Here is a 57,671-nt window from a genome sequence, read left to right as displayed (position 1 = left end):
AAAACTGGCGGAAAACAGTGCAGCAATGGGAAAATACTTAATTGACAATCTCAAGGAATTGGAAGAACTCCCGATTGTTGGTGATGTAAGGGGTAAAGGCCTGCTTGTGGGCGTCGAATTGGTGGAGGATAAGAAAACCAAGCGACCTTTGAGCGAGAAGCTTTTGGCACAGATTGTGGCCGATGCCAAAGCCGAAGGCGTTATTATCGGCAGAATGGTGCGCAGTGTTCCCGGACATAACAATGTGCTTTATACCGCGCCACCGCTTATTATAAACCGGGAAGGCATTGAAAAAATTGTCAATGCGTTTCGTGTTGCGCTGGGAAAACAAAAGCTTTAATTAAGAGGCAAATTGGAGACCGAGTTGTGAAGTTAGGGAGAGGAATGATATGGCAAAACGAATCAGAATTGAAAAAATATTGACAGTTAGTACAATAGCTTTTTTACTATTACTCTGGTTTATCGTAACCGAGCTGCATCTATTCTCTGATGTTTTAGTTCCTTCTCCTTACAAGGTAATAAAAAGTTTCATTGAAATTGCCCGGGATGGCTACAAGGAAAATAGCCTGCTTACCCATCTCGGTGATAGCATGTTGCGGCTGCTTGGCTCATTCTTTTTGGTGATAGTAACAGCTGTCCCTTTAGGGCTAATCAGCGGTTACAATTCCCGGGTGGCTGCTGTTATTGAGCCGATAATCGAATTTTACCGGCCCCTGCCGCCGTTAGCGTACTATACATTATTGGTTTTGTGGCTGGGAATTGATAACTCATCTAAAATTGCCTTATTGTATTTAGCAGGCTTTGCCCCGGCCTACATTGCGTGTGCATCCGGGGTAAAGAAAATAAGGACTGATTACATTGATGGCGCCTATACACTGGGAGCGAATAGCAGGCAGATTTTCTTTCATGTAATTTTTCCGGCATGTTTGCCAGATATCTTTATTGGGCTAAGAACGGCAATGGGTGTTGCCTACACGACGTTAGTTGCGGCAGAAATGGTGGCAGCAGTCACCGGTATAGGCTGGATGGTGCTGGATGCCAGCAAGTTTCTGAGAAGTGATATTATCTTTCTGGGTATTTTTATTATGGGTATTACGGGAATTCTTATCGACGGGGTTATCAGGTTTTTTGAACACAAGGTTGTACCCTGGAAAGGGAAAGAATAAAAGGGGAGAGATTTTTGTATGAGTAAAAAATTGATGAGGCTGCTGGCAATAGGTGGTTTAATTATGGCGTTAGCACTGCAATTAACCGGTTGCGGCAAGACTACTAAGGTCAGCAGTGCCCAAAAACCGGAAGCAATAACGATTGGTTTTCAGGATATACCCAATGATGAAATTGTAGCAAAAGTAAAAGGGTTTTATGAAACAGAACTGGGGGTAAAAGTCAACTTTAAAAAATTTGATTCAGGCCGGGATGTCAATAATGCGTTTGCCTCAAACAGCATTGATTTTGGTTTGCTGGGCACTACGCCTGCGGCTGTCGGAATAGCAAACGGACTTAATTATGAAGTCTTCTGGATTCATGATGTGATTGGTGCGGCAGAATCATTAGCGGTAAAGAATACAGCTAATGTAAACTCAGTAAAGGATCTGAAGGGGAAGCGGATAGCCGTTCCCTTTAGCTCAACAGCTCATTATAGTTTGTTAAATGCCCTGAAATTAGAGGGCGTAAGTCTGGCTGAAGTAAAAATTCTTGATATGCAGCCACCTGATATTCTTGCTGCATGGCAAAGAGGAGATATTGATGCTGCGTACGTTTGGAATCCGGTATTAGGAAAGCTGCTGGCAGATGGCAAGGTCATCACTGATAGCGGAAAACTGGCGGAAAAAGGCATAGTTACTGCCGATCTGGGGATTGTTAGCAAAAGTTTTGCCCAAAAATATCCTGACTTGGTAACCAAGTATATAAAAGTACAGCAAAAAGCCTACGAGCTCTATAAAAATAATCCGGATGATGCTGCAGCAGCGCTGGCAAAAGGCTTAAATATTGAAAAGGCGGAAGCTTTGAAACAGGCGAAAGAATTAATTTGGCTGTCTGCGCAGGAAGAAATCTCGGATAAATATTTTGGTTCGAGTGCTAAAAAGGGTAATTTGGCAAATGTTTTAAAAGCCACGGCTGATTTTCTGGTTGAGCAGAAAGCCATCGAAAAAGCCCCGGCACAGGACGTTTTTGAAAAAGCGATTAATCCTAAATATATTGAAAACGCCTTGAAGTAAAGACAGGAGGCTGGCTGTTATGGTTTTGGCTGCATGTGGTTGGGCTGATGCGCAGACAGATGTTGTGATTGCCTTGAACGAGGTTTATCTGACCTACAACTCGGATAATAATGTGAACGCACTTGAAAACATCAATCTGAATTTGCATGAAGGTGAATTTGTCTGTCTGCTTGGATCTTCCGGTTGCGGTAAAAGTACATTATTAAAAATTATTGCCGGCTTTATTACACCAACAGGCGGTACTGCTCTTATGGAAGGACAGCCAATAAAAGGCGCTGACTGGCACCGCGGAGTCGTTTTTCAGCAGCCACCCTTATATCCCTGGTTAACTGTAGAAGACAACATCAAGTTCGGACTAAAGATGCGCGGGGTGGCAGCTAATGAAAGCCAAAAGCGTACTGAAGAGTATTTGAGAAAAGTCGGTTTGCTTGAGTTTCGTAATAATAAACCGTATGAATTATCCGGGGGTATGAAACAACGGGTCGCCATTGCCAGGGCATTGGTTAATAGTCCCCGGGTATTATTAATGGATGAACCGTTTGGAGCATTAGATGCTTTAACACGCGAGCAGATGCAGACACTTATCCGAAATATCTGGTGGGAAACAAAATGCACGATTCTGTTTATTACCCATGACGTTGATGAAGCATTAGCCCTGGGAACCCGGGTAGTAGTCATGTCGAGGAGACCGGGAAAAATCATTAAAGAGATTAAAACCGACTTTACGTATTCTATCACCGGGGAGAATTCGAATCGAACACGTTACTCCACACGCTTTCAAATGACACGGGAAGAAATTCTGGATTTAATAAATAAACAAGATTTATGCTACAACATATGAAATACGCAAATTGATGAACGGTTTCTCTCTTATTGTCACAGCAGGATTTTACACAAAAAGTATTGACCGGATCTGTAAAATGTTGTAATGTAATAAATATACATCAGAGTTAAGCAATACAATTGAATGACCGGGCTGATCAGATAACTGAAGGCTAAATGTGCGATAGCAACGCATATTTGGCTTTTTTTGTTGTCTTTTAACTACACAAAACAGAGGGGTGTTATTCATGGGAGTCAGTAATGCTGTGTTGTCTCCGCAGGAGCAAAGAGTAAAGGAAGAATTGGCAGGTAAAATTAGTGCTTATGACAGGCAGCGGCCTTCTGAGATCTTTAATTCTTTTAAAGGAGCTCAGCCCAAAATCGATATCGAAAGAGCCAGGTTTTTTACCGAGTCATTTAAAACCACTGAGGGACAGCCGTTAATTCTCCGGTGGGCGAAGGCGCTTAAACATATTGCAGAAAACATTACTGTATATATTGATGATAAACAGCTGCTGGCCGGCCGTGCCGGCTGCCCGGGAAGATATGGTGTTATTTATCCGGAGCTGGACGGCTGCTTTTTAGAAAAAATGGCGGAAGAGTTGCCCAAACGAATAGAGTCTCCTTTTTATATTGCCGCTGAAGATATAGCCTATATCAAACAGGAGATTGCTCCTTACTGGCAGGGTAAAACCTTTTACGAAAATCTTGCGAAATCTCTGCCGGAAGATGTGTTAAGGGTAACTTACGACCCGGCAAATGTATCAAAGTCAAGATTTATTGTTAATGAAACAGCCACAATGCGCTCAGCACTGCAATGGGTTCACGACTTTGAAAAAGTGCTGACAAAAGGCTTTAAGGGTATTAAGCAGGAGGCAGAGGAGCAGCTTGCGGCGCTTGATCCATTTGATCCGAATGATGCTCTGGAGAAAAAACCTTTTCTTGAGGCTGTTATCCTGGTAGCAGAGGCTATTGTCATATGGGCCAGGCGGCATGCAAGACTGGCTGCCGAACTTGCCGCAACCGAAAATGATGAAATTCGGAAGCGCGAGCTGCTGGCAATCGCCGGCATATGCGAATGGGTGCCGGAGAATCCTGCCCGTACTTTTTATGAAGCGGTTCAAGCACAATGGTTTACGCAAATGTTTTCCCGCCTGGAGCAAAAGACAGGGGCTACCATATCAAATGGCAGAATGGATCAATACTTATATTCATTTTACCGGACCGATCTGACAGCAGGGCGGATTGATCGGGAAAGGGCCAAAGAACTATTAGAATGCATGTGGGTAGGAATGGCTCAGTACATTGATTTGTATGTCAGTCCGGCAGGTGCCTGCTTTAATGAGGCCTATGCGCACTGGGAAGCCGTCACCATTGGCGGCCAGGATGAAAATGGCCAGGATGCTACTAATGAATTAACCTATTTGTTTTTGGAATCAAAACGGGAGTTTCCCATTAACTATCCGGATTTAGCCGCAAGGGTTCATGCGCGTTCGCCGGAAAGATATCTTTATGAGATTGCTGAAACAATAAAGGATGGCTCAGGCTTTCCCAAACTGATCAATGACGAAGAAGTTATTCCCCTGCTGGTCGCAAAGGGAGCAAGCTTCAAAGAAGCCAATACCTATGCCGTTTCAGGCTGCACTGAGGTGAGAATGCCTAACAGGGATACCTATACCAGTCCCTGCGCGTATGTTAATATTGCTGCTGCCTTAGAGCTGGTTCTATATAACGGCAGAATGAAAATCTACCAGGATGAATTACTGACGCTGGAAACCGGAAATCCCGGGGATTTTGCAACCTGGGAAGAATTTTGGCAAGCCTATCTCACGCAGCAAACCAATTTGCTTAAGCAGGCATTTAAACAACAGGTAATTGCCAATCGGTTAAGGGAAAAACATTTCGCCGCACCCTTAGGCTCTGCGTTGCATGAGCAGTGCTTAAAGACCTGCAAGGACCTGCATTCAGAAAGAATTGACGGCGGCATCGATTTAGGCTACTTTGACATTATTGGCTATGCTACAGTGGTCGATTCGTTAGCGGCCATTAAAAAATATGTCTATGATGAGCAGCAGATAACCATTGATGAATTGATAACAGTACTTGCAGATGATTTTCAGGGACATGAAGACATAAGACAACTGCTGTTGAATGCCCCACGGTTTGGGAATAATGACCCTGCCGCTGATGCTATTGCCCAAAATATCGATTTGGAGGCGCTGCGCTTTACTCACAAGTATTCTAAAGCGATCGGTGTAAGTCTTGATGTGCGCTATGTGCCGGTTACTTCGCATGTGCCTTTCGGCAAAGTTGTCGGCGCTACCGCAAACGGCAGAAAAGCCGGGTCGGCTCTTTCTGACGGATCCTCTGCTTCCCATGGCGCCGACGTAAACGGGCCTACTGCTGTGCTCATGTCAAATGCCAATTCTAAGAATCTGGGGTTCCAGGAGCGGGCCTCCAGGCTGTTGAATATAAAGATAAGTCCGTCCTGCGTGCAAGGCGAAGCTGGAACACAAAAAATCATTTCCCTTATCCGCAGTTGGTGTGACTTAAAGCTGTGGCATTTACAGTTTAATATTATTAACAAAGAAACTTTGCTGGCGGCTCAGCAAGAGCCTGACAAATACCGGAATCTGCTCGTGCGGGTGGCCGGATACAGTGCGTATTTCATTGATCTTTCCCCGGATCTGCAGAATGATGTCATTGCCAGAACCGAGCATAGTTTCTAGGAGGACCACCCATGGAACCCACTAATAAACAGGCAGGATATGTCTTTAATATTCAGCAATTCTCGGTGCATGACGGACCAGGAATAAGAACAATTGTATTTCTAAAAGGTTGTCCGTTGCGGTGCCGCTGGTGCAGTAATCCGGAATCCCAGGAGAGTAAGCCTGAACTGGCCTATAATCCAAACAAATGTATCGGCATTGCTGCCTGCGGCAGATGTCTCAAGGCTTGCCCCCACAATGCCTTGCTCCCGGGTGAGGATGACAAGCCGGTTGTTGCCAGGGCAGCCTGCCAAAAGTGTTTTTCGTGTGTACAGGTATGTCCTGCAACCGCCTTACACATATTTGGGCAAGTAATGACGGTGGATGATATTTTGGCGGTAGTGGAACGCGACAATATTTTTTTCTCCAGGTCAGGCGGCGGGTTGACAGTAAGCGGCGGAGAACCTTTGCTGCAGGCGGATTTTGTGCTTGAACTGCTGGCACAGGCCCGGCGCAGGCGGCTCAATACTACGATAGAAACCAGTGGTTATGCCGCATGGCCGATACTGGAGAAAGCCTGCCGCTGCCTAAATACTTTGATCTATGATATAAAGTGTTTGGATGCAAATAAACATCAGGAACAGACCAAACAAAGCAATGCTGTTATTCTTGAAAATTTTATCAAAGTGACAGCAGCTTTCCCTAATTTGCCCATATTGGTGAGAACCCCGGTAATTCCCGGCTTTAATGACTCGGAAGAAGATATTAAAGCTATAATGAACTTTATCTGCGGCAAACCTAATGTTCGCTATGAACTGCTGCCTTATCACCGTTTGGGACAGCCAAAATATGAGTATGTAGGCAAAGAATATCATCTGGATACTGTAACTTTGCCTAAAGAACAATTTGAGCGGTTGAACACGGTAAAAAATGCTTTTTATAATCCATAATTATTCAAATTTACCTATGTCAACATATTTCATATTGACAGTTGTCTAATGGTACTGTATACTAATTTACATACATTGGCTGATCAGAGAACTGAAGGCTAAGAATTCTTCTTGAATTCTTGGCCTTTATTTTTTTTGCTTAAAACATAAATTTGAGAAGAAAGGGGGGAACAATCAATGAAAAAATTCATTCTATGGATTAGAGAAAACTATCTTGCATTAGTGGCACCTATTTTGATTTTGGCTATTTGGGAGGCCGCCGGTCAATTGGGGTTGATTCGGGCCACCCTTTTACCAAAGCCTTCCGCCATTGCTGTTGTACTGGTCGAAGTATTATCTTCCGGGGAATTGCTTAGTAATTTGGGAGTCAGTATTTTGCGGGTTGCCCAAGGCTTCATTATTGGGGCAGGCCTTGGTATTTTAGTGGGTGTTCAGGTTGCACTGTCCAGGAAACTGCAGACAGCAGTAAGCCTGATTTTTGGAGTTCTCAGACCTATTCCGGTTATTGCCTGGATTCCGGTACTTATATTATGGATGGGGATTGATGAAGGCTCAAAAATTACCGTAATTGCCATTGGCAGCTTCTGGACGGTATTGGTCAGTGTCATAGAAGGAATCAAAAATGTGGATAAAAAGTTCTTAGAAGTAGCTACCATTCTGGAAAAAGATCATATCACGCTGTTAACCAAGGTCATTTTACCTGCAGCTTTACCGGCAATTTTTACCGGCGTCCGGGTCGGTATTGATGTAGCCTGGCGCAGTGTAGTGGCAGCTGAACTTATTGCAGCGGCATCGGGTATTGGTTATATGATCATGTATGCCAGGGAATTATCGCAAATTGATGTGGTACTAGTAGGGGTACTTTCCATTGGCTTTACCGGTATTATCATTGAACAATTATTGCAATTGCTCGAAAAGCGTTTGCTGCGCTGGAATGTAAACATTCACTAAAGGGGGTGAGCAAATGAGCCTGACATCAATAGAACCACAACCGCTTATTATCAATAATTTGAATAAGACATTCCAAATTGCGGGTAAGCCGGTGGACGTTTTGAAGGATATCAATCTAACGGTAGAGCCCGGGGAATTTATCAGCATCATTGGTCCCAGTGGCTGCGGTAAAAGTACGCTTCTCAGGCTTGTTGTCGGGTTGGAACGGGGATTTTCAGGAGAAATTCGGCTGGGTGAGGATTGGATTGAAGGGCCGGGACTAAACCGGGGGATGGTTTTCCAGGAAGCACGGCTGTACCCCTGGCTGACGGTTGAAGAGAATGTGCTGTTTGGTTTAGGTAAAGAGGAAAACAAGCAAGACAAACAGCGGATTGTCCAGGAACACCTGGAATTAGTGGGTTTAGCGGGATTTGCCAAAGCGTATCCGCATCAATTGTCAGGAGGCATGCAGCAGCGGGTCAGTATAGCCAGAGCATTAGTCAACCGGCCACAGGTTTTATTGCTTGATGAGCCCTTCGGTGCACTGGATGCCATGACGCGCATTACGATGCAGCAAGAGATTATCCGTATCTGGGGAGCAGAAAAGACCACAATTCTGCTGGTAACCCATGATATTGACGAGGCTATCTTTTTGGGAGACCGGGTCGTTGTAATGTCTAAGCTGCCTGCTACCGCAAAATCGATTATTCCTGTAGACTTACCTCGGCCGCGTGACCGGAACAGCTATGAATTTGTAAAAATCCGCAAGCAGATTTACACTGAATTTTTTTCGGATGTTGAATTGCCGTTTGCTTATAGTATTTAAACGACAATTTCTAAGTTTGGAACAGAAGGAGCTGACAGCTAAAAACAAGAGTAATTACCAGTATGACTTACATAGTTAACTAATTAAAGGGGATGAGAAGATGCAAAAGAAAAAGCTGACTTTGTTAATCCTGGTCTTATTTGTAATTGGGGTTTTGGCGGCAGGCTGCGGCGGAAATGATACGAAGACGGCGGCGGGAACTGATAAAAAGGCGGAGAAACCGCAAGAAATTCATGTTGCCTACCAGAATTCAAGCATAATCATTTTATTGGCTAAAGCCAAAGGCCTGTACGACGAAGAATTTGCCAAAGACGGAATAGCTGTAAAATATGATATGTATCTGTCCGGACCACCGATGATAGAAGCCTTTGCCGGCGGTCGTGCCGATTTTGCCCACACCGGTGATATGCCGCCTGTATCGGCAAAGTCGGCTGGTGTGGATATCAAAGTAATTAGCCGTGCCGGTTATACTCCCGGGGGTAATGCGTTATTAATTCGTCCTGATTCGCCGTATAAGTCGGTTAACGACCTGAAGGGGAAAAAGATAGCCGTGCAGGTTGGCTCAAGCGCCCATCATTTCTTAATTCTTCTGCTGAAGAAAAATGGCTTGAACATTAATGATGTTAATATTGTTAATCTGCCGGCAAGTGATCATCAGGCAGCATTGGAAACTAAAAACGTGGATGCAGTGGCAACCTGGGAACCGTGGAATTCTGTGTTAGAGAATGCCAACGCCGGGAAAATCCTGGAAGATTCTTCAAGTGGGGTTAAACGTTATATCGGTGTATTCCTGGCGCGGAATGAGTTTGCGCAAAAATATCCGGACATTACAGAACGTGTTCTCAAAGTGAACGAGAAGGCTGCTGCCTTCATCAAAAGTAATCCGGATGAAGCCTTGGAGTTAATTTCGAAAGAAAGCAAGCTTCCTGTATCAGCTATTTCACGAATTGTAAAAAGCTCTGATTGGGATTCCAAAATAGTTCAAGAGGATATTGATGCCCTTCAACAGGTAAAAGACTTCCTCAAAGAAACCAAAGTACTCAAGAAGGATTACGACATTAAGGAATTGTTTGACGATCGTTACTATAAAAAGATTAGACAGTAAGGCATAAATTATTAATAAGAATATTCTATGTCAAACGGGGTGAGCTTGTGTGCACGTTAGGAGCCATATACGGAAAGTTTTTGTTTAAGAACCGGGACATGGAACCAGGTGCAGGCATTACCGAAGATTTGCTTCATGGTCATGGCCGCTACCGCTATATTGGGGTGGCTGGCCATGCCAGTCCGTTAGAACGCGGATTGAATAGCGGCATTAATGAGGCCGGTGTAGCTGTTGCTATGACTTTCGCAGATTATATGCCGCTGCCTGAAGCACTTAAACGCAAGACTCCACGGGGAGTACTTGTTGAAAACATCTTGCAAAATGCCGGTCATTTAGAGGCTGCTTTGCAGATTGCCGGAAACTTCTTGATAAATACCCCCTTAGTAGGCGGCAATTTGGTAATAATGACTCCTGACGGCGGAGCTGTCATTGAACAGCTATATCCTAAATATGCTGTTGAACGCATAATACAGAATATTACTGTGAGAACCAATCATTTTTTAAATCTAAAGACCGATGAAAAACTCGCGGTAAACAAAGCAAATTCCCAAACGCGTTTTGCCCGGTTTACCCGGCTGTCAGTTTCACCAGATTTACGGGAACCAAGTTCGGAAGAGTTTTCGGTAGAAAGAATCAAAGCGATACTGGCTGATCATGAGGAACCACATCCTATCTGCCGGCATGGCGGGGATGCGCAAACAGTATCTGCCGCAATTTATGACATTGATAAACGGACAATCCATTATGCTTACGGTAATCCCTGCAGGCAGACTTTTACGCAGTATACCGTATAGGGGTGAGAATATGAGTTTTGAAACCTTGGCTCAACTGCTTACGTATCGCGCTTTACATGACAGCGAGCGCATTTTTATATCTGTGCCTGAGCAAGGGAAGGACTTAACTTATGGAGCATTTTATCTGGCAGCGCAAAAATTGGCACAACAGTTAACCCGGCAAGGTTTGCAAAAGGGTGGGCGGGCAGCGCTGATCTTAGAAAATGGAGCAAACTGGGTCATAGCATTCTGGGGTGTTCTTTTGGCCGGAGGGGTTGTCGTCCCGCTGAATCCCCGGTTTACACCAGCGGAAATTTCAGGCTTGCTGGATCAGGCAAAAACCCAATTAATTATTGCAAACCATGAGGGGGCAAACGCATTGCCCCCCGACTTATTACCGGGAAGCAATAGCTGGCAGCAAACGAGTATTGATGGAAACGAAGAAATTTATATTACTGTTTTGGAACAGCCCCGCAGAGCTGTAGTACACGAAAGTCAGCCAAGCTCTGCTGATGAGGCTCTGCTGCTTTTTACATCCGGCTCCACCGGAGTGCCCAAAGGTGTTGTCTTGAGCCATGGCAACTTGCTGGCTGAAGCCGGTTATATCGGGCAGGGGCACCAATTGACAGCAGCGGACATTGTATTGTGCATTTTGCCTTTTTTTCATATCAATGGATTGGTTATTACCATGATTACCCCGGTTTTTACCGGTGGGAGAGCTGTCATACCGCACAAATTCAGCGCCGGCAGGTTTTGGGAGTTGGTGAATCAGTATCAGGTGACCTGGTTTAGTGCTGTTCCTACCATTTTGTCGATATTGCTTTCTAAGGCTGAAACTATAACTGCCCGGACAACGAGCCTGCGGTTCGCACGTTCGGCCTCCTCGTCACTGCCGGTGGCAATTTTGCAGGAATTTGAAAAGCGGTATGGTGTGCCGGTGATTGAAGCCTATGGATTATCGGAGGCAGGCAGTCAGGTGGCCACTAATCCGCTGCCGCCCGGAGTCAGGAAAGCCGGTTCAGTCGGATTGCCTGTGGGAAACAAAATTCAAGTGGTTGATGAGCTGGGCAATCCGGTTGCTGCCGGCAGAGCGGGAGAAGTCATTCTCCAGGGGGCCAATGTTACAAAAGGATATCTCGACAATCTGCAGGCCAGCCGGGAAAGTTTTCAAAACGGCTGGTTTTATACCGGGGATTTAGGTTATTTTGATGAAGAAGGCTATCTCTTTTTGACAGGCAGAAAAAAAGAATTGATCAACCGGGCCGGAGAAAAGATTTCACCGCGGGAAGTGGATGAAATCCTATACCAACTGGCGGAGATTGAGCTAGCCGCTGCCGTGGGTGTGCCTGACGATTTATTTGGTGAGGAAATCGTAGCTTTTGTACAGTTAAGGCCAGGATTTCAATTAAATGCAGAAAGAGTTCTGAAACATTGCAAAGCATATTTGGCTGATTTCAAAATACCGAAGCAGATTCTATTTATTGAGGATTTCCCCAAAGGAGCAAATGGGAAAATTCAGCGGCGCAGACTCGCCGGGCTTTATAGCCGGCTTACGGCAGCTTCTGCCGCAGAGGCAGGGAATGAGGACGCCGCTGTGTCTCAGTACCGGCAGAAACCGTCGAGAAAGGAGCTATCAGCTATTATGGACTGCCAACAGCAACAAATCAAAAAATATAAGGTAGAGGTCGATGGACAAGGTTGCAAAGATTGTGGCTATTGCATCGAAGTGTGCCCCTGCGGAGTTTTTACCCAAGCCGATTATTTCAATGATAAGGGATATCGGCCGGTATTGGCTAAAGCTTCCGCTGCATGTATCGGTTGCCGGCGCTGTTTCTTTGCGTGCCCGGATTTTTCCATCAGTATAGATGAACAACCGGCAAAGGAGGATTATAGTGAAAAGAGTATTTGACACAGGCAATGCAGCTATTACGGAAGCAGCCATTTTTGCCGGTTGCAAGGTATTTGCAGGATATCCGATCACGCCGGCCACAGAAATTGCTGAAAATATGTCCCGGCGCCTGCCGCAGATAGGCGGCTATTATGTTCAGGCGGAAGACGAGTTATCTGCACTGCATATGTGCATCGGTGCTTCCTTGGGCGGGCTAAAAGCGATGACATCAACATCCGGCCCCGGCTATGTTTTGTATGCTGATCCATATGGCTGGGCTTTGGGCAGTGAAATTCCGGTGGTGGTGGTAAATGCCCAGCGTGTCGGTCCGGTAAGCGGAATTACGGGGGCGCCGGGTCAAGGTGAGTTCTATCTCAGCCGTTATCCGACCCATGGGGGAAATTTTGAGAGTATTGTATTGGCACCGAACAGTGTACAGGAAGCATTTTCACTGACGGTAGAGGCTTTTTATCTTGCCGAACGGTTTAGGATGCCGGTTACCGTGTTGGCAGATCAAATTGTTACCGATGGCTGGGAAACCCTTCTAATACCCGATACCGAGGCAGAAGCCCGGGAAATGGGACTTAGGGTGGTGCCCCGCCAAATTAATTACGGGCCTGAATTTTATCCGGCAACCGATGAAATTGATGTTCCGCCTGTCGTCCTGGGCCATAATACCGGCGCCGCCTGCTCGGACTGGACGCCTACGGCCGAAGGGTTTGATACCGAAGAAGTGGAATGGCAGCATAAGCATGCCTATCGCTTAATTTATAAAGTACGAAACCATAAAGATATTATTACTCGTTACGAGGAAATTGACACAGATGATAATCCGGACGTAATTCTTGTAGCCTATGGCAGTCCTTCGCGTGTAGTAAAAAGTGCAGTGAAAGCGGCCAGGGAACAAGGGTTGAAAGTGGGTGGCATTCGTTTGGTTTCCATATGGCCTTTTCCTGATGAAGCCTTCAGCCGGAATGCTAAGTATCTGTCTGTGGAGCTTAATTATGACGGTCAGCTGGTGCGGGAAGTTCAGCGATCAGCTCAGAAGGGCAGTGAGGTGCATTTTTTAGGAAGATGCGGCGAGCTGCCCAAGGTGGCGGAATTAGTGGAAGCAGCCCGGAACTTGCTTCAGAACCGGCCGCTGGCGAGCATAAAATGGCAGCGGGAGGCTTGGTAGCATGGACTATTTAGCAACAAAATACCTGAAGTCGAAAAAAATACCGAGTACCGCCTGCAGCGGCTGCGGCCTGGGGCAGGTTCATAAAAAAATACTCCTGGCTATTGATGAACTGGCACTTACAACCGGCGACATTGTATGGGGAACAGGCATTGGCTGTGCCGGGCGGCAGACGTTCAACACCTGGAAAGGGGATAATTTTGCCGGTACTCACGGGCGGGTATATGCCATCGCCACCGGGCTGCGGCTGGCGCTGCCGCCTGAGAAAAAGATAATAATCACAGCCGGTGATGGTGATGCCTTTGGCATTGGCTTGTTACACCTGCTGCATTGTGTGCGAAGAAATGTAGATATGACTGTCATTGTAGCCGATAATTTTGGCTATCAGTCGACTGGCGGCCAGTATGGCTACACCACCCCTAAGGGTTCGGTAACAGACAGCAGTCCTTATGGCATGCAGGATCCCAACTGGGTACAGGACGGACGGGATATTCTGGAGGTTTTGCGGGCAGCCGGTGCCGGCTTTTTAGCCAGACATACCAGTGTTGAAGGCCAGAATGCAGTAGAAAGTATCAAGAGGGCTATTCAATATAAGGGTTTTTCTTTGGTACACATAGCTTATCCGTGTATAACCAACTATGCCGGCAAAGCCTTGGGCTCACGCAAGCCGGTTATAGCTTACCGGTGGCTGAAAGAGCGGACCAATCCTGATCCGGAACAAAATATCGAGGGAATTGCCTTTACAACAGGCATCTATCATCAGGCTGCCATAGAGCGTCCGGAGTTTTCGGAGCAAATGAGAAAATTTACAGCGGCTGTGCGCAGGGAGGGGTAACATGAACCGAACAGAAATATTGGTCAGCGGTTTTGGGGGGCAGGGCGTTGTTCTGCTTGGCCAGATTCTCAGTACCGCTGCAGTCTATGAAGAACTGTTCACTACTATGCTGATAAGCCATGGGACCGAAACCAGAGGCGGTTATGTCCGCAGTCAAATTGTGCTGTCAGGTTCACCCATTGACAGTCCTGTAGTAGAAACCCCGGACTATTTTTGTGCAATGTCAAAATCGGCCTATACCAAATTTGGTTCCTTAGTACAGCATGGTACCATTATTTTTGATCCGGGATACATCGAGCCGATTCAGGGAGCAGGTGTTCAGCATAGCCCGCTTCCGGCCAGGGATATTGCCGTAAAAGAATTAGGACGGGAGATTTTCGCCAATATTATTTTTCTTGGCAGGCTGGGACAACAATTGCAGGGGGCGATCAGTAAGGAGAATTTTCTGAAGGCGCTGGCGGCAAGGATTCCTAAACTCATTGAACAAAATAGCCGGGCGTTTGAACTAGGCTATACTTTTGGAATATAGGGACAGTGCGATTATACAAGGAGGCAGCAGCTATGAAGATCAAAATAAATGGTGAAGATGCAGTGGTTGAAGAAAAAATCAGTATACAGCGATTGCTGGAAACGCAAAAAGTCGAAATGGCGAACTATGTAACCGTACAGCTTAATGATGAAATTGTTGACCGGGATGGGTTCGAAAGTACCTTGCTGCATGAAGGCGATGTTGTTGAATTTCTGTATTTCATGGGAGGCGGTGCGCATGGACTTTACTAATGAGCAGCTGGAACGGTATTCGCGCCATATCATCCTAAAACAGGTGGGAGTAAAGGGACAAAAAAAATTACTGGGTGGCAAGGTGCTTATCATCGGCACCGGCGGCCTGGGCGCGCCGGCAGCGGTTTTTTTAGCCGCCGCGGGAACCGGCACTATTGGCTTGGTGGATTTTGATGCGGTTGAGCTGTCTAATTTGCAGCGGCAAATCATCCATCAGACCAAGGATATTGGCAAACCCAAAGTTATCTCCGGCAAGGAGACCATTGAGGAAATGAATCCTGACGTTAAGGTTGTTACTTATCAGGAATGGGTTAATTCCGGCAACATTATCGATATTATCAGGGATCAGGATTATGATTTCATCATTGACGGCACTGATAATTTTCCGGCTAAATTTTTGATTAACGATGCCTGTGTTTTGGCAAAGAAACCATTTTCTCATGCCGGTATTATCCGTTTTGAGGGGCAAACCTTAACCTATGTTCCCGGTCAGGGCCCCTGTTATCGCTGTATTTTCAATAATCCGCCGCCGCCCGATGCTGTGCCTACCTGCAAACAGGCCGGGGTGCTGGGGGTAATGGGCGGCATCATCGGAACGATTCAGGCAACAGAAGCAATTAAATATATTCTCGGGGTAGGCGAACTTCTTACAGGGCAGCTGCTGACATATGATGCATTACATATGAACTTTAGAAAAATTAAACTGCCATATAACGAAAAATGTCAGGTGTGCGGTAAAACCCCCTGTATTACCGGGTTAATTGACTACGAGCAAGCAGTGTGTGAAGTAAAAAAGTAAGAAAAACGCGGAATTTGATGCTAGGGTGGTTGTGTTGATTATTTTACAAAAGCAAGATTACAAAAAAATTGTCCGGCAGGCGCTGGAGCAGCTTCCGGTGGAAGCTTGCGGACTGTTGGGCGGAACGATAGACGAAAACGGCAATAGCGTTGTAAAGGGAATTTATCCGCTGACCAATATGGATAATAGTCCGGAACATTTTTCCATGGATCCGAAAGAACAGTTTGCCGCCGTTAAAGATATGCGCAAACAAGGGTGGAGCATGCTGGGCAATTACCACAGCCATCCGGTGTCGCCTGCCCGCCCTTCGGCAGAAGATAAACGCTTAGCTTTTGATCCTAAGGTCAGTTATTTTATTATTTCTCTGCTGGAACGTGAGCAGCCGGTATTAAAGAGCTTCCGGATACAACAAGGTCTGGTTGCTGAAGAAGAAATAAAAATAATCGGGGAGGAATAACTATGGCACAGGTAGATTATAAAGCATTAAAAAAAGGCGGTTTCATGCGCCAGATTCAAAAAGATAGATTTTCCTTGCGGCTAAGAATCGTCGGCGGGCAGATTAAAGCCGGGCAGTTGAAAAAGGTGTATGAGATTGCTGAACAGTACGGGCAGGGCTATGTTCATATGACCTCGCGCCAAAGCATAGAAATTCCATTTGTCAAACTGGAAGATATTGAAGTGATAAAAAAAGAGTTACATGAAGCCGGGCTGCAGCCGGGAGCCTGCGGACCCAGAGTACGGACCATTACGGCCTGTCAGGGATCAGCTGTTTGTCCAAGCGGCAATATTGACACGGCTGCCCTGGCGCAGGAATTTGACAAGCGGTATTACGCCCGGGAACTGCCCCACAAATTTAAACTGGGCATTACCGGCTGTTCTAATAACTGCCTAAAGGCGGAAGAAAATGATCTGGGAGTAAAAGGCGGTATCTTGCCTATTTGGCAAGACAGCAAATGTACTTTTTGCGGATTGTGCGAAGCAGTCTGTCCGGCTAAAGCCATTGCGGTCGCCAAAGAAGAACGAAAACTTGAGTTTAAGCAAGCTGCCTGTACTTATTGCGGCAAATGCAATAAATCCTGCCCGGTAGACGCCTGGGACGGAAAGAGCGGCTTTATCGTTTCTTTCGGCGGTTTGTTTGGCAACCGGATCGCTATCGGCAAACAGACTATACCCATTGTGTTTGAAGAAGATAAGCTCCACGTGATTGTGGAAACCGCTTTGCAGTTTTTTGCAGATAACGGCAAACCCAGCGAACGTTTTCGCAATACTCTTGACCGGGTTGGCTGGGATGCATTCCAGATAAAACTGAAGGAGGTATTATAGTGGGCAAAGCAGATGCTTTTGTTGATATTACTGATGTCGTCTGTCCGATGACCTTTGTCAAGGTGAAAGTGGCACTGGAAGAACTTGAGGACGGCCAGCTGCTGGCGATAAAAATGAATGAAGGCGAGCCTATTGGCAATGTTCCGCGCAGCCTTAAGGAAGAAGGGCATAAGGTACATCAGGTGGACAAGAACGGGGACGCAACCTATACGGTGATAGTGGAGAAGGGCGGGTTAGAATGAAATTCAATACCTCGCTGCTGCATAGTGCTCATGCGCCTGAAGAAAAAAACGGGGCTACCTTAACTCCCATATATCAGTCATCTGCTTTTGCTCATCAGACGGCAGAGGATTTAGAGGCTGTATTTAATGGGAAAAAACCAGGTTTTGTATATACTCGCCTTAATAATCCCAGTATTGATTCCTTTGAACAACGGGTTGCCGCCTTAGAGAGCGGAATTGGCGCTATAGCCTGTGCTTCGGGGATGGCGGCTGTCACCCTGGCTATTTTGAATCTTGTTAAAAGCGGGGACGAGGTTGTGGCCAGCAGTGGTATTTTCGGCGGCACTACTTCCTTATTCCATTGCCTTGAGGAATTTAATATTACCACACAGTATGCAGCTGATAACAGGATAGAAAGCTTTGCCGCCTGCATCTCGCCCAGGACAAAAGTTATTTTCATCGAGACCATTGGCAATCCCAAGCTGGATGTGCCCGATATTGCCGCGCTGGCAGAGCTTGCTCATCAGCATGAGATTCTTCTGGTTGTTGATAATACTGTTACGACACCATTTTTGGTTAAGCCGATTAAGTTAGGTGCAGATGTTGTTATTCATTCCACTTCGAAATATATAAACGGCAGCGGCAATTCAATTGGCGGCATTATTATCGACAGCGGTAAACGCAAATGGAATTATGATAAGTTTCCGGCATTTAAAGAGTACGAAAAATTTGGCCGGTTTGCCTATTTAGCCAAATTGCGCAAAGGAATATTTAAAGATTTCGGGGCCTGTATGTCACCTTTTAATGCGTATTTGACCAGTATTGGCATGGAGACTCTTGGGCTTAGAATGGAACGTGCTTGTGAAACTGCTTATAAACTGGCTGTCAGTTTGCGCTCTTGTGCCAAGGTGAAAACGGTAAATTATCCCGGGCTGGAAGACAGTCCGTATTACCAGGTGGCGAAAGCACAGTTCAACGGTAAATTCGGGGCGATGTTAACGATCCGGGTCGGAACCAAGGACAATGCTTTTGCAGTGATCAACAGCCTGACATATGCGGCAAATCTTGCGAATATCGGAGATACGCGCACACTGGTTATCCATCCGGCGTCTACCATTTATGCTACAAGTCAGGAAGCGGAAAAGATTAACGCCGGCGCCTATGATGATTTGATCCGGATTAGTGTGGGCTTAGAGGACTTTGAAGACTTAGAAGCGGATTTTCAGCAGGCATTGGGCAAGTTGGAATAGCTTTGGCGCTAAACAGTAAAAACCCTAGCAGCGGCTAGGGTTTTTACTGTTTACAAAGAGGTATGTTCGGTTCTGGCGATAAGGTCGTCCTGCAAATCAGGAGATAAGTCGGTAAAATAGGCACTGTAGCCTGCAATGCGAACAATGAGATTACGGTATTTGTCCGGTTCTTTTTTTGCAGCAAGCAAGGTTTCGCGGTTAATTACATTGAACTGCAAATGCCAAAGTTTAAGATCACACCAGGTTCGAATAAAGGCTGCCAATTTATCGGTGCCTTCCTCGCCGGCAATGCAAGCAGGACTTAGCTTAACATTTAACAATCTTGCTGCACGTTCACGGTAGCCAAAGTTTTTTGAAGCATAGTTAGAGAGAAGAACGGCAGTTGGACCACTGGTATCAGCACCCTGGGAGGAGGAAGAACCGTCAGAAAGCGGAGTGTAGGCTTTTCTGCCGTTCGGGGTTGCACTAACTACTTTACCGAAGGGAACATGCGAGGTAAACGGTACTAACCGGAGATCCAGGTGAACTCCTAATTCTTTGGAATACTTTCGCGTGAATTCAAGGCACTGGCGGTCAAGTTCTTTAGCTATGGTATCTGCATAGGCATCATTATTACCGTACTTGGGGGCGTGGAGTAATAATTGGCGGGTAGCCTCATAACCCTCAAAATTATGCTCTACTGCTTCAAGCAGCTCAAGGATGGTCAGTTTCTTTTCTTCATAAACCAGTTTTTTAATGGCTGCCAGCGAATCTACCACTGTGCCATAGCCCATGAATTCAAAATAGCCTAAATCAATTCCGCCTTCAATTACCGGCGAATGGATGTCTTTATAGGTTTTCATGCACAAATCATGCAGTGCCGAACCTAACGGCCAGGCAAAGTGTTTTGCCCGTAAATTAATGATAACATGCTGTTGAATAAAGGCATGTTTCAAGAAGTTGATATGCTGTGCCATATACGCTTGCCAAAATTCCTCCCAGTGCGCGAAAGTCCTGGGATCGCCTGTTTCCAGTCCTATTTGCTCATTGCCATACAGTTTCATTTTGCCGTTATACAGGGTCATTTCCACAGCTGCCGGGAAGTTAATATAAGCGCAAGGACTGGTGTACGTATCCCGGTTGGGCATACGGCACTCAGAGCAGCCGGATACAGCATAATCGTAAGCTTCTGCAAAAGAGGCTCCTTTAGCCAGTAACAGGGGGACAACTTCTTCGTCATTGATTAACTTCGGAAAGCCGGAACCTTCTTTAATGGTTTCCGCTACTTCATAAAGGTAACGGGCAGGTACCCTTCCATGAATGCGGGCCGCGAGGTCTGGATAATGGAGCGGAAACTCGCGCTTTGAACGTAAAGTAAGATAGGTCAATTCATTGGTGGCGTCCAGTCCGTCAGGCGTTTGTCCGCCAATGGTGACGGCTTCCCAATGAGCATAACCCTCGTTAAAGGCTCCGCCTGTCGGCGAAAGGTACAAGTCGGTAAACTGAGCCATTGCCAGCCACATGCATTCAAAAAGCTGTAAAGCGTCAGCTTCTGTTATTATGCCGGCTGCAAGGTCCTGTTGATAATAAAGAAACAAATATTGATCCATGCGGCCATTGGATATGATGGTGCCGGTTTTTTGTTCCATACGGGAAAACATCTGGGTAAACCACTGCGCTTGCATAGCCTCGTGAAAATTACGGGCGGGATGCTCAGGCACCCGGCGGCAGATTTCGGCAATCTTTAGCAGTTCCTCTCTGCGTGAAAGATTCTCTGCTTTTTCTGCGAGAGCTTCAGCAAGCCGGGCGTGCCTGTTAGCCCAAAGAACAATAGCGTCGCAGATGATAATTATTGCCTGGAGAAAGGGGGCCCTTTCCATTGTATCAACTGAACTTAGCGGATCTAATTGCGCCAGTTTTTGTTCAGCCTCGTTTTTTATAGCTTTGAAACCTCGTTTTAAAACCTTTTCATAATCGTGTACCCACTGAATGGAGGAGCGAAAGGATGCGGTTTCATTGACAATGAAACGCGACTTTAGCGGATCCTTGGGGTCATAAGTATATTTCAGGGTTTCTGCCGGCAGTGTTTTGGCCAAATTTTCATGAAAGGTCTTTCCCTGCCAATAAGGAGCGATTTCTTCAATAATAGTACGGGAATCATCCTCAGAAATATTGAAAGGTGATTCAACCCGGTTAGGTATTTGCTCAATAGCTAAGCCGAGAAAATCGCCGTCAAGTTCGGGATATAAGATGCCGTATCGCCCTTGCGACCCCGAGCGGCCAACAAGCAGTTGATGATCGTCAATATAAACCGTGATATTTTCTGCAATGTGTTTCAATGCTTTTGCCCAGCGGAGCAGCAGTGGTTCTCCTTCAGTTCGACGAAAAGATTGAGTAAAGTATTTGGCTCGTTCTATGTCAATGCGTGGCCGGGTATTTTTAAATGTATGCAATATAGCGTTAGTTTTTTGACGGGTATGCAATACCTGTTCGCCTGCTATCTCGGCCTGAATACGTTGTTCTTGCGGGGATAATATGGGGTCAGTCATAGTTTTCACTCCTTTTCAAATTAGCTTTCAAGGACATCGAAGCTTGCTGGTTTGGCAGTGCAGTCTGGTAAAATCAAAAAAAGCTGAAACCTAAGAAACCATCGAAATGGCTTTTAGGTCTTCAGCTTTCTGATCAACCAAAATTATGAAATTTATTGACAGTATAGCAGTGAATAGTATTGATGTCAATAGAAGCAACAAGGAGTTTGTCGGATTTAGCTAGAATAGTTAAAATATGGTATAAAGATATTTTGAAAGAAAGATAATAGAAGGAGAAGCTATGATTGGATCACATGTCAGAGCCTTCAGGTGCCGCGCCTGTGGCTACTGTTGTTATCGAAATAAAGTCTGGGATTCATACCTTGCCGTGGATGAAGGAACTTTGGCCAAAATAACCGGCGAGGGAATCGAAGATATTACAAAAAATATATGTACAACGCAAAATCAGGTAAAACAGTTAAAATGCAGCGGCAATCAATGTTCATTTTTAAATAAAAACAACTTATGCCATATCAATTTGCAGTATGGTTATGAATATCTGCCTGATGCCTGCAAAAGCTATCCGCGAATCATCGGTGTAAGCACACGGGGCCTTGAAATTTCGCTGGTCTTTCTTTGCCGTGAAGCCATTAAAACCATTATCAGCCAAAATAAAATTACGTTCAGTGATGAAAAACTTACTGATTTAATCCTCCCCAATAATTATCACTATGAACTTTCCTCTGACGATGAATACGACCTGCAGCTTATAAAAAAATATTTTGAGTTTTTACCAAAGGCCATCGAGGGTTTGCAAAACCGCTGCCTGCCATTAAAACAACGGCTGCTGATATTGGGGGAGGAATCCCTGCGGCTGAGTGAATGTACCGAAACCATAAACTTCTCAGCAACCAGTATCCGGGATTCCTTAGGCATCCTAAAGGAAATTATTATCAGTAGAATTGGTGAAGCTGATACTGATTATACAGAACCGTATATTGATAACTTAAAGAAAATCCGCGGCATTATTGATGATAACACGCTTTCCCTGGCAGAATACCTGAGGATTAAAGAAACCTTCATTGACCGGGAATATGACAAATATGAATATGTACTGGAGAACTATTTAGTCAACTTTATGACAACCAACATCTATTTTTTCAATGGAGCGGCCTTCGGCTACACGATGATGATGCTGCTGCTGGCTTCGATTCAGTTATTTATGGCCGGGTATGCTGCTTTCTACCGGCGTTCCCTTGATGAAGAAATAATAATATTGGCCATTCAAAATGTAGACACAGCCTTCTTTGGCCATATGAATTGGTTTTCGCCTAAGATAACGGCTATTATTAAAAAGCATGGAATTTGTCATTCGGCAAAAATGGCCGCAGCACTGGGGCAAGTGTTGTAGAACAACACAAATAACACATAAAAAGAAAAAATAGCTTGACATAGGCAAAAAATGGACATATAATAATTATCAAATAGTAATTGTTATCAATGTGCAAATGCATAAATGCTGGCAGCCGCTGAAAAGAACCGTTTTATAATCAGGGTGTAATCATAGCCGGTTGCTATGTAAATAATACAAATACAGGGAGGACGAAAGTATGTCGTTAATCGGAAAAGAAGTCAGTGAGTTTAAGGTTCAGGCATATGTGAATAATGATTTCCAAGAGGTTACAAAACAGGATATTCTGGGTAAATGGACGGTATTTTTCTTTTATCCGGCAGATTTTACTTTTGTATGCCCCACCGAGCTGGAAGACCTGGCCAATAAATATGAAGAATTTGCAAAGATTAACTGCCAGATTTTTTCCGTATCCTGCGATACCCACTTTGTACATAAGGCATGGCATGATGCTTCCAAAACCATTCAAAAGATTAAATTTCCTATGTTAGCCGACCCGACAGGTGCGTTGGCCAGAGATTTTGATGTCATGATAGAAGCTGACGGACTGGCTGAAAGAGGTACCTTTATTGTAAATCCGGAAGGTAAAATTGTTGTCTATGAAGTGCTTGCCGGCAACATCGGCAGAAACGCCGATGAGCTGTTAAGAAGGGTACAGGCTTCCCAGTTTGTTGCCGAGTATGGCGACCAGGTGTGCCCTGCAAGATGGGCTCCGGGCAAGGAAACCTTACGTCCCAGCATTGATCTGGTAGGAACGCTGTAAACAGCCTGCGGTAAAAGCAAATAAGTAAAGAGTCTGTAATTTATTTACAGGCTCTTTTTGTTGTAGGAGCAAGCATATTTTCCTGATACATTTGGCAGGGCGGCAGCAGGGTTTGTTGGACAGGGAGAGAATCTAAGCTTAACAGGCAAGTGAGGTGGTAAGATGCAGGATATAACGATAGCAAGCGGCAGGCTAACAATAAATATGAAAGTGATTGCTGTGGGAGATGATCTCTGTGTAGTTATTGCCGGCGGTGACAGTCCGCATATCGGCTGTGTAACCCTAAGTGTTCCCAGACCAAGTTTGCGGGATGAACATGCTGTCAGCGCAACAACCTCGGTGCTTAATCTGGTAGGACATAAGGACGATGAGGCGGCAAGGTATGTATCGCACACCTTGTCTTCCACATTAAAGAAAAACACAGTGGTGACCTGTGGTATTCATGTTGACAATATAACTGACGACGAAATTCAGCTTGTATTTACGCTGCTGCAGCAGTTAACCGACACGGTAATTCAAAAACACAGGTAAGCCGGTATGATCCCAACCTCTGAAGCCTTCAAAGGCTGTTTTTTTTGAAGCAAAAAACCATGTCCGAAAATAGCCAGATATTTTCGGGAAGCATGATATACTAAATACAGTATCAGACAGGGAGGCGAAAGCAATGGTGGAAAACACCGCTGGTTTGTATACCGCGTTCAAGGCAAAAGATGCGCGTTTTGACGGGCGCTTTTTTGTCGGCATATCGTCCACCGGCATATACTGCCGCCCGGTGTGCCGGGCAAAGCAACCGAAGGCTGAAAATTGCACCTTTTATCATACGGCGGCGGCAGCGGAGCAGGCAGGGTATCGCCCCTGTCTTTTATGCCGGCCGGAGCTTGCTCCCGGCACCTCAATCACAGATGCCACCGCCAAGCTGGTCTATCGGGCGGCGCGTATGCTGGAAGAAAACTGCAGCAGTGGGCTAAGTATGGACGAAATTGCCGGGCGGCTTGGGTATACTGACAGGCACTTGCGCCGTGTGTTCACGGCTGAATACAACGTGTCACCGGTTCAGTATCTGCAAACCTGCAGATTGCTGCTTGCCAAAAACTTGCTTACGGACACAAATCTGTCCGTACTCGATGTGGCAATGGCTTCCGGCTTCGGCAGCCTCCGCCGCTTCAATGACCTTTTCAAAAAACACTATAGTCTTGCGCCCACGGCATTGCGCAAAAGAATGTCACATGAAAAAAGGCGTAACGGCAATGTCACGTTGGCTTTAGGCTATCGCCCGCCCTATCATTGGGAAAAAATGCTGAATTTCCTCGCCGGACGGGCCATCACGGGGATAGAAGCCGTAAAAGACGGCGAATATATGCGAACTGTGCATTTGCAAAATGCCGAGGGAAAGCAGGTGTATGGCTGGGTAAGCGTAGGCCACAACCCCCAAAAGAACGCATTGAACGTTACCATCAGCGAAACGCTGCTGCCTGTGCTGCCGCAGGTATTGGCGCGGGTACGGCATTTGTTTGATTTATACTGCGACCCAAACGCAGTGTATGAAACCCTCCAGGTCATGAACGACCTTCGCCCCGGCCTTTGTACTCTGGGTACCCGCGTACCCGGTTGCTTCAACGCCTTTGAAATGGCAGTACGGGCGGTGCTTGGACAGCAAATCACCGTAAAGGCGGCAAGCACATTGGCCGCAAGAATTGTAAAAAACCACGGCATTCCCATTCAAACAGAGATAGAGGGCTTGACCCACATTTTCCCGTCACCCGAAGCTATAGCAGCTATGGGCGAAAACATAACAGAAAATTTTGGTGTGTTGGGTGTTATTGCCGCGCGGTCAAATACGATTTACGAACTGGCAAGGGCATTGTCGCAAGGTGAGATTAATTTTGATCTTTGCGCCCAGCCGGCAGAAGAAATGAAAAAGCTGATGCAGATTCGCGGTATCGGCAGCTGGACGGCACAGTATATTGCTATGCGGGCAATGGAATGGCCGGATTCTTTCCTTGAAACAGATGCGGGTGTGAAGCATGCGTTGCCGGGTTACACTTCGAAAGAGCTTCTTAAAATGGCGGAAAGCTGGCGGCCTTGGCGCAGCTATGCCACCGTCAATCTCTGGAATACATTGTAGGAGGAACAGCAAATGTATTATCAAACGCGATACCTGTCACCTCTGGGAGTCATCACCCTTGCCTGTGACGGCGACGGCAGCCATCTTGTCGGCTTGTGGACGGAAGGCCAGAAGTACCACGGGCATACCATACCCGAAGCCATGGTAGAAAAGAACGACATTCCACTGTTTGCTACGGCTAAAAAATGGCTGGACAGATACTTTGCCGGCGAAAAACCAGGCATTTCCGAATTGCCGCTTGCTCCCATCGGCGGCGAATTTCGTCAAGGGGTATGGAATATCCTGCGCGAAATTCCGTATGGCAAAGTGATTACCTATGGCGGCATTGCTAAAAAGATGGCTGCAAAAATGGGTAAGCAAAGTATGTCAAGCCAAGCTGTGGGGGGAGCAGTCGGGCATAATCCTATCTCTATCATTGTCCCCTGCCATCGGGTTGTTGGTTCAAATGGCAGTTTGACGGGTTTTGCCGGCGGTGTTCAAATGAAGATTAAGCTGCTTGAACTGGAAGGCGTGGACATGTCCCGCTTGTTTGTACCGAAAAAGGGTACGGCACTCTAACACTATGATTCTTAACATCAGCGGCAGAACAGATATTATTAACCATTACTCGGATTGGATGTTCAAGCGGTTTGCGGCAGGCTATGTCCTGTCGCGGAACTCCCTGTTTCCCAATTCGGTCAGGCGGTACGAGCTGTCGCCGGACAAGATTGATTGCCTGATCTTTGGCTCCAAAAATTATGCCCCTGTCCTTGAACGTATCCACGAAATCACGGAGCGGTTCAATACCTATTTTTATTACACCATCACCGCCTATGGCAAGGACATTGAACCGGGTATTCCCGATATAGATACAAGCATGAACACTTTGCTGGCTCTTGCCGATATTGTGGGCGCGCAGCGCGTCGCCTGGCGCTATGACCCGGTATTGCTCACAGAGAGTTATACCGTAGCGCGGCATCTGGAAACCTTTGAACATATGGCGAAACAGCTGGCTGGGCGCATTGACCGCTGCATATTCAGCTTTGTGGAGATGTACAGGAAACACGAAACCAACCTGCCTGAACTGATTACCATAACAGCCGCTGAAATGGACGAAATCGCGCGAGGTCTTGGCGGGATCGCCACAAAATATGGCCTTATTTTGCAGACCTGCGGCCCGGAAGAAAACTATGCCCGCTATGGCATTCAGACTTCCGGCTGCGTGACGCTGGACATTTTGGGGCAGGCAAACGGCCTCCAATTCCGCGACATCAAGCACAAGGGCTTCCGCAAAGGCTGCCATTGTATCGAAAGCCGGGATATGGGTGCGCTGAATAGCTGCTTAAACGGCTGCAAATATTGTTACGCCAATAAAAACGCGCAGCTGCCCCGTGAAAACTACCTGCTTCACGACCCGGATTCACCGTTGCTGATCGGCCATCTGAAACCAACTGACAAGCTGGAACCTGGTTTGCAGAAAACTTTTTTGAAAAGCAAGGCGCAATTGCAAACCACCATTGATCTCGCTCCAAAGACCGAGGAAAAGAAAAGGAAGGAATCGTGTTAGCATGGAAGTGGGATACGCTATGAGCCGAGCGCCTGCCAGTCATTCGCTGCCATGCCACAGGGTAATAAACCGCACTGGCACCTTGGCGCCTGAGTATGTTTTTGGCGGTCAGGAGAAACAGCGCGCAATGTTGGAGGGTGAAGGAATCGCCTTTCTTTCAGACGGGAGAATTGACATGTCTCGCCATCTATGGGGTGAGCCTGAACAATTGGGGTTGTTTTAAGTTTTCCAATCAATTCTTTAGTGGGCTGGTTTAGCACAGGAAACAGTATCTGTTGATGGATGAAAACGAAAATATATATTTGAGGCCTTATAGGGCGTAACCAAGCCACCCGTTTTACGGGTGGCTCTAACTATATAAAACAGTTGTGAATTTTGGATGTTACTTAATTTTTGTCGGATAGACAACCTGTTTAAGTATGCTATGATTAAACTATCAGAATGTTATCCATTTTACATAATCAAGGAGGAGAAGGCATGAAAGGTTTCAAAAAGGCATTAGCCGTGGTGCTCGCGATGTCTTTGCTGGGTTCAGTTTTGGCTGGCTGCGGCTCAAATACCGCGGACAAATCCAAGGCGGCTGCCACGCAGGAAGAAAAGGTATTGACCGTTTATACTGCCCGCAGCGAAAGCTTAAACAATCTGGTGATTCCAAACTTTGAAAAAGATACCGGCATTAAGGTTCAGGTGATTGTAGCCGGTACCGGTCCTTTGGTAAAACGTGTTGCCTCGGAAAAAAATAATCCGCAGGGCGATATTTTATGGGCAGCCGACCAAACCATGCTGGAATCGCAAAAAGATTTGTTTATGCAGTATGTGTCTGCGGAAGATGCCAACATGATGGATGCGTTTAAGAACAAAACTGGTTATTTTTCAGCGGCTTTTGCCGACCCTACCGTGTTTATCGTTAATACCAATTTAGCAGGCAATGTCAAGCTGGAAAGCTTTGACGACCTGCTCAACCCTGAACTGAAGGGAAAAATCGCTTTTGGTGATCCTGCCAACTCAAGTTCGGCCTTCCAATCACTGATGGCCATGCTGTATGCCAAGGGCAAAAATGGCGACCCCATGTCAGATGAGGCCTGGGCTTTTGTGGATAAATTCATTGCCAACCTTAACGGCAAGATTCTTAACAGCTCCGGCGGCGTGCATAAAGGTGTTGCCGACGGCGAATATACTGTAGGGCTGACCTGGGAAGACCCGGCGGCCAATTATGTTAAAAACGGCGCCCCGGTTAAGGTGGTATTCCCGACAGAAGGGGCTATTTTCCCCGGCGAATCGGTGCAAATTATCAAGGGCTGCAAGCATCCTGAAAATGCCAAGAAGTTTGTCGACTATATGCTTTCACAAAAAGTCCAGGAACAGGCCGGTAAAGAACTGACTGTCCGTCCGCTGAGAAAGAATGTGGAGCTTGCCAAATACATGACCCCGATGGATTCAATTAAACTGTTTAGCAATTATGACGAAGGCTGGGTTGCCAATAACAAAAACGCCATTAGCGCTAAATGGACAAAACATCTGGAAAAAACTATAAAGTAACTGCCTTCTTAGTCGTGATAGAGTACAGAAGCTGACACGAAGGGCCATTGCGGCTAAAGTCTGAGGCGCAATGGCCCTTTTTTCCCCTGTTGTAAAATTCTTTTAAGCCGGAGGGATTGGCGTTGAGCGTTTCAATCGATATTGAAAATGTAGTAAAAAAATATGGCAACGATACCATTATTAAAGGGCTGTCCTTGCAGATAGCACCGGGAGAGTTTTTCACGCTGTTAGGACCTTCGGGCTGTGGCAAGACTACATTATTACGGATGATTATTGGCTTTAATTCGATAGAGGGCGGCCTGATTAAGGTCGGCGGCCGTATTGTCAATGATATCTCTCCCGACAAACGCAATATGGGGATGGTTTTCCAGAACTATGCCATCTTCCCGCATATGTCGGTAAAGGATAATGTAGCTTTTGGCCTGAAAATGCGGCGTATTCCCGAAAAGGATATTGAACAGCAGGTTGACGGGATTTTAAAAATTGTTAAGATCGATCACCTGAAAGACCGCATGCCGGCGCAGCTTTCCGGCGGACAGCAGCAGCGTGTGGCTTTGGCCAGGGCTATTGTCATCCATCCGGAGGTTTTATTGATGGATGAGCCGCTATCCAATCTGGATGCCAAGCTGCGGGTGGAAATGCGCAATGCCATCAAGAGCATTCAGCGGCAGATCAATACCACCACCGTGTATGTCACCCACGATCAGGAGGAGGCTCTCGCCATTTCCGACAGAATCGCGGTCATGTATAACGGTATCATCCAGCAAATTGACAGTCCGCGAAATATCTATCAACGCCCGGCCAATACCTTTGTTTCTTCCTTTATCGGTCTTTCCAATATTCTTGAGGCCAGGCTTGTCCGCCACGGCGACGGCGGGACCTTTGTTGATTTTGCCAACGGTTACCGGGTAAGCATGGATAATATTGACGAAACGGCAGCCGACGGGCAAGCCGTGCTGGTTTCGGTGCGGCCGGAGGAATTTCAGCTTAACACCACCGGCGAAGGCTTGCCGGCATTGGTTAAAAGCAGCGTATTCCTGGGCCTGAATACCCATTATTTTGTCACCCTGCAAAACGGACAGGAATTCGAAGTCATTCAGGACGGACAGGAAACCATTGCCGACGGCACGCCGGTTTATCTGACGGTAAAGCCGCACAAGATCAATGTATTTCATCATGAAAGCAAAAACACGTTGATTAAGGGTGAAAGCAAATGAGATACTCCGGTGAAAAGCGCTTTTCCATGTGGACTTCCTTTAGCCTGATCATTCTGGCGATATTCTCGGTTTTTATTATCTATCCCCTCGCCTTAGTGCTGTACAAAAGTGTGGTTGACCCGCATTCCGGCAGCTTTACCCTGGATTATTTATTGAAGTTTTTTACCAAGAAATTCTACTGGAGTACACTGGTAAACAGCTTTCAGGTGACTGTCTGCTCCACGCTGCTGGCCGCGCTGATCGGACTGCCGATGGCGTACGTGATGCGCAGTGTGAAAATCAGGGGCAGCAGCTGGCTGGATATTCTGATTGTCATTTCCTATCTGTCGCCGCCGTTCATTGGGGCGTATGCCTGGATTCAACTGCTTGGCCGCAATGGCATGGTGACCAATTTCATCAATGAGCTTTTTGGCATCACCTTTGACGGTATTTACGGCTTTGCCGGCATTGTGCTGGTCTTTACCCTGCAATCCTTTCCGCTGGTGTACATGTATGTCTCCGGCGCGCTGAAGGGCATGGACAATTCGCTTAACGAGGCTGCCGAGAGTCTGGGCTGCGGCAGGGTTGAACGCATCATGCGGATTATTGTCCCGCTGATTATGCCCACTTTACTTGCCAGCTCCCTGCTTGTTTTCATGCGGGTTTTTGCTGATTTTGGGACACCGATGCTGATTGGCGAAGGCTTTAAAACCATGCCGGTGCTGATTTATACGCAGTTTATGAGCGAAGTCGGCGGCGACGACGGTTTTGCCGCAGCCCTCTGTGTCATTATCATTACGCTGACCATCCTGATGTTCTTTGCCCAGCGGTTTTTGGCCAACCGCAGTACCTATTCCATGACTGCGCTCAAGCCGATGGCAGCCGAGCAGGCTGCCGGCTTGAAAAATATGCTGTCCCATGCCTTTGTCTATCTGGTAGTGGGCCTGGCCATTTTGCCGCAGGCAGTGGTTATTTATACTTCGTTCTTAAAGAGCAACGGCGGGCAGGTCTTTACCGGCGGTTTTGGCCTGCAAAGCTATGAGGCGACGCTGTTTGCCAAAGATAATGAAGTCATTTGGAACACCTATATGCTTGGCGTTATCAGTATCAGCATCATTGTCGTGCTGGGCATTCTGATTTCCTATCTTACGGTGCGCAAACGCAATGTACTGAACAGCACCCTGGACACCATTACAATGTTCCCGTATATCATACCTGGCTCGGTGCTGGGGATTTCCTTCCTGTTTGCTTTTAATAATCCGCCCATTCTGCTGAGCGGCACGGCCCTGATTATGATCATTGCCTTTACCATTCGCCGCCTGCCGTATACGGTACGGTCAGGCACTGCCGTCATCGGGCAGATCAGCCCCAGTGTGGAAGAGGCCGCCATTTCCCTGGGTGCTTCGGAAATGAAAACCTTTACCAAGGTGACGGTGCCGATGATGATGCCCGGCGTACTTGCCGGTGCGATTATGAGCTGGGTAACAATTATCAGCGAGCTGAGCTCTTCCATTATTCTCTACACCAACAGCACCCAGACGCTTACTATTTCCATCTATACCGAGGTTATCCGCGGCAACTACGGCAATGCCTCGGCCTATTCCACAGTACTTACCATTACCTCGATCCTTTCCTTGCTTATATTCTACAGACTTACCGGCAAACGGGACATCAGCATGTAACCGGTTAGTCATCGGCGAAACAGGGTTTCCTTATTGGAGGCCCTGTTTTATAATATAACAGTAGCAATACTCGCTGCCCGGCACTACCGGCGGCAAAAGAAATGGTGAAAACATGGGAAAAGCCGTATCCTTTAAGGACTATATGAAGCGCGTATTTGTCCGGTACATAATAGCTTTGATCTGTCTGATGTTTATTGTCTTTCTGGCCTTCATGCTGCTGAATTACCGGCTGTTTGTCGTGAAGGCCAACACCGACTGCAATCAGGCGGTAAGCGCTTTTGTTGCCGGTCAGTGGACTGGATATCAACAGGGCATCAAAGCTTTTGCGGAAAATGAGGAAGTGAAAAAGGCTCTTGCCGCGCAAGCTGATTTGCGGGAAGTTAACCAACAATTATATGAGTTTTCGCTCTCACAGCAGCTTAAAGCCAATTTTGTCCTGCTCAATCAGGACAGGGAGATTATCTCCACCAATCTCTATAAAACCAATCAACTGCTGTTTTTAGCCAACAGAACCGTACAGGAAGCGTTAACCCGTTTAGCCGGTGCTCCGGATATGACTTACAGCGGTGTGATTCACATCCCTTTTGACTATGGTCAGAAGTCGGATTTAACCTTTATCCGGGCCGTACAGGATGGTGGCAGGACGGTGGGCTATCTGGTCTTCAGTCTGCAGGAAGACAGCCTGGGGGTTGTGATGCGTAACCGGGAAGCCGATATTATTGTCATAACCGATGCCTTTAATAATGTCATTTTTTCCACCAATAATCTGCTGATCGATTCGCTTGGCAAATATAAAGACGACCCCGGGGAGGCCTCCTCCCTTATTATTGATGAAAAGCCTTATCATGTCGCCGCCAATATCCTGCCGGAAAGCAATATGAGGATCATAACCCTGCTTTCTGTTGTCCAGCAGCAGCAAATTATTCAGTTTGGCGGCATGTTTCTTCTGGGCATCAGTTGTTTCCTGCTGCTGCTGATACGCTTTTTGGCAGATAAAATCACCGCAAGACATCTCAGCTCCATTGACGAGCTGCTTTATGCCGTCAACGAATGCCGGCAAGGCAATATCGATTACCGGATCAAGTCCCAGAGCTTTAGCGAGTTTCAAATGCTGTATGACAATTTCAACAGCATGATGCTTAAAGTGCAGCAGCTGCTGCAGAGCAACAATGAAATGGCGGAACGCAAGCGCCTTATGGAGGTTAAGCAGCTGGAAGGGCAGTTCAATCCTCATTTTGCTTTTAATGTCATGGAAGCGCTGCGCTATGAAATCTTAATCAATCCGGAGCAGGCCGCCAGGATGGTGGTAGCCTTTGCCAATCTTATGCGCTACGGTATCAATTACGGCAGTACGCATGTGTCGCTGCAGACCGATATCAGCTATGTGCAGGACTATCTGTCACTGCAAAAAATGCGGTATAACCAGCGGCTGGAGTATAGTATTGACATTGAGCAAGCCATCCTGCCGTACAAGGTGCCGAAGCTGCTCATTCAGCCGATTGTGGAAAATAGCATCATCCATGGGCTGGAGAATTCCAAAAAGATAACTATCCGCATTACCGGCCGCAGGCAGGCTAAGCAGCTGGTGCTTTGTGTTGAGGATGATGGTCCGGGTCTGGATGCGGCCCGCCTGGCTGCGCTGCAGGCGGTGCTGGAGGATGAAAACGCAATGCCCAAACGCATCGGCCTGTATAATGTTCACCGGGTGGCACAGCTGCTGTATGGCCAGGAATACGGGCTTACCATTGAGTCGGTTTCTGGGGAGGGTATGCGGGTACTGCTCAAGGTACCGGTTATATTGGAGGATGACGATGTATAAGGTCTTGGTTGTAGAAGATGAGGACATCATCCGCAAAGGGCTTATCTTTATGGTGGACTGGCTGAAGGTAAATTGCGTTGTTGCCGGTGAGGCCGCCGATGGCGAGGAAGGGCTGGAGAAGATCAGGGAAATCCGCCCGGACATTGTCATCACCGACGTAAAAATGCCCTGTAAGGATGGCCTGAAAATGCTGGAGGAAAGCATCGGCCAGTACGAATATGAGGCCATCATTATCTCCGGTTATGGTGAATTTGAATATGCGAAAAAGGCCATTAGCCTCCATGTCACCGAATATCTGCTCAAACCGGTTGATTTTGACCACCTTTACCAAACATTGGAGAAGCTGACCCACAAAATTGAAGCCAATAGAAAAGTGCGGCAATATATGGAGGCGCTGGAGCATATATCTACTGATAAAATCATAGATTCCCACAGTCTGGAGACAGCTAAAAGCAAATATACCGCCAAGATGGTGGAATACATTAGGACCTGCTATCGCCAGAAAATATCCATTAATGACCTTAGTGAAAAATACGGTATTTCCAGCACCTATTTACATACAAAGTTCAAAAAGGAAACAAACTATACCTTTAATGATTTTTTAAACCGCTACCGTGTCCTGCAAGCAGTGGAATTGCTGAAGCAAGACAAATGGAAGGTGTATGAAATCGGTGAACATGTGGGTTTCCATGATTATAAATATTTCATCCTGGTCTTTAAAAAATATATCGGCTGTTCCCCCGGCAAGTTCCGGGAAGCCATGGTACAGACACCGCAAGACAAGTAACAGGTACCTGGCAAGGCTCTATTTTTGCGAATTTGACGGGCCGCGGCGGCGTAAGGTGGGGATTCAGGTTGTCGGAGGCTGATGCTATGAAGGTTGTTATCTGCACTATCGAACTGTTTTTGCCTGATGTGGGTTCTCTCAAGGCAAAACGGCAGATTATTAAAAGTATTACCCAGCGAATTCGTTCACGGATAAATGCCTCGGTTGCCGAAACCGGGTTCCAGGATTGCTGGCAGCGGGCGGTGATCGGCGTGGCGATGGTGAGCAGCAGCGGCACCTTGCTTGACAGGCAGGTTAATTTTATCCGGGACATAGTGGATGATTGTGCCGAAGCCGAAACTGTGGAATTTTTGGTTGAATATGTCTAACTTTCATCCGTAGTCCACCAAGTCTAAAGACATAGGATGAATTGCGCGAGATTTTTCGTCCAGCAAGGCGGAGGAGCCGCGCATATCGGACATATGTAAGGCGACGACAACGAAGCTGGGCGGAAAATATCGCGATAAGAACACTATGAATTTGGGCTTGGTGAACTACTAGCTGAATAATATATATAAATAGCCCTGAAGCTTAAAAAAAGGCTATTCCGGTTAGCGGCGGCAAGGACTTGGGTGCTTTATGGCGAAATAAGGTTAGACGCATTTCGAAAGGATTGGTAAGCGTGAAATTAGTTTTAAAGGATTATTTATTTTCCATCATTTTGCTGGCTTCGGTTCTTATCGGTGGAGCCGTGGGGGTGGTTTTAGGACCGGAGGCTGCTGTTCTTAAGCCGTTGGGTGATTTGTTTCTAAACCTGTTGTTTATGATTATTGTGCCGATGGTGTTTTTCAGTATTGCATCGGCTATTGCTTCGATGGGAGAAATGAGCCGGCTGGGCAAAATTATGGGCAGCACGATTCTGGTATTTTTTGTTACGGCGTTGATCGCGGCTGTGTTTGGCCTGGGGGTTGCATTACTGATGAACCCGACCGAGGGAATCAATTACGCCACCCTGCAAAATGTAGTTCAGTCTGAGCCGGGCAGCCCGGCTAAAACAAACCAGGCCGGCATTTTGGGACAGCTGGTGCAAACCTTTACCGTATCGGATTTTCCGCTGGCACTGTCCAAATCTCATATTTTACCTTTAATTGTGCTGGCCGCGCTGACCGGTCTGGCAACTGCGCTGGTGGGCGAAGCGGCGAAACCGGTGGCTGCTTTTCTGGCGGCAGCGACCCAGGTCATGATGAAGGTAGTCCAGCTGATTATGTATTATGCACCGATTGGTTTGGGGGCTTATTTTGCTAATGTGGTGGGTGAGCTGGGCACACAAATCCTGCAGGGCTATTTGAAGACCTTTATTACTTATTTGGTGCTGACGGTTATCTATTATTTTGGCTTTTTTACTTTGTATGCCTATGTTGCAGCAGGCAAGAAAGGGGTAAAGGCTTTTTGGCGCAATGCGTTAGCCCCCTCGGTTACAGCCATTGCCACCTGCTCCAGCGCTGCTTCGATTCCGATTAACCTGGTGTCGGCCAAGGCCATTGGCGTACCTAAAGATATGGTGGAAACCGTTATTCCGTTAGGCGCTAACATTCATAAAGACGGCTCTGTGTTCGGCGGGGTTCTGAAGATTGTATTCTTATTTGGCCTTTTCGGGATGGATATGAGCAGTTTCTCGACCTGGATGGGCATTGTGGGTGTGTCGTTTCTGGTTGGGGCGGTAATGGGAGCCATACCGGGAGGCGGCATGATCGGTGAAATGCTGATTATCAGCGTTTATGGGTTTTCACCGGAAGTGCTGCCTATCATTGCGGTCATCAGCACCATTATCGATGCGCCGGCAACACTGCTGAACTCTACCGGCAATGTAGTCTGTTCCATGCTTATTGCCAGACTGGTAGAAGGGAAGAAATGGCTTACTAAAACCTACGCATAAGGCTAAAAAATGTACTTGACGATTTTACCATGGTTGTCTATAATGTAAATACCGCATTACTAATAGCATATAAATGGTACAGAATGTATAGCTGATCAGACAAACTGAAGGCCTAATTTCTCGCAAGGGGAAACTAGGCCTTTTTTTGTTTGGCTGCAGGCTCATTTCCCAGGACAGTCAGTGGTAATAGAGGAGGAAACAAGGATGAATTCAAGCTAATACCTTCGTAAGGAAGCTAAGTCCACTTTATACGAAAAAGGAGCGAAGGATATGAAATCAGTTATTAACACTAAAAAGTACAGAAGCTTATTTTTGACAAGTATATTAATCCTGGGTCTGGCGCTTAGTGCGGGCTGCGGGTTAAGCGAGAATAGTAAACAGGCAGCTAAACAAGAGGACAAAGCAGTAAAAGTATATCAGGTGGCAACACGGGGAACCTTCAGACCGTTTACTTATATGGATGAAAAAGACCATTTGACCGGCTATGATATAGAAATTTTACGTGAAGTCGAAAGAAGAAATCCTGACATTAAATTTGCCTTTAAAACCATGAGTGTGGATGCCGGCTTTTTAGGTTTGGAAGCCGGTCAGGTTGATATTATTGCCAATCAGATTGTCGAAAACCCTAAAAGAGCGGATAAGAGCATTTTTACAAAAGAAGTTAACAATTATACCAGCCGTAAACTGGCGGTGAAAGGCGACCGGCAAGATATCCAGAATATTGATGATTTGCGGGGCAAGAAGGTGGCGGTTACCAGCAGCAGTGAAGTAACCCGTCAACTGCAAAAATACAACGAAACTGCCGAGCCTAAGATCGAATTGGTATACACTGACAAGGGAACCACCGAAACCATGAATCTGGTAGTTACCGGGCGGGTGGATGCCACCCCGGCGTACGAAGTAGCCATCAATGAAGCCAAAAAGACCCTGGGACTTGATGTAAAAGCGGTTGGCGCTTCCATCGCCAGCGATCCTACCTGCTTTGCCTTGCGTAAAGATGCAGCGTCCCAGCAATTAGCCGACAAGATTGATGCGACCTTAAAGGAAATGCGGGCAGATGGCACCCTGAAAAAATTATCTGAACAATTTTTAGGCAAGGATTACACTGTGCCGCAAACATAAGGGATTCCTATTCCAGCCACCTGCCGGAGCTAAGGTGGAGAAAGAGGGTGACAGCTTGGGGAGTTATTTCAGTATTGATTATATGTTAAAAGCGTTTCCGATTTTATTATCCTATATTGATGTTACCATTATCGTTACAATTGTTGCCGAGGTATTTGGTATTTTGCTTGGCTGCCTGGTTGCATTAATCCGGATTAATAAAATAAAAGCGTTGAATCAAATTAGCCTTGTATATATTTCTTTTATCCGCGGCACTCCGTTCTTAGTACAATTATATTTAGTATGCTTTGGCTTGCCGCAATTGCTGCAAAGCCTGGGTTATCAGGATATCCGCTCAATCCCCGGGCTGCTGTTTGTCTTTCTCGTCATGTCAATACATGCGGGTGCCTATATTGCCGAAATTATGCGCAGCAGTATTTTAGCGGTAGATAAAGGGCAGCTGGAAGCCGCTCATTCCATTGGCATGAATAGCCGTCAGGCGTATATTCGTATTATTTTGCCCCAAGCCTTCAGGATGGCGATTCCGGCTTTAGGCAATAACGTAATTTCAACCTTAAAGGGTACGTCATTAATCTTTAATGTCGGTGTTGTCGATATGCTGCGCAAAGCCGATTTAATGGGCTCTTACAGTTATCGTCATTTAGAATTATATGTGGACATCGCCATTATCTATATTCTCTTATGTTTTGCCATCCAGGCGGCGACCGGTTTCCTGGAGCGTCAAACCACTTTAGGCAAAGAATTAACTACCTGATTCATTGGATGAAAAAGAAAGAAAGCAGATAATATCATGATGAATACGATTATTGACCCTTATTTTCTGGGTGACATGTTTTTACAATTAATCAGATATATTCCCGTGACCTTAGGGCTGGCGGCCACCAGTATGCTGCTTGCCAGTATACTGGGAATTATGGTTATGGTTATTCGTATAAAAAGAATACCTGTTTTGAGTCGGTTGGCCGACCTGTATGTACTGCTGGGCAGAGCCTTGCCTACCATGATCGTATTGTACATCGTATTTTTTGGCTTACCGGTTGCCCTGATGCTGTTATCGGAAACCACCGGCAGGAAAATAGAGTTTCATCAAATTCCGGCTATGACTTTTGCTGTTATTGGGCTGACCATCAGCACCGGCGCTTACTTATCAGAAATATTTCGCGCTGCGGTACAATCGGTTGATAAAGGGCAGATGGAAGCGGCACTGTCTGTCGGGATGACCTGGTGGCAAGGGTTTTGCCGCATCCTATTGAGGCAGGCGGCGGTATTTGCCTTACCCCTGATGGCCAATCAATTCCTGAATTTATTAAAAAACACGTCCATCGCCTTTATGATTACCGTAATGGAATTATTTGGCGCTGCTACTGTGCTTTCGGCCAGTACTAACCGCTATTTGGAAATTTATATAGTGGTATCCCTTATTTACTGGGGCATGAGTATCATCTTTGAAAAGATATTTCTGGTAGTTGAAGATAAAGTTGCTTTTTTTAAGAGAGGAATTCAGCCATGATTACGTTTAAAAATATCCATAAATCCTTTGGGGCCAATAAAGTGTTACAGGGAATCAACTGCACAATTCCCACCGGTTCGGTAACGGTTATTTTAGGACCAAGCGGTTCCGGCAAAACAACGCTCTTGCGGTCAGTCAACTTTCTGGAAAAGGCCGACCAGGGAGAAATTATCCTTAATGATATCCATATCGACGTAGCCAAGGCATCGGCAGCCGAAATCCATAAAATCCGCCAGCATACGGCTATGGTTTTTCAAATGTATAATTTATTTAAAAATAAGACTGCCCTGGAAAATATTATGGAAGGCTTGACTGTCGTCAGAAAGCTGCCTAAAATGGAGGCTAAAGCCCAGGCATTACAGGTGCTGCACAAAGTCGGACTGGCGGATAGAGCCGATGCCTATCCGCATGAACTGTCAGGCGGCCAGCAGCAGCGAATCGGCATAGCGCGGGCTTTAGCCCTTAATCCTGATGTTATCCTGTTTGATGAGCCGACTTCGGCGCTTGACCCGGAATTAGTGGGTGAAGTGCTGGAAGTAATGAAAACGGTAGCGCGGGAGGTCAACTCCACCCTGGTGGTGGTTACCCATGAAATTAATTTTGCGCGGGAAGTGGCGGACAATATTATCTTCATGGACAAGGGCGTCATCGTAGAACAGGGACCGCCGGCGGAAATATTAAATAATCCCAAGGAAGAGCGTACAAAACAGTTTTTATCACGCTATATCTCGTTTACTGAGTATACCATCTGACAATAAGGGAAAAGGGGAAATGATCATTATGTCCGGTAAAAACGACAAAGAAAACCTCAGCTGCACCCATTGCAGCGTGTATAACTGTAGAACAAGAGACAAGCAGTTTCCGGGCTTTTGCCTGACCACCAAAGCTGTTGACGGCCATCCGGTCGCCGAGGATATTGAGGAAATCAAGCGGCATTTGCAGGGCGATGATCAGGACGCCGTTATTGCCAGGGCCTCAGCCCAGATAGAGGGGCTGTTTTATGGAAAGCTCAGCCGGGTAGAGGAGATTATCGAATTTGCCAACCGGATTGGCGCTAAAAAAATAGGCATTGCCACCTGCGCCGGCTTAATTGAAGAAGCCAAAATTTTCGCGGCTATTCTGGAAGCTAAAGGGCTGGCCTATTACAGTGCCATTTGCAAAGTGGGGGCGGTGGATAAAACGGAAATCGGGATACTGGAAGAGGAAAAAGTGCGTCCGGGGAATCCTGAATCCATGTGCAATCCTATTTTGCAGGCGCGTTTACTGAACTCCCAAAATACCGATTTGAATGTGGTTATCGGTCTGTGTGTAGGACATGATTCACTGTTCATCAAATATTCACAGGCGCTGGTTACTACGCTGATTACCAAGGACAGAATCACCGGACACAATCCGGCAGCGGCTTTGTATACGGCTCATTCCTATTACAAACGTTTGCTGCAGCCCAAAAAATAGCAGTAATCTATTGGCGCGAAACGGCGGCAAAAAAAGTAGACAAGCGAGGAAATAATTATATGGGAAACAGCAGCGCCGAGTTTGATTTTGATCAGCTTATTGCCCGGCGGGGAACCGATAGCCGCAAATGGGATGATATCGGCAGTGTGTTCGGCAGTGAAGAGGTTTTGCCGCTGTGGATTGCAGATATGGATTTTGCGTCGCCCCCGGCGGTCGCGGCGAAGATTAGAGAACGTGCCGGGCATTCTGTTTATGCGTACAACACCCGTGACCGGGCGCCCTTTAGCCAGGCAATTATCGACTGGGTAAGACGTCGGCATGATTGGAATATTGAAAAAGAATGGATTGTTCAGGCCCCCGGTGTTGTTCCGGCCATCATTTTATCTATTTTAGCGCTTTCAAAACCGGGTGACGGCATTATTATTCAGCCACCGGTATATCCCCCGTTTTTTGCTTCCATCAAAGATAATCACCGGAACATTGTTGAGAATCCGTTAATTTCACATAATGGTTACTATGAAATGGATTTTGCTGATTTGGAACAAAAACTGGCAAATCCGGACAACAAATTGCTCTTGCTCTGCAGCCCGCACAATCCGGTGGGCCGCGTGTGGAAACGGGAGGAACTGACAAGAGTATATAATCTTTGTCAAGCCTATCAGGTAGATGTATTGTCTGATGAAATTCACAGCGATTTGGTATACGGCGGGCATAAACATACCGTATTTGCCTCACTGGGCACACCGGTGTGCCACCAGAGCATTACTTTTATGGCAGCAAGTAAAACCTTTAATATCGCCGGACTCAATACCTCCTTTATTATTGTTCCCTGCAAGCAGAGACGCGGATTAATTGAGACAGAAATTAACCGCATGCATCTGCGGCGCAATAATCTTTTTGGCGTGTTGGCTACCGAAGCTGCTTATCAGGCAGGCGAGGCATGGCTGGATGCTTTGCTGGTGTATTTGGAGAAAAACGCGGCTATGCTTGTGGATTTTATGGAAGCAAGACTGCCTGGCGTTAAGGTGGTTAAACCGGAGGGAACATTTTTGGCATGGCTGGATTTTCGTGCATACTTTAACGAAGCAAATGAGTTGAGCAAATTTCTGGTAGAACAGGCACAAGTAGGCTTAAACCCAGGCCTGGCTTTCGGCACGCAGGCAGCAGGGTTTGCGCGCCTTAATTTTGCTACCCGGCAGAGTGTTGTGCTGGAGGCCGTAACGAGAATTGAAAAAGCAATTAAGCAGCTGGACAGGCGCGGCAGCTAACAAGCGTTCGCAGAGGATTTTGCAAAGAAAAGCTGGTGTATTAACAGTAATTAATGCTGCTTTTCTGTCATACATTAATGTCAATAGAAACTACCGCCAGAGCAATAAATGCGTAACCTACATTTATTGCTCTTGTTTTTTATTTCATTATTCATTAGGAGGGGCCATATGTTGATTAAACTGGTACCTGCTAATCGCTGGAAGACGGCGTTGCTCTGCTTTAGTCTCCTGCTCTGCTTTGCCACGCTAAACCTTGCCGGTGAAGAGAGCAGCCTGCCGCTGCCGGACTCGACCGGTGCTGCTAACTATTATGAAATGAAGGACGGCCCCTACTATACATACCTTGGGGTCAAAGGCTATCAACAGACCACCGATTATACCTGTGGCCCGGCTGCCGTAATGTCTCTGCTGCACTGGTACAATGTTCTTTCCGACCAGGCAATGAACCACGAAACTGAAATGCTGATTGCCCGGGAAATGGGAACCGGTGATATGAACTCTAAGCATCCTGGCACTCCCCCGGAGAAAATGGTAAACTGGTTACAGAAAAATGGCTTTCAAGCAACAGTTGGTTATAATGGAAGCATGGAAATGCTTCGGGAAAACCTGAAGAACGGAATCCCTACAATGGTGGAATGGATTGACTGGGGAGGGCACTGGGTAGTAGTCACCGGGTATTACGCAGCTTCTGAATCGCCGGGGAAAGGGCCGGATACCATCTTTTTCGCCGATCCTGCCGTGCATTGGTTGTCGGCAAATAATCCGGACGGTGTATCTTCCTTTAACGCTTTACGATTCCAGGATATGTGGTTTGACGCTCAATACCTTAAACCCGGCCATGTGGTGCGGAATGTATATATTATCGCTATCCCACGGCAGGATTAAGTTCTTGCCGGATAGGCAAGATTTTTCTTTACACAGAAGCAATGTAAGGTCTATAATTAACACTTATGAGATACTATAATCAAACAGTTTTCAAGCCGGCTATCGCCGGCTGTTTTGCCGGTTTTATCGTGCTGGGCATTATCTATCTTTATGGTTTCGGGCTGGAACGGTTTAAACCGGAAGCCATCCGGAACATGATGCTGTCATTAGGCTATTGGGGGCCGCTGTTATACATCATATGCAATATTGTCCGTCCGCTGTTTTTCTTTCCTGCCGCTGTTTTGGCTGTCGGCGGCGGCTTAGCCTTCGGACCTGTGTGGGGAACCATCTATCTGGTTATCGGCACAGCCGGCGGCGCTGCGTTATGCTTTGGGGCAGCCCGGCTGCTGGGGCGTGACAGGCTCAAAGCATGGTCAAGATGGTCAGTGCTGGAGGAATTGGACAATCAGGCGGCAAGTCATGGTTTCCGCACAGTATTGCTGCTGCGCCTGGCTCCCGTCATCCCCTGGGATGCGGTTAGTTTTCTTGCCGGCTTGTCGAAGGTGAGCTTTCGTCCCTATGTTTTGGCGACACTGGTGGGCAGTGTGCCTGGGGCCATCGCGTTCAGCTGTTTCGGCAATGTTCTGTTCAAATCCTTTCCCCAGGCGGCGCTGGCTGCGGCAGCGATTGTTATCATGAGCCTTTCCCTGCAGGCATTGTGCCGGGGACGCAAAGCATAAGCCGGAGGGACTGGCATGTTCACAGTAACAAAGGATAAAAAAGCTTGTAATAACGGAAAATAGGAAGGACTTGTTTAAGTCGGGGAAAACACAAGAGGAGGCGTCCTTTTATGAAGCAAATATGGCTTGCCGGCGGTTGTTTCTGGGGTGTTGAGGCTTATTTTCTGCAACTTAAAGGCGTGTTGAGCACCCGGGTTGGCTATGGACAAGGTGCCGCCGAACAACCCACCTATCAGCAGGTATGTACAGGAATGACCGGACATACCGAAGTATGTGAAGTAACTTATGACGAAAAGGTGCTGCCGTTACCGAAACTACTGGAGCATTTCTTCCGGATCATTGATCCGACCACCTTAAATCGTCAAGGCCCGGACCGGGGCACACAATACCGGACAGGCGTGTATTACAATGCGGAGGAAGATAAAGCCGTCATTAACGGTTTTATTGCAACCATGCAGGAGCATTATACGGCGCCGATTGTCGTCGAAGTGGAGCCGGTGGCGCATTTTTTCCCGGCAGAGGAATATCACCAGCAGTATTTGGCAAAAACACCGGGCGGCTACTGCCATATTAACTTACAGTTAGCCAAGCCGGAGGAGCGCAAATAGGTCGCAGTAATTTGCGGCTGCTGCCGGAAAGCTAAAACTATTACAGCAAGAGAATACAGGTGAATGACTAATATGGATACAATTGTAAATGTAACCGGTGGCAAAGGCGGCAACGCCTTTTTGCTATTAGGGAATGAAAAAACGGCATTAATTGATTGCGGCATGGCGTATTGCGCAGATCAGCTTATCAGTAATATCAAACAATATCTTAACAACAGGACGCTGGATTATATCCTTATCAGCCATTCGCACTATGACCACCTTGGTGCGGTTCCTTTTTTAAAAAAAGAATGGCCCAACAGTGAGGTATGCGGCGCCGGGTATGCGGAACGAATTTTAAAGCGGGAAAATGCCTTGGCGACTATTAGAAAACTGAGTGAGCAGGCAGCCAAGCTTTTTCATGCCGGCGAACTGGCCTGGTATGACGATGCTCTGATGAAAGTGGATACCATTATCCGGGACGGAGATATATTGGAGCTGGGCGGCTTGCGGATTGAGGTACTGGAAACCTTGGGACATACCCGCTGCTCCTTATCCTTTCTGGTAAATAACGAAACACTGTTTCTCAGTGAATCGACCGGCTATCTGAGTGCTTCCGGCAAACTTTATCCGGGATTTATCACCAGCTGTGCCGACACACTGGCTTCTATCGAGAAATGCCGCAAAGTAAAGCCGCGCTTCATCATTTCACCACATTATGGACTGGTGAATGACAGTGCTGCTGCCGGTTACTGGCAAAACTGCATCACCGCTGTCCGGGAAACTAAGGAATTTATCCTGCGCCTAGCAGAACAAGGCTATGAGGAAGAACAGATTTTGCACCGGTATGAACAAGAATTCCGGGATGAGCAAAGCCGCCTGGAACAGCCGCTCACGGCTTTTATGCTCAATGCGCAGAATATGATAAAAACGGTGTTAAGGGAGAAATCTTAACCTTATTCAGGCAGGATAATGGATAGTTATTCCGAAAGAATTGTTTGATAACCAATCAGACTAATGGTATACTGTGGTTAGAAAGTCTAAAGGTGGTGTTATGTATGGCTGTTGCGAAACCCAAGGCAATCGCTAAACAATACAACTCGGAAGAGGAGCACCGTTACCGCCAGGTCTTAGCTAATTTTGATGAAATATTTGAGCAAGGCCGTAAGGAAGCTGCTCAAAGTGATGGTGTTTCACTAGACGATTATATCAAAGCAGCAAGGACGCGTATCAAGAGTTAGACGATATTGTTTTGCACAGCGCCGACTGTTCCGCCGGGCGGAATCGTCGGCGTTAATTGACTATACGGGTATCCCTGTCCCCGTGTTTTAGATTCCTACATAAGGAGCTGGAGGTTATGAGACATTTTTTCTCTTTTAGGCGCGTGATGAGCGCCATGCTGGGTGTGGTATTGGCAGTTCTGTTGGTTGTTCCCTGCGTGCAGGCGGAAACCAGAACTTTGCCCAAAGACACGAAGCTGCATCCCCAGGGGTGGACGGTTGGTGATAAGGTCGAATTCAAAAAAGGCACGATTTTGACCACCAACGATTTGGGTGAAGTGATTTCCGGTACTTTGAAAGACGATACCTTTCTCCAGCCGCGCGGCTGGGAAAGAGTAATTAACGACTACTACTACGTTTCCGCCTATGCGGTCGGCTCCTTTTTCCCCCGGTTTCATCGCTCCTTTATCGAACGAAGTTATAATATGGCCATTCCCGGCTACGGGCATTTGCGCTATAAAGGCGGAACCCTGGTTACCTTCAGCGAACAGGGCGAAGTGCTTCGCGGCACACTTGCCGAGCAGGCCACCGTTCGTCTGGTGGCAGGGAAATACGGCTTTCTGACCTTGAGAGAAAATACCGTCCTGGCTGTTTATGATTCCGGGGCCATCCGGTCCGGTGTTTTGGCCGACGATACCCACCTGCGGCCTATAGGCTGGCGAACCAACCTTGCCGCAAACGACTCAGCCGGTTTTGTCAAGTTCAGCGCCAAACAAGCCATAGAATTCGACGAGAATGGGGAAGTCGCCGTTGGAACACTCAAAGAGAAGGTAACCTGGCGTTCAACGGCTGGGGAAGTGGTCGAATTTCCTGCCAATACCGTTGTCCGTTTTAATGACGAAGGCGCCTTGGTCATTAAAACTGCTATCTAAATATGTCGGAAAATGACGAAGGAAAAAGTGTGACAAGCAGAATTATCTGTGCTAGAATATAATTATTCCTGTTGCTTTATGACACAATATAGCTGCATAACATAAAATACAGACTAAAAAAGTTGTTGACAAAATTACCCAACAGTGCTATATTTGAAGCATAGAAAATAAAGGAATTCTTACCAAAAAAGAGAATAATGTACTTTGGTGCAGGTGCCCGTATGGGCCTAACAGAGAAGCCGGTTTAAAGCCGGCGCGGACCCGCCACTGTGATGGGGAGCGAATCCATGATATACCACTGAGATCCAGCGATCTTGGGAAGGTTTGGAGGAGCGATGAGCCAGAGCCAGGAGAACTGCCTGCATGACGATCACCATTTGACCTGCGATGAATCGGGGAGGGGATTGCGATGCAATTCGTATTTTGTGACGGCAGTTTCGCCTGATTACAAAAAGCCTTTCTGGATATTTCATCACAGGAAGGCTTTTTTATATTTGTTGCAGATAATTAGTTGCTTATTCAAGGTTATGATCTCACAAAACTTTATACGAAATCAGGTATCCGTCGTCAGGGCGGATTTAAAAGGGAAGTCCGGTGTGATTCCGGCGCTGTCTCGCAACTGTGAAGGAGAGCCATATTTCTGCAAGCCTCTTACCAAGGAGAATGTGGTGATGACCCAAGTCAGGGTACTGCCTGGTTTCTAGTGTCTCAGCTGAGACATGTATATCCGTACAGCCTGCGATGCACAGGTCTGGGATTAAGAACACTCGCAGGCATAGGCTAGCTCTGAGCTAACATATGACTGGAGGCTTGTTAAGGTGAGCTTTCTCGCCTGACAGCCAGCGAGCGGTTTTTGACCCGGCACCGGCAGCAGGCAGCTTTAGCAACAGGTAAAGCGTCGATTGTTCCGCCGGGCGGAATAGTCGGCGCTTTTTGTTTCACTTGTGAGCTGCTGTCATGGATCAGGCCCATGACAGTAATATACCCGGTGCCGTTTAGCCGGCACCGCATACAAATCATTGCCAAAGGGGGATAGCGACAGCCTGCAGCCCCATGCCGGCGCTTTAAAGGACAAGCAAACCAAAGCCGCTGCGCCGGCGGGGAGAAGTGAATATATTTTACCGCAGTCCGGTAGTAGGAGAGGTGAGCTATGAAACGCCGGAGGATCGAGACCTTAACCCGCGCACTGCTGGACTATGGCTATCATGTCCGGCAGGTTCAGCATATTGTTGAGGAAGCCGGAAGGAATGGCAGGGCTGAAATGATGGAAGATGCCATTATCGAAGCGCTGGAAGCGTATGTGAAGTTTGCTGCCAGGTGCAAACAGCAAGGGCACAATATCTGCTGATTTTCGGCATAATGCTTCGAAGTCGTGTATAGAATGAGAAAGTGATGACAAATGAATATCGTTGGGATAGGTGCCCTACGGGGCTTAATAGGGAAGTCCGGTGCAATGCCGGCGCGGTCCCGCCACTGTAACGGGGAGCAATCTCGCAGATATGCCACTGGAGCGAACGCTTTGGGAAGGTGCGAGAAAGCAATGAACCGGAGCCAGGAGAACTGCCTGTCTGACAATCACCGTTTGACCTGCGAGGTATGGGGAGGAGATTACGCAACAAGCCAGGACGGCTTTCGTCCGGACAGCGTAACCACTCCCGATGAGGGAGTTTTTTTTATTGCTTAGAAGCACAAATCAAATAGGAGAGGAAATGGCATGAAGCAAATAACACGCAGTCTTTTATTACTTATTGCCGTATGTTTCCTGGGCGGCATACTGGCCCCGGCCGGGGCGCAGGCCGCCAAGGCCAAGGCCAAACCGGAGCAAACCGTGGGCTATGTCAACCGGCAGCAGGTTTTCGCCAGCTACCCCGGCATCCAGGATATCATGAACCGCATTCAGACCATGCGGAACGAGGCGCAGCAAGACTACGACACCCGGAGCAAGGACCTGCCGGAGGCCGAGCGGCAAGCCTTAAACGACACCATCGCCCGCGAGGAAGCCCGGAAGGAAGACAACCTCATGAAACCGGTAGGCGACAAAATCGAGGCGTCCATTAAGGCCGTTGCCGAGGAAAAGGGACTGACAGTAATTATCGATGCAGCAACCGTGGTCTATGGCGGTATTGATATCACCGCCGACGTGATAGCTAAGCTCAAACAATAAGCGGGTAGTTTGGCCTTGAACATTAGATTGATTAATCATGGGAAAGATCACCGGGTTGATGCCGTACCTTGGCCGACAACGTGATATCCCTGATTGATAGATGAGACTTGATTCAAGCGGGGCTTTAACCCCAATGAATCCTGGTCGGAATTATCCGGAGGTTTAGCCGCTCGCCTGTAGCCCGTAGGGGCATAATCCCCCTTATAGAAGATGAGAGTCTTGGAGCCGGTTAACCTTCGGAGAAATTCCCTACTTTTGTAAAGGAGGTGAGCGTTAGCGCCTAACCTGCGAGGTTAAAACTCCAGCAGCCTAGTCTGCTGCTGCAAGGTAGTCAGGTAAGAAAAACTATTAAAAAACGAAAGCGAGGAATGTAAAATGGCGAGTGAATTAGCGTATGGGTTGTATAACTATGGAGTGGGTAGCGGTGTAGGCGAAGTCGGCCGTTGCAAGTTTGATGCGTCGACCACACCGACAATTCAGCATAATGTTACCAATCTTACAGGTTTAGCACCTGATCCGAAGGTATTCTATTTCCTGAATAAAGACGGTCAACCCCGCCTGTTGGTTGCGGAAACCGTCTATGATTCCTCTTATAATCCGCTGCCAAGCGAGTTCCGGATTCTTAATGCCGCAACCTTTGCCCAAGTGTATCCGACTTCCGGCACGGTACAATGGGGCTACGGCACCGCCACCGCGGATAAGCTGGTGAACGTATATGCTTTCAAGAGAAATGGCACCGATGATTATATTTACGGTATTGATTATGACCGCCAAACCGTTTTCCGCGTACAAAATTCCTCCGGTGACACCTATTCCTTCGACACGGTCAATAAGTATTACTTCAATACCGCAGCCGCTCAGGACTATGGCATTGATGTCGCTGTTGACGCCAATAATGTATACGCCCTCTTTATTTCGGCTACTGACGTTTGGGCCGGTAGTTATAATGACAGTACAGTGGTAAAATTAACGACGGCTTTGGCGCTGGCGTCAACGCCGAATACCAATAGCACCCTTGGCAAAAACGCCTTCGGCTTTGCCGAATATGGCGGCGACCTGTACATCACCTCCATCGGCGGCATGCAGCAGAACGGCTTCAGCAACGGTGCCGATTCCAAACTGGAAAGACTGGTGAAATCCACGATGGTTTCCAGCGTTTTGTTTGCCGGTAGCTCAACTTCTACGACAGATGCAGCCAAGGGTGATTTCCGCGACATTGCCATTGGCGCTGGCGGTGAGGTATTTGTATTAACCGGTTACTATAGTAATATAAGTACCGGTGCACTTACCGGTTACCTGTACAACACGGATGTGACAACTCTTAACACCGGTACTGGCGGTTATATAGATGATACAACCTTAAATCTGCCCAGTCAGTCACTTACTACTTTCGCCGGTTATTTCTGGTCGCTGATTTACAACAATTCCGACAATATGGTTTGGTTTGCCCGGGGCAACGATTTCGCGATGTATCAATATGATGTTGGCTTCACGGTAGAAGGCTCTATTGCCGCCAATGCTTTGGCGTCAAGCGGTACCGGCTGGAGCATTAACGGTGCGGCTATTTACGAACCGGTAGTCACAACGCTGGCCCTAAAAGCGGCTCCGGGCGGCATTTCCGGCGGTACGGTGCGGGCCTCGCATCCGGCTTTTGCTTCGGTATCGCAGCAAGCCTTTTTGGAAAGAAAGAAACTGCTAGGCATCTAATATTTGCAGCTGATAACAACATAATGAACCCGGGAAGCAGCAGGGCTAAGCCTTGTTGCTTCTCGATGGTTTATACAGAGGAAGGATGTTTTTGTGCAGTACAAACGTAAGTCTGCCGGTAAACAACATCGGCGCAAGCAGCGGCTGCTGGCGCTGGCTATTTGCCTGGCTTTATCCGCCCCGGTCTACGCCGCCCCCACTGTGACGCCGGTAGTCAAACAGGAAATTGATACAGCGACCGATACCACGGTGGGCAATGCGATTTACACCGACGCAGGCTATGAAAAGCCCAGCGGCAACTCCGGCAGAGCGGGGTATTACACGTCCGTAACCATTGGCGACGGCTATATCTGGCGGCCTGTCGATATCTATAAGACTACGGGTCATGTAGATCCAAATAGTGCCGCGAATAATATTGCAGTAGAAAAGCTTGTTTTAGGCAATAATGCCGCTATCGATTTAGCCTATTTCCGCAGCACGGCTTATGATCCGGATGTCAATGTGTATTATGATACCGATTATGACACGCAGGTTACCAGTAAGGGCCGTTCGCTTAGAATTACTAATCTAACCTTAAACGGTGATTTCACCTACCGGACAAGCGTTGGCATGAGTTCTACCGATCATGGGGGGCAGGCCAGCAATGTATTTGTACCACGGCTAGTAGTATTAAACAACCCTACCATTGCCAGGCTGAACGCTGAAGGCGGCATCCGGCTCTTTTATCAAATCAGCTATGTCAATGTGGCTACGGTAGAGATGCCTGACGGAACCTTTAGACCGCAGCTGGTGGATTTTTCCCAAAATCCTGCTTCCTTTGTTGCCGATCCGACGAAGACATCAGGCTCAGGGGGAAGATATTTAATAGCTACGTTTGGCGGCTTAACCGCGGAACAGGCTGCGGCCTTGGGCGAGACGCTGGATGTCGTCGGCCAGGCTACCCTGATGGATGCGCCTCTGACCAAGTATCTGGTAATACCGGGTGAAATTGAGGAAGATATTAATCCTCCACAAGGGGGCAATCCTGCTAGTGGTAGTGTTGAGTATAATATGAATGGCTACACCGTGACCAATTCCGGCTTGGCCTCCGAGTCGGTCATGGCTGCTGCCGACAACCAGCGGGCCTTGCTGAATTTGCACCGCTTTGAGGACAATGCTATTTTCGGTCATACCCAGGATTTGCGTCTGGCCAATCAGAACCGGGCCGCTACCAATCAACTGCTGACGACGCCGGAGGGCCATGCGGAAGCCAGCCTGTGGGCGAAAATGTCCCGCGGCAAGTACAAGTATGACAGCGCCTATGGCCGCAGCATTGACCAGTATTTCAGCAATATCCAGGTAGGCTTTGAAAAAGAGCGGCAGGGGGATTTTTATGACGGCAAACTGTTTTACGGCACTTATTTAGGTTATACCGACGCTAAAGCCTCCTTCCTGTCAGGCCAAAGCGACCTGACAGGCAATAGCCTGGGCGCCTATGCCAGCTGGCAGGGAAAAGACGGACGTTTCTTCGATCTCACCGCCCGCATTTCCCGGCTGGAAAACAGCTATGACTTTACCGATTCCTCCGGCATCGTCAGCCGGGACAATGATTACAAAGCCTGGAACTACGGGCTTAACGCGCTGTACGGCTACCGGAAAAATCTGGCCAACGGCGTCTACTTTGAGCCGCAGGCCGGCCTGTCCTACGCCAGGCTGGGCGCTGCCGCCTTTGCCCTGCGGAATGGCGTGCAAATTCGCCAGGACAGCCAGGACTTCCTCACCGGCCGGGTGGGGGTGCTGCTGGGCAAAAAAAATCAGGAAAATACCGATTATCCCAGTGATGTCTATGCCAAGGTCATGGTAAACCATGACTTCATCGGCGCCAAGCGCAGCCTGGCCGGCTTTGGCAACAGCACCCTGACAATGGAGCCGGTCACACATAAGGATACCTGGGTCGATCTGAGCCTGGGCGCCACCAAGGCCATCTCGCGCAAAGGCACCGCCTATCTGGAGCTGACCAAGACTCTGGGCGGTGAAGTCAAAACCGACTGGATGGTTAACGGCGGCTTACAATGGTATTGGGACGCCGGTCCCGACCCCAACCGGAAAGCGGCTGCAGACAAGCCGGCAGCCGTCGCTCTTAGTGTGGACCAGGCAGCAGCTAACCTGCAGCAAGCCGGTCCGCCGGCAAGTACCGGGCTGGCAGCAGGCCAGGCCCTAACGGCTGACAGCCAGACCGCTCAAGTGGACACTGCTAACCTGTCGGCGGCAACTGCCCCGGATGTCCCGGCAGCTTCGGCTGCGGCGGATGCCCCAACTGCCCCGGCACCGGCAACAGCTGGGTCTGACATCAGAAGCGCCGCTGCGGTGGAAAACCCTGCCGGCTACACCTTCGGTGCTGTCCTTGTTGAAGCGCCTCGGCCGGAATGGGAGAAAAAGCTCTCGCCGGGAACAGTTACCGTAGTGGATACTGCCAAATTCGCAGGTGAGCAAAAGACTCTGCCCGATATCCTGCAAACGGTAGCCGGCGTTTTTGTGCAGCGCGTCCAGGGGACCGGCCACTACGCCGTAGCCCGTGTCCGGGGTTCAACCGGCGCACAGGTCAATATCTATATTGACGGTATATTAGTCAATTCCGCCGCCGAAACCGGCGTCGACCTGTCTTTGATCCCGCTTGAAAATGTAGCTAAGGTGGAGGTTTACCGGGGCTATGTGCCGGCCCGGTTTGCCGGCGCGGCTATCGGCGGCGCCATCAACATCGTGACGAAAAAGCCTGAAAAGGTTGGCGTGACGGTGAAACAGGGTGCCAGCTCCTTCGGTGGCTATACCGGCGCGCTGGAAACCGTTGCCCCGTTAGGCAGCGGTACGCTGATGTTCAATCTGAGCCGCGACCAGGCCCGCGGCGATTTTAACTATCAGCAGCATCCGAGACCTTATTATCAAAAAGAAGTGGATACCTATGGCGCCGAAAGAACACGGCAGCACAATTACTACCGGAATACCTCGGCCATGCTCAAATGGCAGGACGACAACTGGTTTGCCAAATTCCAGTATGACCGGAAAAATACCGGCATTCCTGACGGCATCAATTCCGCCGCCCAGATTGACATCCCCGAGCTCAGCAGCGGTTACCGGTATATGATCACCGACAAATACCGGATGGAGGTGGGCCGCCGGCAAAGTGACGACAACCTGGAATGGGGCTGGAAGCTGAACTACGAAAATAACGACAAGCGCGCCCGGGCCACCTCGCCGGTAACCAAGTGGACGCCGGCCGGCATCAAATACTCCAACTTTGATAACGAAGTCTACGGCGCCGCCGTTGACGGCAGCTGGCAGCTGGGCAATCACATGCTGGAATTCCTGTTTAAATACTCTAAGGAAACGATGGATGTAAATGCCAGCTATTGGGGTTATACGACAGTCGTGCCAGCGAACAGTACCCGCCAATGGCTGCCGCATTATGACATCAAGAACTATTATTTCCAGCTTCAGGACAATATTGCGCTCGACCGGCATAAGTCGCTGCTGCTGTCGCCCATCGTCCGGGCGCAAAAGATGGAAATGAACACCTTTACGGACGAGGAAAATGCCTGGCAGTACTCCTATGGCGTCGGCCTGAAGAAAAACATCCACGACGGGCTGGCTGTCCGGGCCACCTACGGCACCTACAATAAAGCCCCCAACTTCTATGAAATGTTCGGTGACGGCAGTATGATGGTTGAGCCAAGAAATGCAGCCTGTGTCGGCGGCGACGTCACCTGGGAGCATGGCAATCAGTTTGATCTTGGCGTGGATTGGCGGGGCCGGGCCTTAGGCGCTGACGCCGACATGTCCCTGACCTATTTCAACCGTCATGTGCGGGATTTGACCTCCTATTTTATCACCTTTAGAGGAACGGCGATGTATACCAACTTCGGCGAAGGCCAGATTGACGGGATTGAGTACGAAACCCGCTTCAAGTGGAAGAACTGGGAGCTGGAGCAAGCCGTGACCTATAACAATTCCAAGCTGACCAAGCAATTGGGCAAATACGGCACCAAAGAGTCGGTTGATCAGCCTTTCACCAACATCCCCAAATGGGAAACCAATACCCGCCTGACCTATAACTTTAACGACCGGAAAACATCTGTCATTGCCGAACTGCATTATTTAGGCAAAGTTGTGAATCAGTACAGTACAGTTAACACGGAAGAAGCCTGGTGTGATCCGATAAGGTTTGTCAATCTTGCGGTGAAACACAGATTCAACCCCAGCGTTAATCTGACAGTCGGTGTCAATGATATTGGCAACGAAGGGCCTAAACAATTGATGTATCAGAGGTATATGAACCAGTCTCTAAATACGCCTATGCCGCAGCAGGGACGGACGTATTATGCAACCATGCAATATACGTTCTGATGCCAATATCCTATGAACCGTTTTAGCTTACTAAGAATGACAGTTAACCGGTTGCAAAAGGAGGAATAACAATAAACGCCGATAAGCAGGCAGCACAGCAGAACAGCACGTTTGTACTGGACATCATTCCCCCGGTGGCGTTGGCCATCGCGCGCAGGGAGCGCTTGTGCCAGGAACTGGACAGGCTTTATCGCGAAGAAGCTTTTTTGGGTAAGCCGGCGGCCGGTCAGCCTTTTTATGAGTATTATTACCGTCAGCAGGCCGATGCTTTCGTAGCAGGATATTGCCACAAAGCGGCAGGCTTGCTGTTGGCGGTTGAACAGACAAGGGACAACCAGGGCAGGGCACTCGAATTGGCTACCGCGCTGCTGCAAACCGGCTGGCCTGATATCGCAGCCCATTTGCGCAGCAGTGGCAGCATGGTGCCGTTTGACTCTTTTTGGCATTCGCCCCAGGCTTTGTCTCAGAGCGAGAAAGCCGAAATAACCCGCGATAATTTCTGTGTCTTTTTGTACCTGGCCAATTTGTTGCACAAAGAGATTAAGAACGATACGGCGTTATTTGAGCTGATTTTTACCAACTGTGTCAAAGAAGAGCTGTATTTCCGTACTAAGTTTGCAATTTCGCATTAAAAACGGGGAAGCAGGGTGATACATATATCCCTTGCTTCCTTATTATCATGGCAATGCTGTGTTAGCAGAAGCAAGGAAACAGGAAGCGAGGGGACAGTCATTTTGCTTCTGGCAGAGGAGGGATAGATTACATGAAACTGCAAGTAGTGTTACCTGGCAACCGCACGGTGGGGACAGGCTGGCTGCCGCCGCTGCCTGACCTGCGCGACTACACCGAATGCCATCCCAAATTGCGGGAAATCATCAAACGACTGGGGCTTGACAAGATTGCGCCGCTGCCGCCCAAGGCCGACCTGCGCCAATGGTGCAGCACGCCGGTGCCGGATCAGGGCCAGCTGGGGGCCTGCACCGCCCACGCGGCGGCGGCCATTATTGAATACTTTCAGAACCGGGCCTTTGGCCGGCATTTTGCCGCCTCGCGGCTGTTTATCTATAAAAATGCCCGCAACCTGCAAGGCGTGAGCGGCGACCAGGGGTCTTACATCCGCGATACCATGGGGTCATTGGTCTTGTGCGGCGTACCGCCGGAAAAATACTGGCCCTATACCGACAAGGTTCCCGATTTTGACAAAGAGCCGACGTCCTTTGTCTATGCCGTGGCCGACAACTATGAAGCGCTGCAGTATTTCTGCCACGACCCTGCCGGCACTAATACGGTACCGGCTGATGTGCTGTGCAGTGTGAAAAAATATCTGGCCGCCGGTGTGCCGGCCATGTTCGGCTTCTACGGCTTTGCTTCGTTTGCCGCTACCGATGTTCCCGGCGGCATCCCCGGTCCCGGCCCGGATGAAAAGGCCAGCTGGGGCCATGCGGTGGCGGCCTTTGGCTATGATGATAATTTGAAAATTACAAACACCCAATACAACCGGGAAACCACCGGCGCGCTTCTTATCCGCAATTCCTGGGGCAGTGCCTGGGGCGACTCCGGCTACGGCTGGCTGCCGTATGAATATGTCCTCAATAAGCTGGCGACAGATTTTTGGTCGCTCCTCAATATGGAGTGGATTGCCGCCGACCAGTTCGGGGTGTAACCAGGCCGGTAACGGCATCGGCAAAATTTAGACAGAATAGGGGAAAGACACATGCAAAACAGCAATATCAAAGCTAACAAGTTTCAGGATTTTTTAACGGCCGGTCAGATTACCTGTTTTGGTGTACAGGCTATGGACGACGATCTGCACACCGTTATCTTCCGCACCAATCTGGAGGTGGGCGGACAGCAACTGCCGGTCATGTTTGTCACCGACGACACCTTGCATACACCACTGCAGGTGCGGGTTGTGCCGGCGGTTGTCCAGGGGCCGGGCCGCCAAAGTGTTCTCGCCTATGTCAATGAACTGAACCGCACCTATAAGAGTTTCAAATATTTTATCAGCGAAGACGATGCCCTGATTCTGGACGTTTGCCTGACTGCTGTGCCGGAACAATTCGAACCGCAGCTCGTCAGTCTGACCCTTGATGTCATTCTGCGCCACCTGCAGGATGAATACCCTGTGCTCATGCGCAAAATTTGGGCTGACACTGCGCAGAATTAAAAACACGGACAGGAGAAGGAGATACTGTGAAAAAATTAATCTGGATTGCTATGGTTCTATTTTGTCTGGGGGTAGCAGGCCTGGCGCTTGCCGCCCAGGAGCAGCCGCCGGCGCCGGTGCCTGCCGATCCGGCGGCCACTAATTTTGCCGCCGTTTATCCGACTGTGCAGGAAAAGCTGCCGCCGCTGCCGGTGCCGCCGGTTTCCATGAATGATGCCAAAGCCACTGCCGCCTATATCGCCGCTGTGGACGCCTACTTAAAAGCCGCGCAGGGCTATATTGACGCTTCGGGAAATGATGTGAATTTCATTATCAGGGAAAGAAACGCCGCTATTGAAAGCGCTAACCAGGTAGTGGCCAACTACAACGCTTTTTTCAAGCTTGAGGAAAAAAAATAACAACGCCTGCGGCAGGGGGATACGACTTTGCCGGCAGGCGGCAGGAGGGAATAGTATGGGGCTGATTGACTGGTTTGCTCATTTGTTTATCAAGGAATCCAAGCATTACGTATACGCGCCGGTAACGTCCGACGTGGAAACGGTCGTGTTTCAGGAGGGCCAGCATTATTTCCGCCTGCGCCTGGCAGAAATGTTCTTGAAAAATGACCGGAAACTCTTTCGCAAGTATGTGCCGGTGGTCTCCTCTGTCGTCAGTCTGCAGTTCGGCTCTGATGCCGCCCGGGAATTGCCCAGTGTGGCCGGCCCGCTGGCCCTGAATCTGAATGAAAATTCGCTGGGAAAAGGGGTGCAGCTCAATTATTCCCTGACCAACCTGGTGCCGTATCGCGGCGGCAATGTATCCATCAGCGCCGCCTTGCTGGCCTATATGAATAAAGACTATTTTCCGGCCTTTCTTACCCTGGCCAACAGCATTTCCGGCCTGCTCACCATCGGTCAGCTTTCCGCCACGCTCAAGGTGGCGGAAAGCGCGGTTACCGCTTTGTCGGAACTGTTGGCCGGCGGCGACAGGGACATTCATTTGGTCTATCATAATGAATATGCCGGTACAGGCAGTTTGGGCGGCAGCTCCCTGCAAAACGGCTATTTTGCCGTGATCGGCGCCGATGCCGGCAAGTTTGACACCAACAAACTGGTTGTGAAAAACTCGCAGCTTTATTACGGCGACGACCCGCAGTCGGCCAAGCCGCTGACCGGCTATGACTATATGCTTTTTAGCGTGGAAGCCGCGCTGTACCGGGATGATTTCCGCTATTTTACCGAATACAATAGTTTGCTGTATGCAGCCATTGAAAAAGGCATGACCGACAAAACCGAGGGTGATGCCGTCATCCGGGCCGGCATGCTGGCCATATTCAAATCCGACGACCTGACCTATGTCGATAAAACACGGGTGGCGGCTGCGCTCAAAGCCGAGTACGAGGAACGGCTTTCCCTGCTGGGCAAGCTGAAAAGCCCCGGCAGTGAGGACAGCGAGTGGCTGAACACCAGGGCGCCGGCGATTAACCCGGAGACAACCCTTACCCGGATTTCCCCCCTGCTGGATAATCAGACCCTGAACGAGGCGGCGATTGCCGATGGGATAGTGACCATGATCGTGAATGGTGAAATAAGCTAACAGTCATTAATAGCACAACAAAAAGCCGCCCTCATAAAAGGGCGGTACGACAGCAACAAACCGGTAAAATTTCCTATATGTACC

At 48.0% G+C, this 57,671-nt stretch carries 57 protein-coding genes and 3 riboswitches (1 of these 60 cut by a window edge); of the genes, 55 read left to right on the top strand and 2 right to left on the bottom strand.

Features of this window, described 5'->3' with window-relative positions:
* From SPSPH_RS14750 to SPSPH_RS14655, 20 genes are all read left to right on the top strand, one after another.
* Positions 1-340, top strand: partial view of an aspartate aminotransferase family protein gene (locus tag SPSPH_RS14750; RefSeq protein WP_075757469.1) — the 3' end only. Its footprint begins 1,046 nt before the window's first position; 340 of the gene's 1,386 nt are visible here — the last part of the coding sequence; the start codon falls outside the window, past its left edge; the stop codon is at positions 338-340.
* Positions 341-389: 49 nt separating this feature from the next.
* Positions 390-1,166, top strand: a complete 777-nt coding sequence (locus SPSPH_RS14745) for an ABC transporter permease (RefSeq protein ID WP_075757470.1) — start codon at positions 390-392, stop codon at positions 1,164-1,166.
* A gap of 18 nt (positions 1,167-1,184) precedes the next feature.
* Positions 1,185-2,219 (top strand): aliphatic sulfonate ABC transporter substrate-binding protein, encoded by a 1,035-nt coding sequence (locus SPSPH_RS14740; RefSeq protein ID WP_075757471.1) that lies wholly within the window; start codon positions 1,185-1,187, stop codon positions 2,217-2,219.
* Positions 2,220-2,238: 19 nt separating this feature from the next.
* A complete protein-coding gene (locus tag SPSPH_RS14735; RefSeq protein WP_075757472.1) occupies positions 2,239-3,060 on the top strand; it encodes an ABC transporter ATP-binding protein in 822 nt (273 codons plus the stop codon).
* 229 nt (positions 3,061-3,289) lie between these two features.
* A complete protein-coding gene (gene hpsG, locus SPSPH_RS14730) occupies positions 3,290-5,770 on the top strand; it encodes a (2S)-3-sulfopropanediol dehydratase (protein WP_075757473.1) in 2,481 nt (826 codons plus the stop codon).
* An 11-nt stretch (positions 5,771-5,781) separates the two neighbouring features.
* Complete coding sequence (gene hpsH / locus SPSPH_RS14725; RefSeq protein WP_075757474.1) at positions 5,782-6,699, top strand: (2S)-3-sulfopropanediol dehydratase activating enzyme; 918 nt, start codon at positions 5,782-5,784, stop codon at positions 6,697-6,699.
* Between the two features lie 177 nt (positions 6,700-6,876).
* Positions 6,877-7,650 carry an ABC transporter permease gene (locus SPSPH_RS14720; RefSeq protein ID WP_075757475.1) on the top strand — a complete coding sequence of 258 codons (774 nt, stop codon included), beginning with the start codon at positions 6,877-6,879 and terminating at the stop codon, positions 7,648-7,650.
* A 13-nt stretch (positions 7,651-7,663) separates the two neighbouring features.
* Complete coding sequence (locus tag SPSPH_RS14715) at positions 7,664-8,455, top strand: ABC transporter ATP-binding protein (RefSeq protein ID WP_075757476.1); 792 nt, start codon at positions 7,664-7,666, stop codon at positions 8,453-8,455.
* Between the two features lie 100 nt (positions 8,456-8,555).
* Positions 8,556-9,560 (top strand): ABC transporter substrate-binding protein, encoded by a 1,005-nt coding sequence (locus SPSPH_RS14710; protein WP_075757477.1) that lies wholly within the window; start codon positions 8,556-8,558, stop codon positions 9,558-9,560.
* A 47-nt stretch (positions 9,561-9,607) separates the two neighbouring features.
* Positions 9,608-10,354, top strand: coding sequence for a carcinine hydrolase/isopenicillin-N N-acyltransferase family protein (locus SPSPH_RS14705; protein WP_146196582.1), 747 nt, complete (start codon positions 9,608-9,610; stop codon positions 10,352-10,354).
* A 10-nt stretch (positions 10,355-10,364) separates the two neighbouring features.
* Positions 10,365-12,242 carry an AMP-binding protein gene (locus SPSPH_RS14700; RefSeq protein WP_075757479.1) on the top strand — a complete coding sequence of 626 codons (1,878 nt, stop codon included), beginning with the start codon at positions 10,365-10,367 and terminating at the stop codon, positions 12,240-12,242.
* Positions 12,226-13,398 carry a 2-oxoglutarate ferredoxin oxidoreductase subunit alpha gene (locus SPSPH_RS14695; RefSeq protein WP_075757480.1) on the top strand — a complete coding sequence of 391 codons (1,173 nt, stop codon included), beginning with the start codon at positions 12,226-12,228 and terminating at the stop codon, positions 13,396-13,398. The genes SPSPH_RS14700 and SPSPH_RS14695 overlap by 17 nt, the downstream gene beginning before the upstream one ends.
* 1 nt (position 13,399) lies before the next feature.
* Positions 13,400-14,233, top strand: coding sequence for a thiamine pyrophosphate-dependent enzyme (locus tag SPSPH_RS14690; RefSeq protein ID WP_075757481.1), 834 nt, complete (start codon positions 13,400-13,402; stop codon positions 14,231-14,233).
* 1 nt (position 14,234) lies between these two features.
* Entirely contained in the window at positions 14,235-14,762 is a 528-nt protein-coding gene (locus tag SPSPH_RS14685; protein ID WP_075757482.1) for a 2-oxoacid:acceptor oxidoreductase family protein, read from the top strand.
* A 32-nt stretch (positions 14,763-14,794) separates the two neighbouring features.
* Positions 14,795-15,013, top strand: coding sequence for a sulfur carrier protein ThiS (thiS, locus tag SPSPH_RS14680; protein ID WP_075757483.1), 219 nt, complete (start codon positions 14,795-14,797; stop codon positions 15,011-15,013).
* Complete coding sequence (locus SPSPH_RS14675) at positions 15,000-15,812, top strand: HesA/MoeB/ThiF family protein (protein ID WP_075757484.1); 813 nt, start codon at positions 15,000-15,002, stop codon at positions 15,810-15,812. Before thiS ends, SPSPH_RS14675 begins: the two co-directional genes overlap by 14 nt.
* A 31-nt stretch (positions 15,813-15,843) precedes the next feature.
* Positions 15,844-16,269 carry a M67 family metallopeptidase gene (locus SPSPH_RS14670; RefSeq protein WP_198931006.1) on the top strand — a complete coding sequence of 142 codons (426 nt, stop codon included), beginning with the start codon at positions 15,844-15,846 and terminating at the stop codon, positions 16,267-16,269.
* A 2-nt stretch (positions 16,270-16,271) separates the two neighbouring features.
* Positions 16,272-17,135, top strand: a complete 864-nt coding sequence (locus tag SPSPH_RS14665) for a 4Fe-4S binding protein (protein WP_075757486.1) — start codon at positions 16,272-16,274, stop codon at positions 17,133-17,135.
* The gene (locus SPSPH_RS14660; protein WP_223226195.1) at positions 17,135-17,377 is read left to right on the top strand and encodes a sulfurtransferase TusA family protein; all 243 of its coding nucleotides are present in this window, start codon (positions 17,135-17,137) and stop codon (positions 17,375-17,377) included. Before SPSPH_RS14665 ends, SPSPH_RS14660 begins: the two co-directional genes overlap by 1 nt.
* Positions 17,374-18,606: an O-acetylhomoserine aminocarboxypropyltransferase/cysteine synthase family protein gene (locus SPSPH_RS14655; RefSeq protein ID WP_075757488.1), complete on the top strand. Its 1,233-nt coding sequence runs from the start codon at positions 17,374-17,376 to the stop codon at positions 18,604-18,606. Before SPSPH_RS14660 ends, SPSPH_RS14655 begins: the two co-directional genes overlap by 4 nt.
* A 50-nt stretch (positions 18,607-18,656) precedes the next feature.
* Here SPSPH_RS14655 and hpsG (SPSPH_RS14650) read toward each other — a convergent pair whose 3' ends face one another.
* Complete coding sequence (hpsG, locus tag SPSPH_RS14650; RefSeq protein ID WP_075757489.1) at positions 18,657-21,134, bottom strand: (2S)-3-sulfopropanediol dehydratase; 2,478 nt, start codon at positions 21,132-21,134, stop codon at positions 18,657-18,659.
* A 280-nt stretch (positions 21,135-21,414) separates the two neighbouring features.
* Between hpsG (SPSPH_RS14650) and fliB the strand changes: the two genes are divergently transcribed.
* The 26 genes from fliB to SPSPH_RS14525 all read left to right on the top strand — a co-directional run bounded on the left by fliB (position 21,415) and on the right by SPSPH_RS14525 (position 45,594).
* Positions 21,415-22,524, top strand: a complete 1,110-nt coding sequence (gene fliB, locus SPSPH_RS14645) for a flagellin lysine-N-methylase (protein WP_075757490.1) — start codon at positions 21,415-21,417, stop codon at positions 22,522-22,524.
* A 199-nt stretch (positions 22,525-22,723) separates the two neighbouring features.
* Entirely contained in the window at positions 22,724-23,287 is a 564-nt protein-coding gene (gene ahpC / locus SPSPH_RS14640; RefSeq protein WP_075757491.1) for an alkyl hydroperoxide reductase subunit C, read from the top strand.
* Positions 23,288-23,449: 162 nt separating this feature from the next.
* Complete coding sequence (locus tag SPSPH_RS14635) at positions 23,450-23,818, top strand: hypothetical protein (protein ID WP_075757492.1); 369 nt, start codon at positions 23,450-23,452, stop codon at positions 23,816-23,818.
* A gap of 133 nt (positions 23,819-23,951) precedes the next feature.
* On the top strand, positions 23,952-25,412 hold the full coding sequence (locus SPSPH_RS14630; RefSeq protein WP_075757493.1) for a DNA-3-methyladenine glycosylase 2 family protein: 1,461 nt from the start codon (positions 23,952-23,954) through the stop codon (positions 25,410-25,412).
* 12 nt (positions 25,413-25,424) lie between these two features.
* Positions 25,425-25,970: a methylated-DNA--[protein]-cysteine S-methyltransferase gene (locus SPSPH_RS14625; protein WP_075757494.1), complete on the top strand. Its 546-nt coding sequence runs from the start codon at positions 25,425-25,427 to the stop codon at positions 25,968-25,970.
* Positions 25,971-25,974: 4 nt separating this feature from the next.
* Complete coding sequence (locus SPSPH_RS14620; protein ID WP_075757495.1) at positions 25,975-26,958, top strand: DUF1848 domain-containing protein; 984 nt, start codon at positions 25,975-25,977, stop codon at positions 26,956-26,958.
* Between the two features lies 1 nt (position 26,959).
* On the top strand, positions 26,960-27,181 hold the full coding sequence (locus SPSPH_RS23555) for an MGMT family protein (protein ID WP_075757496.1): 222 nt from the start codon (positions 26,960-26,962) through the stop codon (positions 27,179-27,181).
* A 254-nt stretch (positions 27,182-27,435) separates the two neighbouring features.
* Positions 27,436-28,497, top strand: coding sequence for an extracellular solute-binding protein (locus tag SPSPH_RS14615; protein ID WP_075757497.1), 1,062 nt, complete (start codon positions 27,436-27,438; stop codon positions 28,495-28,497).
* A gap of 122 nt (positions 28,498-28,619) precedes the next feature.
* Positions 28,620-29,714, top strand: a complete 1,095-nt coding sequence (locus SPSPH_RS14610) for an ABC transporter ATP-binding protein (RefSeq protein WP_075757498.1) — start codon at positions 28,620-28,622, stop codon at positions 29,712-29,714.
* Entirely contained in the window at positions 29,711-31,375 is a 1,665-nt protein-coding gene (locus SPSPH_RS14605; protein WP_075757499.1) for an ABC transporter permease, read from the top strand. Before SPSPH_RS14610 ends, SPSPH_RS14605 begins: the two co-directional genes overlap by 4 nt.
* A 112-nt stretch (positions 31,376-31,487) precedes the next feature.
* A complete protein-coding gene (locus SPSPH_RS14600) occupies positions 31,488-33,194 on the top strand; it encodes a sensor histidine kinase (RefSeq protein ID WP_075757500.1) in 1,707 nt (568 codons plus the stop codon).
* Positions 33,187-33,981 carry a response regulator transcription factor gene (locus SPSPH_RS14595; protein WP_075757501.1) on the top strand — a complete coding sequence of 265 codons (795 nt, stop codon included), beginning with the start codon at positions 33,187-33,189 and terminating at the stop codon, positions 33,979-33,981. The genes SPSPH_RS14600 and SPSPH_RS14595 overlap by 8 nt, the downstream gene beginning before the upstream one ends.
* 86 nt (positions 33,982-34,067) lie before the next feature.
* Complete coding sequence (locus SPSPH_RS14590; protein WP_075757591.1) at positions 34,068-34,349, top strand: DUF503 domain-containing protein; 282 nt, start codon at positions 34,068-34,070, stop codon at positions 34,347-34,349.
* 293 nt (positions 34,350-34,642) lie between these two features.
* Positions 34,643-35,896 carry a dicarboxylate/amino acid:cation symporter gene (locus tag SPSPH_RS14585; protein WP_075757502.1) on the top strand — a complete coding sequence of 418 codons (1,254 nt, stop codon included), beginning with the start codon at positions 34,643-34,645 and terminating at the stop codon, positions 35,894-35,896.
* A 270-nt stretch (positions 35,897-36,166) separates the two neighbouring features.
* Positions 36,167-37,018, top strand: a complete 852-nt coding sequence (locus SPSPH_RS14580) for a transporter substrate-binding domain-containing protein (protein ID WP_075757503.1) — start codon at positions 36,167-36,169, stop codon at positions 37,016-37,018.
* Positions 37,019-37,073: 55 nt separating this feature from the next.
* On the top strand, positions 37,074-37,772 hold the full coding sequence (locus SPSPH_RS14575) for an amino acid ABC transporter permease (protein WP_075757504.1): 699 nt from the start codon (positions 37,074-37,076) through the stop codon (positions 37,770-37,772).
* A gap of 36 nt (positions 37,773-37,808) precedes the next feature.
* A complete protein-coding gene (locus SPSPH_RS14570) occupies positions 37,809-38,528 on the top strand; it encodes an amino acid ABC transporter permease (RefSeq protein ID WP_233139171.1) in 720 nt (239 codons plus the stop codon).
* The gene (locus SPSPH_RS14565; protein WP_075757505.1) at positions 38,525-39,280 is read left to right on the top strand and encodes an amino acid ABC transporter ATP-binding protein; all 756 of its coding nucleotides are present in this window, start codon (positions 38,525-38,527) and stop codon (positions 39,278-39,280) included. The genes SPSPH_RS14570 and SPSPH_RS14565 overlap by 4 nt, the downstream gene beginning before the upstream one ends.
* 28 nt (positions 39,281-39,308) lie before the next feature.
* Positions 39,309-39,983 (top strand): DUF1847 domain-containing protein, encoded by a 675-nt coding sequence (locus tag SPSPH_RS14560; protein ID WP_075757506.1) that lies wholly within the window; start codon positions 39,309-39,311, stop codon positions 39,981-39,983.
* A gap of 59 nt (positions 39,984-40,042) precedes the next feature.
* Positions 40,043-41,251: a MalY/PatB family protein gene (locus tag SPSPH_RS14555; protein WP_075757507.1), complete on the top strand. Its 1,209-nt coding sequence runs from the start codon at positions 40,043-40,045 to the stop codon at positions 41,249-41,251.
* A gap of 168 nt (positions 41,252-41,419) precedes the next feature.
* Positions 41,420-42,136, top strand: coding sequence for a peptidase C39 family protein (locus SPSPH_RS14550; protein ID WP_075757508.1), 717 nt, complete (start codon positions 41,420-41,422; stop codon positions 42,134-42,136).
* Positions 42,137-42,201: 65 nt separating this feature from the next.
* On the top strand, positions 42,202-42,855 hold the full coding sequence (locus tag SPSPH_RS14545) for a TVP38/TMEM64 family protein (protein ID WP_075757509.1): 654 nt from the start codon (positions 42,202-42,204) through the stop codon (positions 42,853-42,855).
* Positions 42,856-42,965: 110 nt separating this feature from the next.
* Positions 42,966-43,463, top strand: coding sequence for a peptide-methionine (S)-S-oxide reductase MsrA (msrA, locus tag SPSPH_RS14540; protein WP_075757510.1), 498 nt, complete (start codon positions 42,966-42,968; stop codon positions 43,461-43,463).
* A 72-nt stretch (positions 43,464-43,535) separates the two neighbouring features.
* A complete protein-coding gene (locus SPSPH_RS14535; RefSeq protein WP_075757511.1) occupies positions 43,536-44,396 on the top strand; it encodes an MBL fold metallo-hydrolase in 861 nt (286 codons plus the stop codon).
* A 104-nt stretch (positions 44,397-44,500) separates the two neighbouring features.
* Entirely contained in the window at positions 44,501-44,683 is a 183-nt protein-coding gene (locus tag SPSPH_RS14530) for a hypothetical protein (RefSeq protein WP_075757512.1), read from the top strand.
* Between the two features lie 116 nt (positions 44,684-44,799).
* Positions 44,800-45,594 carry a hypothetical protein gene (locus tag SPSPH_RS14525; RefSeq protein ID WP_143559027.1) on the top strand — a complete coding sequence of 265 codons (795 nt, stop codon included), beginning with the start codon at positions 44,800-44,802 and terminating at the stop codon, positions 45,592-45,594.
* Positions 45,595-45,788: 194 nt separating this feature from the next.
* A riboswitch (cobalamin riboswitch) is annotated at positions 45,789-45,971 on the top strand.
* Between the two features lie 161 nt (positions 45,972-46,132).
* Positions 46,133-46,305, top strand: a riboswitch (cobalamin riboswitch).
* A gap of 102 nt (positions 46,306-46,407) precedes the next feature.
* On the opposite strand, the gene SPSPH_RS14520 is transcribed toward SPSPH_RS14525, so the two are convergent.
* Complete coding sequence (locus SPSPH_RS14520; protein WP_146196581.1) at positions 46,408-46,620, bottom strand: hypothetical protein; 213 nt, start codon at positions 46,618-46,620, stop codon at positions 46,408-46,410.
* Between the two features lie 124 nt (positions 46,621-46,744).
* Between SPSPH_RS14520 and SPSPH_RS14515 the strand changes: the two genes are divergently transcribed.
* The 9 genes from SPSPH_RS14515 (at position 46,745) to SPSPH_RS14475 (ending at position 57,587) form a co-directional block, all read left to right on the top strand.
* Positions 46,745-46,942 (top strand): hypothetical protein, encoded by a 198-nt coding sequence (locus SPSPH_RS14515; RefSeq protein WP_075757515.1) that lies wholly within the window; start codon positions 46,745-46,747, stop codon positions 46,940-46,942.
* Positions 46,943-46,993: 51 nt separating this feature from the next.
* Positions 46,994-47,176: riboswitch (cobalamin riboswitch) on the top strand.
* 132 nt (positions 47,177-47,308) lie between these two features.
* Complete coding sequence (locus SPSPH_RS14510) at positions 47,309-47,758, top strand: OmpH family outer membrane protein (protein WP_075757516.1); 450 nt, start codon at positions 47,309-47,311, stop codon at positions 47,756-47,758.
* A 375-nt stretch (positions 47,759-48,133) separates the two neighbouring features.
* Positions 48,134-49,465, top strand: a complete 1,332-nt coding sequence (locus SPSPH_RS14505) for a hypothetical protein (protein WP_075757517.1) — start codon at positions 48,134-48,136, stop codon at positions 49,463-49,465.
* Between the two features lie 93 nt (positions 49,466-49,558).
* On the top strand, positions 49,559-53,845 hold the full coding sequence (locus tag SPSPH_RS14500; protein ID WP_075757518.1) for a TonB-dependent receptor domain-containing protein: 4,287 nt from the start codon (positions 49,559-49,561) through the stop codon (positions 53,843-53,845).
* 134 nt (positions 53,846-53,979) lie between these two features.
* Positions 53,980-54,477 (top strand): hypothetical protein, encoded by a 498-nt coding sequence (locus SPSPH_RS14495; RefSeq protein WP_143559028.1) that lies wholly within the window; start codon positions 53,980-53,982, stop codon positions 54,475-54,477.
* Positions 54,478-54,608: 131 nt separating this feature from the next.
* Positions 54,609-55,508 (top strand): C1 family peptidase, encoded by a 900-nt coding sequence (locus tag SPSPH_RS14490; protein WP_075757520.1) that lies wholly within the window; start codon positions 54,609-54,611, stop codon positions 55,506-55,508.
* Between the two features lie 51 nt (positions 55,509-55,559).
* Entirely contained in the window at positions 55,560-56,012 is a 453-nt protein-coding gene (locus tag SPSPH_RS14485; protein WP_075757521.1) for a YbjN domain-containing protein, read from the top strand.
* 26 nt (positions 56,013-56,038) lie between these two features.
* Entirely contained in the window at positions 56,039-56,410 is a 372-nt protein-coding gene (locus SPSPH_RS14480) for a hypothetical protein (protein ID WP_075757522.1), read from the top strand.
* Positions 56,411-56,465: 55 nt separating this feature from the next.
* Complete coding sequence (locus SPSPH_RS14475) at positions 56,466-57,587, top strand: hypothetical protein (RefSeq protein ID WP_075757523.1); 1,122 nt, start codon at positions 56,466-56,468, stop codon at positions 57,585-57,587.
* The last annotated feature ends 84 nt before the right edge of the window (positions 57,588-57,671 follow it).

The organism is Sporomusa sphaeroides DSM 2875, assembly GCF_001941975.2.
Classification (GTDB): Bacteria; Bacillota; Negativicutes; order Sporomusales; family Sporomusaceae; genus Sporomusa; species Sporomusa sphaeroides.
This window is presented reverse-complemented; position numbering and strand designations above follow the sequence as displayed.

Coding starts and splice junctions, on each gene's coding strand:
- SPSPH_RS14745 (WP_075757470.1), top strand. CDS start 390: ATGGCAAAACGAATCAGAATTGAAAAAATATTGACAGTTAGTACAATA.
- SPSPH_RS14740 (WP_075757471.1), top strand. CDS start 1,185: ATGAGTAAAAAATTGATGAGGCTGCTGGCAATAGGTGGTTTAATTATG.
- SPSPH_RS14735 (WP_075757472.1), top strand. CDS start 2,239: ATGGTTTTGGCTGCATGTGGTTGGGCTGATGCGCAGACAGATGTTGTG.
- hpsG (WP_075757473.1), top strand. CDS start 3,290: ATGGGAGTCAGTAATGCTGTGTTGTCTCCGCAGGAGCAAAGAGTAAAG.
- hpsH (WP_075757474.1), top strand. CDS start 5,782: ATGGAACCCACTAATAAACAGGCAGGATATGTCTTTAATATTCAGCAA.
- SPSPH_RS14720 (WP_075757475.1), top strand. CDS start 6,877: ATGAAAAAATTCATTCTATGGATTAGAGAAAACTATCTTGCATTAGTG.
- SPSPH_RS14715 (WP_075757476.1), top strand. CDS start 7,664: ATGAGCCTGACATCAATAGAACCACAACCGCTTATTATCAATAATTTG.
- SPSPH_RS14710 (WP_075757477.1), top strand. CDS start 8,556: ATGCAAAAGAAAAAGCTGACTTTGTTAATCCTGGTCTTATTTGTAATT.
- SPSPH_RS14700 (WP_075757479.1), top strand. CDS start 10,365: ATGAGTTTTGAAACCTTGGCTCAACTGCTTACGTATCGCGCTTTACAT.
- SPSPH_RS14690 (WP_075757481.1), top strand. CDS start 13,400: ATGGACTATTTAGCAACAAAATACCTGAAGTCGAAAAAAATACCGAGT.
- SPSPH_RS14685 (WP_075757482.1), top strand. CDS start 14,235: ATGAACCGAACAGAAATATTGGTCAGCGGTTTTGGGGGGCAGGGCGTT.
- thiS (WP_075757483.1), top strand. CDS start 14,795: ATGAAGATCAAAATAAATGGTGAAGATGCAGTGGTTGAAGAAAAAATC.
- SPSPH_RS14675 (WP_075757484.1), top strand. CDS start 15,000: ATGGACTTTACTAATGAGCAGCTGGAACGGTATTCGCGCCATATCATC.
- SPSPH_RS14665 (WP_075757486.1), top strand. CDS start 16,272: ATGGCACAGGTAGATTATAAAGCATTAAAAAAAGGCGGTTTCATGCGC.
- SPSPH_RS14655 (WP_075757488.1), top strand. CDS start 17,374: ATGAAATTCAATACCTCGCTGCTGCATAGTGCTCATGCGCCTGAAGAA.
- hpsG (WP_075757489.1), bottom strand. CDS start 21,134: ATGACTGACCCCATATTATCCCCGCAAGAACAACGTATTCAGGCCGAG.
- fliB (WP_075757490.1), top strand. CDS start 21,415: ATGATTGGATCACATGTCAGAGCCTTCAGGTGCCGCGCCTGTGGCTAC.
- ahpC (WP_075757491.1), top strand. CDS start 22,724: ATGTCGTTAATCGGAAAAGAAGTCAGTGAGTTTAAGGTTCAGGCATAT.
- SPSPH_RS14635 (WP_075757492.1), top strand. CDS start 23,450: ATGCAGGATATAACGATAGCAAGCGGCAGGCTAACAATAAATATGAAA.
- SPSPH_RS14630 (WP_075757493.1), top strand. CDS start 23,952: ATGGTGGAAAACACCGCTGGTTTGTATACCGCGTTCAAGGCAAAAGAT.
- SPSPH_RS14625 (WP_075757494.1), top strand. CDS start 25,425: ATGTATTATCAAACGCGATACCTGTCACCTCTGGGAGTCATCACCCTT.
- SPSPH_RS14620 (WP_075757495.1), top strand. CDS start 25,975: ATGATTCTTAACATCAGCGGCAGAACAGATATTATTAACCATTACTCG.
- SPSPH_RS23555 (WP_075757496.1), top strand. CDS start 26,960: ATGGAAGTGGGATACGCTATGAGCCGAGCGCCTGCCAGTCATTCGCTG.
- SPSPH_RS14615 (WP_075757497.1), top strand. CDS start 27,436: ATGAAAGGTTTCAAAAAGGCATTAGCCGTGGTGCTCGCGATGTCTTTG.
- SPSPH_RS14605 (WP_075757499.1), top strand. CDS start 29,711: ATGAGATACTCCGGTGAAAAGCGCTTTTCCATGTGGACTTCCTTTAGC.
- SPSPH_RS14600 (WP_075757500.1), top strand. CDS start 31,488: ATGGGAAAAGCCGTATCCTTTAAGGACTATATGAAGCGCGTATTTGTC.
- SPSPH_RS14595 (WP_075757501.1), top strand. CDS start 33,187: ATGTATAAGGTCTTGGTTGTAGAAGATGAGGACATCATCCGCAAAGGG.
- SPSPH_RS14590 (WP_075757591.1), top strand. CDS start 34,068: ATGAAGGTTGTTATCTGCACTATCGAACTGTTTTTGCCTGATGTGGGT.
- SPSPH_RS14580 (WP_075757503.1), top strand. CDS start 36,167: ATGAAATCAGTTATTAACACTAAAAAGTACAGAAGCTTATTTTTGACA.
- SPSPH_RS14570 (WP_233139171.1), top strand. CDS start 37,809: ATGATGAATACGATTATTGACCCTTATTTTCTGGGTGACATGTTTTTA.
- SPSPH_RS14565 (WP_075757505.1), top strand. CDS start 38,525: ATGATTACGTTTAAAAATATCCATAAATCCTTTGGGGCCAATAAAGTG.
- SPSPH_RS14560 (WP_075757506.1), top strand. CDS start 39,309: ATGTCCGGTAAAAACGACAAAGAAAACCTCAGCTGCACCCATTGCAGC.
- SPSPH_RS14555 (WP_075757507.1), top strand. CDS start 40,043: ATGGGAAACAGCAGCGCCGAGTTTGATTTTGATCAGCTTATTGCCCGG.
- SPSPH_RS14550 (WP_075757508.1), top strand. CDS start 41,420: ATGTTGATTAAACTGGTACCTGCTAATCGCTGGAAGACGGCGTTGCTC.
- SPSPH_RS14545 (WP_075757509.1), top strand. CDS start 42,202: ATGAGATACTATAATCAAACAGTTTTCAAGCCGGCTATCGCCGGCTGT.
- msrA (WP_075757510.1), top strand. CDS start 42,966: ATGAAGCAAATATGGCTTGCCGGCGGTTGTTTCTGGGGTGTTGAGGCT.
- SPSPH_RS14535 (WP_075757511.1), top strand. CDS start 43,536: ATGGATACAATTGTAAATGTAACCGGTGGCAAAGGCGGCAACGCCTTT.
- SPSPH_RS14530 (WP_075757512.1), top strand. CDS start 44,501: ATGGCTGTTGCGAAACCCAAGGCAATCGCTAAACAATACAACTCGGAA.
- SPSPH_RS14525 (WP_143559027.1), top strand. CDS start 44,800: ATGAGACATTTTTTCTCTTTTAGGCGCGTGATGAGCGCCATGCTGGGT.
- SPSPH_RS14515 (WP_075757515.1), top strand. CDS start 46,745: ATGAAACGCCGGAGGATCGAGACCTTAACCCGCGCACTGCTGGACTAT.
- SPSPH_RS14510 (WP_075757516.1), top strand. CDS start 47,309: ATGAAGCAAATAACACGCAGTCTTTTATTACTTATTGCCGTATGTTTC.
- SPSPH_RS14505 (WP_075757517.1), top strand. CDS start 48,134: ATGGCGAGTGAATTAGCGTATGGGTTGTATAACTATGGAGTGGGTAGC.
- SPSPH_RS14490 (WP_075757520.1), top strand. CDS start 54,609: ATGAAACTGCAAGTAGTGTTACCTGGCAACCGCACGGTGGGGACAGGC.
- SPSPH_RS14485 (WP_075757521.1), top strand. CDS start 55,560: ATGCAAAACAGCAATATCAAAGCTAACAAGTTTCAGGATTTTTTAACG.
- SPSPH_RS14475 (WP_075757523.1), top strand. CDS start 56,466: ATGGGGCTGATTGACTGGTTTGCTCATTTGTTTATCAAGGAATCCAAG.